We start from the raw sequence: 57,671 nt of genomic DNA, 5'->3' as shown, positions 1-57,671 counted from the left end.
CATATTTCAGATAGTCGATGACAAACGACCAATCTGAATAAACATTCAAAGATTCATTAAACATTAGTTTTTGTTGAAGCACAATACGTGTATTAAAAATAATGTTAACAATAGCATATTGTGCTAAGATATTACTTTCATTTTCTCGTGTTTTTTTATAATTAACCTGCAAAGTATCGTCAGTATATGCAGTTGGTATGTTCAAAATAAAATCTGTAATAGGAGCAATAAGGGTATCACAGTTTTTTAAATATTTAAGATATATTTCAACTGTATAAGGTGCAAGAAAATCATCAGCATCAACAAATAAAAAATGAGTCGTTTTAACATGAGCAATGGCCTCATTTCTTGCATGACTATGGCCCTGATTTGTATTGAACTTAATGTACTTTACATTTATATTATCATTATCGATTTGCATAAATAATCGCTTTTCTGAAGTATCGGTAGAACCATCATTTACTAATATTAAGTTAAAATTTTTATCTGTTTGATTTAATAATGAAGCGATACATTGCTCAATGTGATCTTCATTATTAAAAAAAGGGACTATTATGGACAATGTATTGGTCATATTTAGGTAACACCTCTTGGACATAGTATTAGATATAAATACAGGAGTGAGTTAAGAAATCAAATAGAGATTACTTGATTTCAAATACTCACTCCTAACATTGATATTAATCATTGGATTTTTGACATCTTTTATATAATAAACAAATAGTAATACATATAGATAGAGGGTATTTTATTTGTTTACGTGAAATATACTGCATTTTTAATAATAATTACGTGCATTAGTTAAAAGAAACGTTCTACTATACTTTGAGCTGCAGTTCCGTTCTCATATGAACAAAATCTTTCGTGAAATTGCTCGTATTTCATTTTGTATTCTTGTTGAATTTGTTCAATATTTTTAATTGCGTGTATTAATGTTTCATTTGTTTTTATAAGCGGACCTGGTGCTTCATTTTCAAAGTCAAAATAAAATCCACGCAAACTGTTTTTATAGTGTTCTAAATCGTAAGTGAAAAATAGCATAGGTTTTCTAGTATTAGCAAAATCAAACATTACAGAAGAGTAATCCGTGATACAAATGTCCGTAATTAAGAATAAATCACTGATATCGTTATATTTACTGCCGTTAATTACAAAATTGTCTAAGCTACTATCTAATTTTAATGCATTACTAATAATTATATGTGGCCTTAGAATTAAAATATAGTCTTCACTAAGTTGTTCTTGCATCTTTTGTAAATCAATTTGTAAGTTGATGATATGCTTTTTAGCTTTATTAATTTCATCATCACGGAAAGTTGGTGCGTATAGGATGATTTTACGATCATCTTGAATACCCAAACGTTGTTTGATTTTTTCTTTTTTATTATTAATATAAGCTACATCGTTATTGTAGAATATATCATTGCGTGGATAGCCAACTTCTAATATATCTTTATGAAATTCAAAGGCTGATCTAAAACATTCAGATGCATATGGACTTGGTGAAACGAGATAATCCCAATATTGAATTGCTCCGTTAACACGTTTTTTATAGTTCGCATCTCTACCCTCAAAGCTTTCAACATCATTTAGCATTTTTTTCAAAGGCGTACCATGCCATGTCTGAATGTAGATTGTATCCTTAGGTTTTGAAATATAGTGTGGGAAGTTTTGGTTATTTATCCAATATTTTGCACGTGATAAATAATGGTAATACTCCGGTGACAATCGTTTTACTGTTATGACGTTAGGATCATTAAAAGGGAATTGTTGATTACTTACCCATACAATTTGGTAATGGTCAGTATATGCTTTTAATTTGTCATAGATAACTTTTGGACTGTCACTGACAGCTTTGCCTACATTACTTTCAAATACAACTAAATCTTTTTTGACTGGTACAAGCTTAGAAATAGCGGAGTTATATTTATCCATTACATTAAAGTATTGTTTACTTTTTCTAAAACGTTTGAATAAATGTTGTGACAATATATCATATTTAAATTTGCTTTTTAATTGGTTAGTTGTTTTGTGATTTAAGACTGCTTCGAAAATTCTTTCGCTATTGTGTTGATCATGATATTTAACGAAACGATTTGCTTTTATTTCGACTGCTTTATCGATTTGATAATGATTGCTAATCATTTTATTTAGCAATGATTCTAAATCATGTTGATTATTAACGATTGTACCAGGTAATTCATTTTCTATATCAAGGTGTGAAGGTTCATTACCTAAAAATGCGTGTTTATCAAATTGATAATAAATCACAGGTTTGTTTAAAAAGCTGAAATCAAATGCAACACTTGAATAGTCAGTAATCATTAATTTACTTTCTTGGATTAGTTTCTGTACGTTAACATCACCTTGTTTAATACTTGTAATATAATTTGGCACATTAAATAATTCAATGAAAGGCTGCATATTAGGATGTAAACAGAAAATGACTTCATTGCCTTTGTTAGCAATAGATTTAATACTAGGACTATTCAATAATTGGTTGATATTTTCTAGATATTCAGAATCCTCTAGTCGCTCCCAATTGATTAACCAGTCTCTCCATGTTGGAATAATTAAAATTTGGTCTTTGGTATTAACTTTCGGATTAAAAAGTTCGTCAAATCGTGCTAAGCCTGTCACTACAACTTGTTTACTATCAAACTTCAAATCTCTTACTACGATTTCTTTCTCTCTTTCAGAACTTGTAATAAAAAGGTCAACATTGAAATCTTTCAGTTGATTACCATTAATATTTGATAAATTTTTAACCCCTAAGACACCATGTTGTAAAAAGACTCTAGTTGCTTTAATCTTTTTTGTGTAAATGGCGCTATTAGTAGGGAATATTAATTCGGGATGATGTGTTGTACAAATATAATCAGCATGTAACATAATGTTGAAATGCTCTGGCGATTTATAGTAAATAACATTACCAAAAGGAAGCACATTTTTAGCTTCGATAGAGTCTTTTTCAATTATGTAAAAGACAGGTAATTCAGGATGGTATGTACGCATATATTTAAAGAAGTGATAACCATTATCTTGAGCTTTATACGATTTTTCACCAATTACCCAAACCTTTTGATTTTGCTTTTTGAAGGGTAATTTCATATTTGGCATTTTTAAATTTTGTATATAAGTTAAATAACTATCGATTGTATATCTATTGACTCTAAATGAAAGGTTGCGACCTTTCATAGTTAAATAAGGCGTAATAGAGATGATTTCATCTTTGAATTCAGTAATGATTTCCCCTTTAAGAAAGCGCTCTGCTAATATTCTAGGATTTCCTAACTTAACTTCAATAGGTAATTTTGATTCTTGAATCTCAATTTCTAAGTAGATATCAATGATATCACCGTTTTCAAATGGATATTTCATGAAATCAATGAGTTCGTGATAAATATCTAATGAAAAATTTATGTAAGTTGTCTGCTTTCTTTTAGTAACTGATTTTGATGGGAATGTAATCGTTTTTTTTCGAGTGGTTATGAAGATGATTCGATTAAAGGTAAGTGGGTAAAAAATGTGAATAAATATTTGGAAAACAACGATGATATTGACTTAGTAGTTTCACATGCTACTTCCGCTGCAAGTGATAGTAAGTGGGTGCAAGATCAAATGGTAAATCAACTCAATATTGTAAAAAATGATTATGGTATTGACGTTTTAGCAATTAGAGATATACCAACATATAATTTTAACGTTGCTGAGGAATTTGATAAGTATGGTGAGAAAAAAATAATTAATAAAATGAATAATTATCATAGTCAACAAGATCAATCGTATTGGAAGAAGTTTATACAAAACAATAATAATATGTATACATTTGACCCAACTGAATATTTCAAAGAAGATAACCAATATAAACCGGTTATTGGTAATGTTGCAATTTATAGAGATATGGATCATATGACAAATACTTATTCAGAATCGTTTGGGGATATGCTGGCAGAAAAATTGAAATATGCAATCGAAAATAAAGATGACAATAAAGATAAAAACTTAAATGAAATATAGCGATTAGTATTTCTTTTTTAGTTCAATAAGTATGATTATGTTGTTTAATATAAGTAATGGGAAAGGGGAATTATTTATGAAGTTTGTAAAAGGAATTATTGGTTTCATTTGTATTAATTTATCGATTTTGGGAGTAATAAACATTTTAAAGCGGTATAAAAAAGATTCTATTACAGTAGATGAGGATACATCAGACAAAGCATATGCGTTGATTATTAACAATATTGACTAAATCATTCAATGATAACTGAGAGTGAATAGATATGAATATTTGATTATCAAAGAATAACTAATAAATTGATGTTACTAACAAATTAGGGGAAGTAATTGAAATAAATACAAAAAGTATTTATTTTGAATACTTGCCCTTTTTTTAATCATTTACTTAATAAAAAGATTTAGAAATATAGCTTTATATGCTTAAAATTGGGATAATTCACCACGAATTGTGCCATTTTTTGTATTTTAAGGAAAACAAGATTCAAAATGACTCAATTTGAATTAAAAATTTGGGATGTTTATGGCATTGGGAACCAAATGTTTTCATTATATTATTTTACACCCTAAATGTTAATATATTTTGTATAAAAGTTAACAAAAGGGTGTTGCATTTGGAAATTTTAGAAAAAATAGAAAATCACGCTAAGAAACAACCGCATCAAGTTGCTTTGCGCTTTGATGAACAAGCATTAACATATGATGAATTAATTAAAGAATTAAATAACAAAAGTGACTTATTTTCTAATATACCTAAACATAGCATTGTAGGATTGGTCACACGACATCCGCAGAAGGCAATGATTATTTATTTAGCATTATTAAAAAGTGAGTGTGTACCATGTATTTTTGATGATAGATGGTCGAACGCGCAAACCTTCAATTTAGTCGAAAAATACGGTGTTCAATATCTTATGGAAGAAGAGGATTTACGTATACATAATGTGACCAAAAAAGATAATTTCAAGGACGATGACGATTTGTTACATATCGCTTTTACATCTGGAACGACAGGCTTACCTAAAGCATATTATAGGGGAGCGTTATCTTGGATTAAGTCTTTTTCCAAAAATGATCAATTATTTGGCAGAATGATAAATACAGTTGTTGCTCCGGGTCCGTTGTCGCATTCTTTATCGTTATATGCATGTATTTATGCATTATATACAGGTAGAACATTTATTGGACAGCGATATTTTGAAGCCAAGCGTTTAATGCAGACAATCCAACACCAAAAAGTAAACACAGCGTGTTTTATGGTGCCAACAATGATACAAGCTTGCGTTGCAACTCAAATTTTAATAGAAGGAAAACATTATATTTTAAGTACTGGGGATAAACTTGGCTTACATATTCGTCAACGTATTCAACAATGTTTCCCTAAAAGTGATCTAATTGAGTTCTTTGGGACATCAGAAGCTAGCTTTATTAGTTATAACTTCAATAATAGTGCACCACCAGAATCTGTTGGCAAATTGTTTCACAACGTGCACGTGAATATTGAACAGCCTGACGTATCAGGTATAGGCCTACTAAAGATAAGAAGTGATATGTCATTTGGTGGTTATGTTGATGAAGATGTCAGCGATGATAGTTGGATTGAAACAGGAGATTTTGCATCATGTGACGCGCATGCACATTTATTTTTACATGGTAGAAAGCATGATCGTATGATTATTGGTGGACGTAATGTTTATCCGTTTGAAATTGAACAGCATGCAAAATCCATTAATTTATTCAAAGAAGTAGTTGTTATCAGTGAAAAACATTCTAAATTTGGAGAAATTGCCGTATTACTATATACCGGTGATCATACAGTTCGTTATAACGATTTTAGAAAAATTATGAAACATCATGTAGCGCGTTACCAAATACCATCGAAACTAGTTAAAGTAAAGCAAATGGTCTATACCTCAAGTGGAAAGATTGCGCGCGAACGTATGAAACAATGCTATTTAAAAGGAGAATTATAAATGAATGAAGCGGTAATTATAGCAGCGAAACGTACAGCATTTGGGAAGTATGGTGGGAAATTGAGACATTTAGAACCTGAATTATTATTACAGCCACTATTCAATTATTTGAAAAATAACTTTCCTGCAATTGTTAATAATATAGATGACGTGATTTTAGGTAATGTTATCGGAAATGGAGGTAATATTGCGCGAAAGGCACTTTTAGAAGCTGGATTAAATCAACAAGTGCCAGGTGTGACGGTTGATCGCCAATGTGGTTCGGGATTAGAGGCTGTAAATCAAGCCTGTCGCATGATACAAGCAGGTGCAGGGTCAATATACATTGCAGGTGGCGTGGAAAGTACAAGCAGAGCACCCTGGAAGATTAAGCGGCCACAATCTGTATATGACACACATTTACCAGAATTTTATGAAAGAGCATCATTTGCACCTCAAGGCCAAGATCCATCTATGATACAAGCAGCTGAAAATGTTGCAGAAAGATATGGTATATCAAGATTTGAACAAGATGAATTCGCATGGCACAGTCATCAAAAAACGCTTGATGCATATAACCATCGTAAGATTACTCAAGAGATAACACCACTGATGATTAAAGGAGAAACATTTCAACAAGATGAAAGTATTAAACCTAAATTAACGCAACAAACGTTAAATCGATTAAAGCCATTATTACCAAACGGGAGCATTACTGCTGGCAATTGTTGTATGAAAAATGACGGTGCCGTACTACTACTTGTCATGGAAAAAACACTTGCTAAAGCATATGGCATACACAGTGGATTATCATTCATTGACCAAGTAACTATAGGTGTAGACCCAAATATACTTGGTATTGGTCCTGTGCCTGCTATAGAAAAACTATTAGCAAAACAGCAATTGTCTTTAAATGATATCGATGCTATAGAATTAAATGAAGCTTTTGCATCACAAGTGTTAGCAAGCCAACAAGCTTTAAACGTACCAGCTGAAAAATTAAATATTTATGGTGGCGCGATAGCTACTGGACATCCTTATGGCGCAAGTGGTGCTGCACTTGTTACACGGCTATTCTATATGGAACATAAACATAGGACAATTGCAACTATGGGTATTGGAGGAGGTATGGGCAATGCCACATTATTTGAAAGATGGTCATGAACAACGAGAAATGATATTCCAAAAAAAAGATGTAGAAGCTTATAATCAATTGTTTGCACAAACGAATAGCGTTGATGTTTCACCACTTTATTGTGCAAGCCTGTGGCCCGAATTTGAATTGTTCAAACCGTTTATTTCTAGTAAGTTACTATTAAAATCAACAGAAATTGAACAATATCATCCCTTAGCAATTGATGTCATATATCAAGTACAATTAACATTAATCGAACAAAAAAGGATTCGTCAATTTATCAAATATGGCTTTGAAATGAAAATAAATAAAAATCTGACTAAATGTATATATATTAAGCAAACGTTTTTAGAGAAGGTGAAAAATGATACAGATATTACCTAACGATGTAGAACGATATTTGAGACTTGTCAAAGATGAGAATCCTTTGCATCAACATATTGTACCAGGACAAATGATTGTACAAATTGCATTGATATACAATGAATTGAATTGGAAAAATTATAAAATTAATTATGTTGAACCAGTTGATACATATGAATTTCTTCATTTTGATTTTGAAAGCAATAATAAATTAATTGTGAAAAATAATTGTGATAAAGTTAAAGTTACTATTTTGAAAAATAAATAAGTAATCATTGAAAATTGTCCTTAACTAGATAACAAACTTAAAAATAAAATGAATTTTTCCATATTTAAAAACAACTACAATTTTTGTATAAAAATTAAAAAATAGAATTTAAAAAATTTGAACCAGTTTGACATACACTCCGAACTCAGTATAATAAGTAAACATGTTAAGGGAGTGACTTAAATCGTGGATTATGAACAAGATTTTGATAAAAGTAATATTAATAAGGTGAATCCTAGAACTGCGAAAAAAACTGTATTTGCAACCGGTATTGGTAATGCGATGGAATGGTTCGATTTCGGGTTATATTCTTACCTAGCAGTTATATTGGGGCAAAACTTTTTTAGTTCGGTAGAAAATGACCAGTTAAAAACGATATTTACATTTGCCACATTTGCAATTGCATTTTTATTAAGACCAGTAGGTGGCATTATTTTTGGTATTATTGGTGATAAATTTGGTAGGAAAGTCGTTTTAACGACAACCATTATCATGATGGCATTTTCAACTTTGTTAATTGGTTTATTACCTACATATGATCAAATAGGTGTATGGGCGCCAATTTTACTATTATTAGGTAGAGTGCTTCAAGGGTTTTCAACTGGTGGAGAGTATGCAGGTGCGATGGTTTATGTTGCTGAATCCTCACCAGATAAATCTAGAAATGGTCTAGGTTCAGGTTTGGAAATTGGTACATTATCAGGTTATATCGCCGCATCAGTAATCAGTGGCTTACTATTTTTCTTTTTAAATGAGGAACAAATGGCTACATGGGGATGGAGAATACCATTTATTTTGGGTCTATTTTTAGGTATATTTGGTTTTTATTTAAGAAGAAAATTAGAGGAATCTCCAGTATTTGAAAATGAAATAGCTACACAACCTAAACGAGATAACATCGGATTTTTCACAATTGTTCGATATTACTACAAAGATATTATTGTATGTTTTGTAGCTGTAGCATTCTTTAATTGTACTAATTATATGGTAACTTCATATATGCCATCTTATTTACAACAAATAATTAAATTAGATAGCACAACGGTTTCTGTACTTATCACGGTTGTCATGGCAGTAATGATTCCATTGGCATTAATGTTTGGTAGAGTTGCAGATCGCATCGGAGAGAAAAAAGTCTTTTTAATCGGGCTATGTGGCACAGCTATCTTTAGTACTGTGGCATTTGCGTTATTCCAATCAGGTTCGTTGGTTTTAATAATTGTAGGTATATTTACGTTAGGATTTTTCTTGTCTACTTATGAAGCAACGATGCCAGGTTCATTACCAACGATGTTTTATACGCATATCCGTTATCGAACATTGGCGGTAACATTTAATGTGTCAGTCTCATTATTTGGTGGAACAACACCGTTAATTGCTTCTTCATTGGTTGCGAAAACAGGCGATCCACTTTCACCAGCTTATTACTTAGCGGCAATGAGTGTTATAGGGATTATCGTTATTTCATTGTTACATGTCAGCACAGCAGGTAAATCGCTTAAAGGTTCATATCCAAATGTTCAAAGTGATGAAGAATATGAATATTATACGAAAAATCCTGAGAAAGCTTTATGGTGGGCAGACGATAAACGCGTATAAGCCGAATGACATTACAAACGACTATTAAGAAAATAGTATGCTAGCTATCGATACTAAAACGGAATAGTAGAAATTTAAAAATAGGTTATTCATTTCCTTTTAGAGTTAGGAAGTGAGTACCTATTTTTTTAGTGAATTTCACTATTATTGCAAGAAAGAATAGATTTTTTGCAATAATCTAGATATTTATATTTTAGTGTATTGCCTCATTTTGGTAGTAGAATAACATAGGATAGCAATGGTTATATCATTTATTTATGTTATGTTTAAGAAGGAAAAGGACATACATAGTTTGGAGGAAAAATGATGACAGTAGAACAATATTGGGAGAATTTTGTACAATTATTTCCATCTTATAAGGGCAAAACATATGAAGCATGGTCATTTGGTGTAGATGAGGATACATTAGCAGAATTAGTAAAACAAGGTGAAAAAACGGCTACGACAAGTGGTTACGAAACTTATCAAGTTGATGGTGAACCACTACCTCAAGTGGGAGATGTGAGCGTGATTTTAAATAAAAAAGGGGAACCACAATGTGTGATTGAAACAACACATGTATATCAAACAACTTTTAATGCTGTCTCTGACCATCACGCTTATTTAGAAGGTGAAGGCGATAAGTCACTAGCTTACTGGCGTAAAGCACATATTGATTTCTTTGAACCTTACTATGCATCTCTAGGATTGGCATTTAACGAATCTACTATTGTAGTGTGTGAGGAATTTAAAGTTTTATATAAATAAGTAAAGTGGTACATAAGTTAGGATCGCTTCGAGTGTGCTCTCCAAGCAAACAAAGGGGACAATCTTTGCCTAACTATGTACCACTTAGGGTGAGTGTTTATAAGGGATGTGTTATACCATGTATATATAATGGGACAGTTACATATACATGGCGCATATTTCTAAAGGGGAATTCTTTGTTCTGTTTCTTCTAATTTTAGTCTTGGAACTTACGCTTCTGTTTTTTCATCGATGTATTGAAGTGTAGCTAATAACTTACATTTAAGTTATCAACATCACTTTCAAGTAGAGAGAGTAACGTATATAATTCATTCTTGCTGAAATTTTCATCGCATTTAACAGAAATCGTTTTGAACGTCTTGGTGATAATTTCATAGATAGGGTTACCATTCTCAAAAGATTGTTCGTAGATAATCATGATGTCATACCTCCTTGTCTCTCTACACTTATTATAATAATAGATATGTATGCGAAATACATGAGTCTACAGTATCAACTTTTTATCAGTCGAACGTCGTATAATCATAAAATACTTTATTTCAATTTTTGTTGTATTAATACTATCACTTAAATGCTTATACTATTAAAAAACAAAAATAATATATTGTTTATTTGGTTTATATTTGCACTTTTTGAAACATTTATGTAACATTGTAATCGAATCGTAATGCGATTCCAAAATTTTAAATGGAGTGATACAGAATGAATAAGATTGCAAAGACTTTTGTAGCTGGAAGCATTGTATTTGGAACTACATTAGGCATAAGCGTTTCTGATGAAGGCGTATCACATAGCGAAGCACAAGCAGCAACAACACCTTATTATCAATATGAAGGAAATGCTGGTAACGACCCTAGCTTTTTATTAAATGAACAATTTAAAAATGGAATCAAATATGGCAAGGTTACTTTTAATGGCGTGAATGTAAGTGCAAGAACAGTAGAGGGTGGCAAGACAACTCAGAAATATGACCAAACTTTCTCAGACTATTCAAAAGATGATAATATAGCAAGTAACGTTAATTTTTCTATAAAAGGGAACTTAACTTATGAGCAAGTCAAAGATGCTTATGGAAAAGATTTAAGTAAGATTAAAACACCAGATAAACAACCTAAAGGTACAGGTGTATACGCATATCAATCTCAAAATAATGGGCCAACCGTTTTCTTTGAAATGAAAGATGGTCAAGTCAATGAAGTGAATATTGGGTATGGCGGATACGGTGGTTAAATAAAAACATAAATGAGTAAATCAACTTAAAAAAGGCGCACGTTCATCATCAGAAATGGACGTGCGCTTAGTTTATATTTGATTAAACTTCTGTAACTTCGACATCAATGTGTTCTATACGATTATAGGCACCGTGGTCAACAGGACCGACGAAGTCGTTCATTTTCCAACCGTTTTTAATTGCAGATGCAACAAATGCTTTAGCAGCGATGACGGCTTCTTTTGGAGATTTGCCTTTTGCTAAATATGCAGTAGTTGCTGCGGCAAATGTACAACCAGCGCCGTGATTATAACTTTGTTGGAACATATCAGTAGTTAGTTGATAGTAGTTTTCCCCATCATAGTATAAGTCATAAGATTTATCTTGATCTAACGCTTTACCACCTTTAATTATAACGTGTTGTGCACCTTGTTGATGAATGATATCAGCAGCTTTTTTCATATCGTCTATTGATTTTAAAGTGCCGAGGTTTGCAAGTTGACCAGCTTCGAATAAATTCGGTGTTACGACTGTAGCTTTTGGTAACAAATATTCAATCATTGCATCAGTATTGCCAGGATTTAAAACTTCATTTTCTCCTTTGCATACCATAACTGGATCTACTACAAAGTAGTTCGCACCAGATTCAACATATGCTTCGCCGGCACGTTTGATAATTTCTTGTGTCCCTAGCATGCCCGTCTTCACTGCATCCGGACCGATTGATATAGCTGTTTCTAATTGTTTTTCAAAAACATCGAATGGAATTGGCGTAACATCATGAGACCAAGATTCTTTATCCATTGTTACAATTGATGTTAATGCAACAATACCGTATGTTCCTAACTCTTGGAATGTTTTTAAATCTGCTTGCATGCCTGCGCCAGCACTTGTATCTGAACCAGCAATGGTTAAAGTTTTTTTCAATGCCATTAATTTTCACTCCTAAATATGCTTTTATATATATCATACCACGTTTGTCGACTATTCTAAATCATGACGTTTACAATGTAATAAGGTTACAATGATGAATAAATTAGTATATCCTTTTGATTCTATTACTGATACATATTAAAATGAAATAAAATATATTCATTATAATTGTGTTTATGATAAAGTGAGTACTACTAATCACACGAGCGAGCAAGTAGTGCTTTATGTTACTATATTAATCGAGGTGAGCGATATGGAATGGTCGGATGTTTTTCATAAAATTACTACAGAACATGATTTTACTGAAATGCATAATTTTTTAGAAAATGAATATACGACAAAGATAGTATATCCAGATAGGGAAAATATTTATCAGGCTTTTGATTTAACGCCTTTTGAAAAAGTGAAAGTTGTTATCTTAGGTCAAGATCCTTATCACGGACCAAATCAAGCACACGGTTTAGCATTTTCTGTGCAACCAAATGCTAAATTTCCGCCTTCATTAAGAAACATGTATAAAGAACTTGAAGACGATATCGGTTGTGTAAGAAAGTCACCACATTTACAAGATTGGGCAAGAGAAGGCGTTTTATTATTAAATACTGTTTTGACAGTCCGACAAGGAGAAGCGCATTCTCACAGAGATATAGGGTGGGAAACTTTTACGGATGAAGTCATTAAAACAGTTTCAGAAAATTTGAGTAATGTTGTGTTTATATTGTGGGGTAAGCCTGCACAACAAAAAATAAAACTGATTGACACAGCGAAACATCATATTATTAAATCACCACATCCAAGCCCATTATCTGCATATCGCGGATTTTTCGGTTCAAAACCGTATTCATTAACAAATGCATATTTACAAAAAAATGGTATTGAACCTATAAACTGGTGTGAAAGTGGGTTGTAAAATAAATGGAAAAAGAGAAAATTATTCAACTTATTGAGCAAGAATTAGTTCAAGCAGATGAAGCTAAAAATGATGCAGAATTTGAAAAGCATATCTATGCCATTCATACACTAACGTCACTCGTAAATAGTTCAAATAACAAACATCATTTTAAAGATAATACGTATTCAGTATCTGATTCATTCAAATCATCTCGAAATGTAGAACAAACTGCTGCAAGTAAGAAGCAAGGCATCTCAGCAGAAGAAATTCAAGCAATGGGCGGAAAAGTACCTGCCTCATCGACAAAATTTGCAAATGCTAATACTTCACTAAATGCTAATAAATTGGTAACAGATGATGAAATTGGTAATGGAGATTCAATATTTGATTTTTAATTCAAGAAAGAGAGGTTAATTTTTATGAAATTATTTATTATTCTCGGTGCTTTAAATGCTTTAATGGCTGTTGGTACTGGTGCATTTGGCGCGCATGGTTTGGAAGGTAAGTTATCGGATAAATATTTATCCGTATGGGAAAAAGCAACTACTTATCAAATGTATCACGGCCTTGGTTTACTATTAATTGGAATTATAAGTGGTACAACGTCAATTAATGTGAATTGGGCAGGATGGCTATTATTCTTAGGTATTGTATTTTTCAGTGGTTCGCTATATATTTTAGCATTAACTCAAATTCGTATACTTGGAGCAATTACACCAATTGGAGGTATTTTATTTATTATAGGTTGGTTAATGTTAGTGATTGGTACGATTAAATTATAAATTTATAATTGTTATAGAATTCATCTTAGGGGTATAATACATCCCATGAGGTGAATTTTATTTATGGGAAAAAATGATAGGAAAGTAGATAGAGGAGATTTAAAACAAAACTTATCTGAGAAATTTGTTTGGGCAATTGCCTATGGTTCATGTATCGGCTGGGGTGCATTTATTTTACCTGGTGATTGGATTGGTCAATCTGGACCTATTCCAGCAGCTATAGGTATTGTCATTGGCGCATTATTAATGATTTTAATTGCGGTAAGCTACGGCGCACTTGTTGAACGCTTCCCAGTTTCTGGTGGGGCTTTTGCGTTTAGCTTTTTAGGTTTTGGTAGATACGTAAGTTTTTTCTCATCTTGGTTTTTAACTTTTGGTTATATTTGTGTAGTAGCCTTAAATGCAACTGCATTCAGTTTATTAATTAAATTTTTATTACCTGATGTTTTAGAAACAGGTAAATTATATACCATCGCAGGATGGGATGTTTATATTACCGAAATATTAATTGCATCATTGTTATTGATTGTATTTATGTTTATTGCGATTAAGGGCACGAGTGTTTCAGGCTCACTACAATTTTATTTCTGTGTGGCAATGGTCATTACAATCTTATTGCTATTTTTCGGCTCGTTCTTTGGTAATAATTTTTCATTGGAAAATTTACAACCATTAGCGAACAAAGAAAAAGGCTGGCTTACATCAATTGTAATGATAGTTGCAGTAGCACCGTGGGCTTATGTAGGTTTTGATAATATCCCACAAACTGCCGAAGAATTTGATTTTTCTCCAAATAAAACGTTTAAACTGATTGTGTATAGTTTGTTAGCAGCAGCATTCACATATGTGTTAATGATTTTATATACAGGCTGGCTAAGTAGCTCAGAAACGAGTTTGAACGGGCAATTATGGTTAACAGGTGCCGTCACGAGTGGTGCATTCGGCTATATAGGTTTAGCAATTTTAGCGATTGCTATTATCATGGGTATTTTTACTGGTTTAAATGGATTTTTAATGAGTTCAAGTCGTCTATTATTCTCAATGGGACGTTCAGGTATTATGCCTTCAGTATTTAGTAAACTGCATAATAAATATAAAACACCATATGTCGCAATCATATTCCTTGTAGCTATCACATTGATTGCACCTTGGTTAGGTCGTACAGCATTGACATGGATCGTTGATATGTCATCTACAGGTGTTTCAATCGCTTACTTTATTACATGTTTATCAGCAGCGCGTTTATTTAGCTATGACAAAACAAGTAACACTTATGGTCCGGTATATAAGACATTTGCGATTATAGGTACAGTAGTATCATTTGTTTTCTTATTACTATTATTAATTCCTGTTTCACCAGCTGGACTATCAATGCCATCTTATATTGCATTATTTGGTTGGTTAATTATAGGATTAATCTTTTTCGTAATTCGTTATCCTAAATTAAAACAAATGGATAATGATAAACTAAGTAAATTGATATTAAATCGTTCTGAAGATGAAGTAGTGAATCTGATTAATGAGAATAAAGTGACGAACCAAACACATAAATAGAAGTTAATCATTGATTATTTATGAAATAAGCATATAAATTATTGGAAACGGATTTTCTGAAAAATTTTGAATATGAAACGACTCCTATCAATAGCAGTGGACTTTAAGTTCATATTGATAGGAGTTTTTAAAATCAAATAATGATATTTAATACAAAAAATCTGAGGACTTTAAAGATCCTCAGATTTTTTATGTTCAATGCTCATATGTGTTTTTTGCTAAATTTTGTGCCAGAAACGATGAGTTTAGATATTTGATCAGCAAATAATAAGCCTAAAGCGATTGCGCCGGCAATTAGCGTTACTTCTAGCATCGTGTTAATAGCTTTACTAAAGTCTAACAAAATAAGATTTTTAGTAGCGTCAAAGGCTAATCCTCCAGGCACCAATGGTATAATACCTGGTACCATAAATAGAATCACTGGTTCTTTTTTATAGCGAGCCATTACATGACTAAGTAAACCCAATGCTAGACTTCCAAAGAAGCTTGAATAAATTGTATGAAGTTCGAGACCATCATAAAACAATGTATAAACCATCCAACCACATGCACCAACAATTCCAACAGCATTATATAAATATTTTGGAACATCAAATATAATACCGAAGAAGAGTGAAGCGGTATAACTAAATATTAAATTTAAAATCCAAAACATAAGCATTGCTCCTAAGAAATAATAAGTATTGTACCGACACCTGCACCAATACCAAAGGCAGTTACTAGGGCTTCTAATGATTTAGTAGTAAACATTAACATATGCCCGCTAAATAAATCTTGAATTGCATTTGTAATTAAAACACCAGGTACGATTGGCATCACAGCTGATATAATAATTGTTGAAATAGAGCCACCTTGTATGATGGCATTTCCAAACACTGCCACTGCTCCAATAACGAGAGCCCCCATAAATTCTGGAATGAATTTAGTGTGTAAATTTCTATTCAAAAGTTCTACAACTAGATACCCTAAAGCACCTGCAACGAGTGCAGTGAATACATCCACTAAATAACCACCTTGTAAATATAGAAAACTGATTGAGATAATCGCAGCGGCAATAAATTTAAAAAATAAATCATGATTAATGCTTTGTTCATGATATATTTTTTGTAATTCTTGATATGCATCTTCAACTGATAGCGTCCCCTCGGAAAGTTGTCTAGAAACGCGATTGGTTCTTGATATACGATGTAGATTGGTGTCTCTAGTTCGTATTCTATAAATTCTTGGATAAGATTCATTATGTAACATAAAATTAATGACTGTATTTGTAACAAAACTATTACTTTCTGTATAACCTAACGTGAAAGCAATACGCGTCATTGTATCTTCTACACGCGAACCTTCTGCCCCAGACTCAAGTAAGATTCTGCCAGCGAGGATTATGACATCTTTTGCTATTTTTTCTTCATAATTTTCTGAGTATTGAACATTTCTTGTCATTTAATCACCAATTATATTTTATTTAACTAAACTATTCGTAACTGTATTTTCATGGGATATATAAGTAAGTTAATATTTTTTATTGTAACACTTTATTCAAATGATATGTTGGGTAAAAAGACACATATTGTGTTTTAAAAAAATGAGTTTTATACAACTTTAGCAATGCAAATATGTTTCAAATAGGTTAAAATAGTATTAGTTGACTGTTACAAAATATTGAGTAGCGACAATATTTAACAGTTGACCCTTAAAATTAAGTAGTGATTAAAGTTCTCCCAAACACACTACATTCAGACAGGCACACTTGTTTTATTTCAAGTGTGCCTTTTTTTAGTCGCTCTACTTTCTACGAAGTAGAAAGTTAGAGCGACTTATGCATGCGAACCGCCGAATCAAACGAAGTAGAAAGCAAGAGCGACTAATACATGTAACTTATGACAATAGCTATCTTTTGAGATTTAGTAGTCAAATTCAAACATAGGTATTGAATGATTTATTGTGATTGTACCTAAAAGTGCAAAATATAAATGGCAGTGCGTCTAAAATATATACGCTTGAGACGTAATTGTAGTTATATATGAATGCAAAAAATTGATATATAAAAGCCCCTCCATTATTAAATGAAGGGGTTGATCATAGTTTATAAAAAGTAAAATTATACTCTAAAACAAGAAAGATTGTAATTTGTATTAAAAATAACATTAGTTAAAATATAGTGATAAATTATATTTCAAAAAGCGTTGGTAAACTATCTTTGGTGATAATGTTACCCACATAGAAACTGCCGAAATCACCGTAACGTGCCGTCGTTTCGTCAAATCTCATTTCAGAAACAATTTTTTTAAATTGAAGTGGGTCATCTGCAAATAGCGTGACACCCCATTCGAAATCATCAAAGCCCATAGAGCCTGTGATAAATTGTTTGATTTTACCAGCATATTGACGACCGATTTTACCGTGATTGTACATTAGTTCTTGTCTTTCTTCTAATGGCAACATATACCAGTTATAAGTTTCATTACGACGTTTGTCCATAGGATAGAAACAAATATATTCGGATTGTGGTAATTCTGGATATAATCTTGGTTTGATATGTGGATTTTCGTATGGATCTTCGTCAGATTTTCCTGCTAAATAATTGCCGAGTTCAATAATCGAAACATATGAGTATGTCGGAATTAAAAAGTCAGTGATTTTCAATTTGTTAAATTCATTTTCAAAAGCATTTAAATCTTTTAATTCAGGACGTAAAGCCCATAAAAGAATATCTGCTTTTTGACCAGTAATATTATAAAATGCGTGATCGCCGACATGGTTCGTACGTGCTTCTTTGTGTTTATCTAAAAATGATTGCAACTCTTCAACTAACGTTTGACGTTCATTTTCTGGGACTAGACGTAAACTAGCCCAATCTATAGCATATAATAAATGTAAACTATACCAACCATCTAAAGTTTCTGGCGCTTGTGGCATATTGAATCGCTCCTTTATAAATAATTCTATATCTACACTGAAAATTCTATCATAAAGGTAACTGTAAAACATAAGTAAATGATTACAAATTGGTGACATGGAATTCTATAAAAAAATGACGTATAATAGTAATGGAAAAAATAATAGTATTAAAAATTTGAGGAGGCCCATATGTCTTTATTAGATGTATTACAAGAGAAATTGTCAGGAAAAAATGTGAAAATTGTTTTACCTGAAGGAGAAGATGAACGCGTATTAACTGCGGCAACACAATTACAAAGTACAGATTATGTAACACCAGTTTTATTAGGTAATGAAGCAAATGTTAATGCGTTAGCTAAAGACAAAGGTTTAGATATTTCAAACTTAGAAATTATCGATCCTGAAACGAGTGATTTGAAACAAGAGTTAGTGACAGCTTTTGTTGAACGTCGTAAAGGGAAAGCAACTGAAGCCCAAGCTCAAGAAATGTTAAAAGACGTAAATTACTTTGGTACGATGCTAGTATATACTGGTAAAGCTGAAGGTTTAGTAAGTGGTGCTGCGCACTCTACAGGTGATACCGTTCGTCCAGCCCTACAAATTATAAAAACAAAACCAGGTGTAACTAAAACATCAGGTATATTCTTTATGATCAAAGGTGAAGAACAATATATCTTTGGTGATTGTGCGATTAATCCTACATTAGAAGCACAAGATTTAGCGGAAATTGCGGTAGAAAGTGCAAAATCTGCTCAAAGTTTTGGCATGTCTCCACGTGTAGCAATGTTAAGTTTTTCAACAAAAGGTTCTGCAAAATCGGATGATGTTGAAAAAGTTTCCAATGCGGTAGCGTTAGCACAAGAAAAGGTTGAAACTGATCAACTTAAAGATGTGGTTATTGATGGAGAATTCCAATTTGATGCAGCAATTGTACCTGAAGTTGCTAAGAAAAAGGCACCGGATGCACAAATTCAAGGCGATGCAAATGTATTTATTTTCCCAAGTTTAGAAGCTGGTAATATTGGATATAAAATCGCACAACGCCTTGGTGGTTATGATGCGGTAGGCCCGGTATTACAAGGTCTTAATTCACCAGTAAATGATTTATCTCGTGGTTGTTCAATAGAAGACGTGTATAATTTATCAATCATCACTGCTGCACAAACATTACAATAATGGATTTAGCAAGTAAGTACTTTAATAGTGCCACTTGGCGTTATGTAGATCATTCTTCTGGTTTAGCACCGATGCAGTCATTTGCATTTGACGATACTTTGTCAGAAAGTGTAGGCAAAAATTTATCAAGCAGTGTGGTACGTACTTGGATACATCAACATACAATTATTTTAGGTATCCATGATTCAAGATTACCGCACTTGCAAGATGGTATTCGCTATTTAACTGAAGAACGAGGGTATAATGCGATTGTGAGAAACTCGGGTGGTCTAGGTGTTGTATTAGACCAAGGTGTACTCAACATTTCACTTATTTTTAAAGGCAAGCATGATATTACAATTGATGAAGCATTTTCAGTCATGTACTTATTAGTGTCGAAAATGTTTGAAGACGATGATGTTGAAATTGAGACCTATGAGATTGAACAATCATATTGTCCAGGGAAATTTGATTTAAGTATAAATGGAAAGAAATTTGCCGGTATTTCGCAAAGACGTGTTCGAGGTGGCATAGCTGTCCAAGTATATCTATGCGTAGAAGGCGATGGCAGTGAACGCGCTGCATTGATGAAAGCATTTTATGAACGCGCATTACAAGGCGAGCGTACTAAATTTGAATACCCTGATATTGACCCTCAATGCATGGCATCTTTATCGCAATTATTAGGCAGAACATTAACAGTTCAAGATGTGATGTTCCAGTTACTATATGCGTTAAAAGATTTAGGCGCCAATTTGACGATGGAAGACATTACGGATGATGAGTGGCAACGATATGAAGGTTATTTTGACAAGATGATTGAACGCAATGCTAAAGTTAATCAAAAAATGGACGAATGAGACAAAGACTAGAAACGATACAATATAATGTATTCGTTTTTAGTCTTTTTATTTATAATTGTATAATGGAAAGATGACTATAATTTGTTGAATTATAGTAATTAAATAAGTAATATAGTGAAAGTATACGTTAAAAATCAAAAATAAATTAATAAAATAAAGTGAAGTTTTTGAATAATAGGTCATCGCGTTTTATAATAAATAAGTATTGTTTATAATTAGTAGCAGGTATTAACTTTTTGCTCATTCCGTTCAATTTTGATACAAATTAAAAAACTATGTCTCGAGACGTATGCCAATATATGAAATTTGTGAGATAATATACTTTGGTTTGTGTGAAAATCGATTGAGTTGTGTAAAAATGCACGTAATGGTTGCTTGATTAAAAATGAAAAGCATGAATACTATAGCGAAATGCTATTAAACACAAAATTTCCCGGGAAATGTTAAGATAACTAGGAATGAAATTGAGATTAATAAAAATCGCGGTGCAAAGCATATATTATTTAAATTTAAAGAAAATACTAAAGGTGATTGAAAATATGGCACAACAAGGTTATGGGGAAGCGAATGGCAAGGTGATTTTAATAGGTGAGCACGCGGTGACATTTGGAGAGCCTGCAATTGCGATTCCATTTACGACAGGGAGAGTGAGTGCATTAATTGAGTCTTTAAATGCATCAGAGTCTTCCTATATTAAAAGTGAAGTGTATGATGGTGAATTGGTTTACGCACCTGAACACTTAAAATCAGTAATAACGAGGTTTATTGATAAATATGATATTGTAACACCCATCAAAGTTTCTATAGATACGAACTTACCACCATCAAGAGGCCTAGGATCAAGTGCTGCAATGGCAGTCGCATTTGTACGTGCGAGTTTCGATTATATAAATAAACCCTTAACAGATGCGGTTTTGATAGAAGAAGCGAATTGGGCAGAACGTATTGCGCATGGCAAACCCAGTGGGATAGATACACAAACCATAGTATCTAACAAGCCAGTTTGGTTTCAAAAAGGAAAGGTTACTACATTAAAGCCTTTAGATTTAAATGGGTATATGGTTGTGATAGACACTGGTATTCGTGGTTCAACAAAACAAGCAGTAGAAGACGTACATAATTTATGTAAAGCAGATAGTGGATACCTTAGCTTTGTCGAACATATCGGCAAATTGGTACATGAGGCGCGAGATTCTATCGAACACCATAACTTTGAACAACTTGCTACGGTATTTAATTTGTGTCAAGAGAATTTAAGAACACTCACTGTTAGTCATGAAAAAATTGAGCAATTGTTAGAGGTTAGTAAAGAGCAAGGTGCTATAGCTGGTAAATTAACTGGAGGAGGTAGAGGCGGAAGTATGATTGTTCTAGCTTCTACTTTAGAAACGGCTGAAAAAATTGTGGAAAGTGCACAATCGTTAGGTGCACATCATACATGGATTGAATATTTAGGAGGTTAGTAAGGTGGTTAGTAGTGGCAAAGCACGTGCACATACAAATATTGCACTGATTAAATATTGGGGGAAAGCTGATGAAGCCTATATTATTCCAATGAATAATAGCTTGTCGGTAACATTAGATCGGTTTTATACAGAGACTAAAGTAACTTTTTCTGAACAATATACTAAAGATTTATTGATTTTAAATGGACAAACAGTAGATGATGCTGAAGCAACTAAAATTCGTCGTTTTATGGATATTGTTAGAGAACTGGGTAAAACATCTATGTATGCGCATATCGAAAGTGATAATTTCGTACCAACAGCTGCAGGTTTAGCCTCATCAGCAAGTGCTTATGCCGCATTAGCAGCAGCATGTAATGAAGCTTTAAAACTTGGATTAACGGGTAAAGCATTATCTAGACTTGCTCGAAGAGGATCAGGATCAGCTTCTAGAAGTATCTATGGCGGTTTTGTAGAGTGGGAAAAAGGTCATGATGATGCATCATCATATAGTTTCCCGATTGATGCAGATCACTGGGAAGATGATTTGTCAATGATATTTGTCGTGATCAATAATCAAACAAAAAAAGTTTCTAGTCGTGCTGGTATGTCACATACGCGTGATACATCTCGTTTTTACCAATACTGGTTAGATCATGTAGATGAAGACATAGCGTCAGTTAAGCATGCGATTAAAGACAAAGATTTTAAGTATTTAGGAGAAGTTATTGAAGAGAATGGCTTGAGGATGCATGCAACAAATTTAGGTTCACAGCCTCCTTTTACATATATGGTAGAAGATAGTTATTTAGCTATGGATATTGTACATCAATGTCGCGAAGCTGGTTACCCTTGTTATTTCACAATGGATGCAGGACCCAACGTTAAAATTTTAGTAGAAAAGAAAAATCAACAGGCAGTCATTGATGCACTAAAAAAATCATTTAATGATGATCAAATTATTGCAAGTGACATTACACGTACAGGTGTTGAAATTATTGAGTAAGGAAGAGATAACATGATTCAAGTAAAAGCGCCAGGTAAGCTCTATATTGCAGGTGAATATGCTGTTACTGAACCTGGGTATAAATCTGTGTTAATAGCTGTTAATAGATTTGTAACGGCTTCAATTGAAGACTCTAATGTTTCAGAAGGTACAATCCACTCAAAGACATTACATCATGAGCCAGTTACATTTCAAAGAGAAGAAGATAAGATAGTCTTATCTGATTTATATGCAGCAAAGCAATTAAAATACGTCATCACAGCTATAGAAGTTTTTGAGCAATTTGTGAGTAGTAATCACATTGACCTAAAACATTTTAATTTAACGATAGATAGTAATCTAGATGACGCAAATGGTCATAAATACGGTTTAGGTTCAAGTGCAGCAGTACTTGTATCTGTAGTAAAAGCTTTAAATGAATTTTATGAGATGCATTTATCAAATCTTTATATTTATAAACTTGCAGTGATTGCAAATATGAAATTGCAAAGTTTGAGTTCTTGTGGAGATATCGCAGTTAGTGTATACACAGGGTGGCTTGCTTATAGTACATTTGATCATGAGTGGGTTTCACAACAAATTGAAGATACCTCTGTCAACGAAGTACTAAATAAAAACTGGCCAGGTTTACATATTGAGCCACTACAACCACCAGAAAATATGGAAGTCTTAATTGGTTGGACAGGATCGCCTGCGTCTTCACATCACTTAGTGAGTGAAGTGAAACGTTTGAAATCTGACCCTACATTTTACGGGAAATTTTTAGAACGTTCACATGCTTGCGTAGAAAAATTAATTCATGCCTTTAAAACGAATCATATCAAAGGTGTACAGCAAATGATCCGGATGAATCGTGAAATTATTCAATCCATGGATAATGAGGCTACGATTGATATTGAAACTGCACATTTGAAAGTGTTATGCTCTGTAGCTGAAAAATATGGTGGTGCTGCTAAAACATCAGGCGCTGGTGGCGGTGACTGTGGTATCACAATCATTAATAATGAAGTTGATAAACAATCAATTTATAAAGAATGGCTAGAAAATGAAGTGAAACCGTTAGAGTTTAGTATCTATCATGGACAATAAGCTTAGGAAAAATAATTTTTAAATGTTGCGTTGTCTAATCCTAGCAAGGATGAGCAGGGATAATGCTTTAGTTGAGTTGAAACTCATATATAAGTTATACTATCGTAATAATAAATTGAGAAGCGACACGGCTGTGACAATTGATTTGTCCAGCCGATTTTTGATTGAATTATAAAAATCAGACAGAAAGTATATAGAAAAAAGTAGTATCACGAACGTGTAATGCTATGTTTTCATACACAACTTTTAGATCTTATGGGGCATAACTTGAAAAAAATTTAAAATAGAGTAAAATAATTAGAGTTGTAATTTATCGTTATAAATATCTTGGTGAGGCTTTGATAGGAAATTGAGCGCATATTTCACATAATTTATCAGGAAAATGAGTGAATCATTCACGTTTGGAAAGATGAGGGGATTGATTTTGCAAAATAAATTTTTAATCTGCGATGATTGTCAGGGCGTTAATTGTAAATCTTTACAGAAAAAACTGACAAAATTAGATCCTCATGCAGAAATAGAAATAGGTTGTCAATCGTATTGTGGTCCTGGTCGACGTAAAACTTTTGCATTTGTTAATAATCGCCCATTAGCAGCCTTAACTGAAGATGAGCTTATGGAAAAAATTGAAAAACAGTTGCAAAAACCTAGAGATCCTGAAGAGGAAGAGCGCCTTAGAAAACGCAATGAGGAACGTAAACGACGTAAAGAAGAACAAGATCGCAAACTGAAAGAAAAATTAGCTAAGAAGAAAAGTAAGTGAAAGACACTCAAGGTGGCACATATGAAATGATTGAATTGCACGATGCAGTTTAATCATTTTTGTGCTAATGAATATAAAAAACACTTTTGTTCATGCCGACATATTGTATGTGCATTGAGCAAAAGTGTTTTTTAATTTAATATATTATTGAAACTAGACCATTATATGTTATTAATGTTTAAAGTGCTGTGTAACCACCATCAATTGTGAAGACGCTACCTTGTGCAAATGAAGATGCGTCAGATGCAAGATATACAACGATACCACCGAGTTCATTTGGTGTGCCTGGTCTGCCCATAGGTGTGAATCCCATCCAGTCTTCAATCATTGCTCCACCTTGATCAAAGAAGGGTTTCGTAAGTTCTGTTTTCATATAACCCGGGGCAATTGTGTTTACTTTAATATTGTATTTTGACCATTCCATAGCTAAACTTTTCGTCAACATGATGACACCAGCTTTGGAAGCATTGTACGAACATTGTTCTTGAGGTTTATTAGCAATTAGTCCTGACATAGAGGATGTATTAATGATAGAACCATAGCCTTGTTTAATCATTACACGTCCAACGGATTGTGCAACTAAGAAAATGCCGTTCAGATTTAAATTTATAACTTTATTCCAATCTTCAAATGACATTTCTTCAGCTTTTGCATTAATCGTCATGCCAGCATTATTAACTAAAATATCAATTTTATTAAATTGTTTTGTAACTTCTTCGACCATTTGATTTACAGCATCTGGATTTGTAACATCTACTTTTAGAGCGATCGCTTCTACGCTTTCAGTTTCACGAATTTCTTGTGCAGTATCATTAGCTACCGCTTCATTAATGTCAGCGATAACGATGTTAGCACCAGCTTGTGCTAATGCAGTAGCCATGGCTTTGCCTAAGCCCATCGCACCCCCTGTTACAATTGCTACTTTTCCATCTAATTTAAATTGTTCTAATATATTTGTCATGTTAAAACTCCTGTCCTTTTTAATGATTTGGTTGGTTAACTTTCATAAAGAAAGTTAGTATAAATCCTATGAAATAAATAATTGCATATGTCCAAATAGTTAATACAGGACCTCCTATCGGTACGGTTAACGTTGCGATAGCTGGTCCGACAAAGTTGCTTAAGCCAGCAGATAAATTATGAATAGAAACCGCTGCCCCTTTATGATTTGGTTCTAAAATGGGGAAAATGGCTGACATCGGTACAAATGCCGCGACAGCAAAACCAAATACAATCGCTACTGCACCAGCAACCCAAATGTTGGGTCCAGTCGAGATTGGTAAATAGTAAAATGCTAATGTAGAAATCACCATTCCCATACAGCCAAACCACCGCACTTGTCGTACCCATCCGATTTTATCGCCAACCACACCCCAAAATAGGTTAGTAAAAATAGTTACGATATACATTAATCCCCAAATTCGCAACCATTCTGATGTAGTAAATCCTACGGTATCAGTGAATACGATTGGCATGATAACGACAAGACCAAACAAGGCTAATTGGTTAATGATTCTAACTACGCAAGCAATAGCAACTTGAGGATTTTTTAAAATGGTTATTCCTTTAGCGAATTCAAGTAATATCTCTTTGGGCGTTAATCTATCGGATTCTTTCTCAGAGCCTTTTCTATCTTTAACTAAAAACATGGCCATTAAACCACCGATTAAAATGAATATTATGGAAGACCATAATGTTCCCATAAATCCAATCCAAGGTATTGTAAAACTAGGTAGATAGGTTCCTAAAAACCCGATACCCACGGAATACATTGCCCAAAACCAGCCCATAGCTGAAGCTAGACGATGTTTTGGAGCTGAATACGTAATCCAGACGACGAAGCTATAGATAAACATCGGATAGGCAAAGCCTCTAATACCATACATAATTAACATCATTGGATAGCTATGTTGCTCTAACTCTAAAGTTAAAAAACCGATATGAAAAATAATCCAAATGATAAACGCAAATGCCATTATTTTTCTCGGGCTAAAAATTTCAGCCAAAATACCGGAAAGCCAAGATGCAACTGCTACAATAAGACCATAAAGTGTTAAGACTGCGGATGCTTGATGTGCTTCAAACCCAAGACTAACAATATATTTTGATAAAAAAGCTTGTTCAATACCATCACCAGTCATGAAAATAGCTACTGCGATATAACCCCAAATTAAAGTTAACGGTAAGCCTAAAAATTGCTTAGAGCTATCTGTACTTAGTGTATTCACAAAAATCTCTCCTAATCTTTAAATATGATTTCTAAAATGTTAATCGACTTTAAATATACTCATCTATCTGTCGTTGGAGAGGTAATAATGTTTTAAATTTTTGAATATAATTTCTAAAACTTTCAACATCTTGAGATTTAGGGTTTAAAGTGATTTGGTCAGTATTATCAAAAGCTTTAACGTTTAAGTAATTGGCCAAATTTGTATACTGATTTTCTAGTAAATAACGGGATAATATTGCGATACCCCATGCGCCACCTTCACTAGCAGTTTTCATAACACTGACTGGTGTTTCTAATGCTGCAGCTAAATAGGATTGTGCAACTTTGTCTGTTTTAAAAATACCACCGTGGCCTAGCATGCTATCAATTTGAATATCTTCATTTTCTTTTAATAAATCAATACCAATTTTCAAAGTACTAAAGGCACTAAAAATATGTGTTTTCATAAAGTTTTCAATATTGAATTCACTATCAACGTGACGTAGGAACATCGGATAACCTTGATTGACATCCGTTATGAATTCTCCGGAGATATAGCCATAAGATAATAATTTTCCTAAGTCTTCATCTCCATTAAAAGCGCTTTCAAATAACTTGGTAAAAAGTTCATTTTTATCATATTTTACATTCATGAGTTGGAAGACTTCTTCAAACAAATGAACCCAAGCATTGATATCAGATGTACAATTATTAGCATGTATCATCGCAACATCATAACCATCAGGTGTAGTTACAATGTCTACTTCAGGATAAACATAAGTAATCGGTTTCTCTAGTACAATCATTGAAAATATACTAGTTCCTGCAGAAACATTTCCGGTTTTTGGTGCTACGCTATTCGTTGCCACCATGCCTGTTGCAGCATCTGATTCTGGTGCACACATTGGACACCCTGGTTCCAGTTCACCATTTGGGTCGATGAGTTTAGCGCCTGTTTTTGTTAAGTAACCAGCAATTTCTCCAGCTACAATGACATTTGGTAACATATCGTTAATGTCTTGCGAGTAACCTAAATTTTGAAATAATGTATTAAAACGTTTTAATAGATCTTGACGGAATTGCTTACGTTCGCTGTCAACTGGGAACATACCAGATGCGTCTCCAATACCTAATACTTTTTTATCTGTTAAATACCAATGAACATAACCAGCTAGGGTAGTTAGATAACTAACTTGTTTGACATGTGCTTCGTCATCTATTGCTGATTGGAACAGCTGAGCGATGCTCCAGCGTTCTGGTATATTTACTTTAAAATCTTCGCGTAACAATTTTGCTGCTTTATTCGCATTGTTATTGCGCCAAGTTCTGAAAGGTACTAATAAATCATCATTGTCATCAAATGCTAAGTAACCATGCATCATACCACTAATTCCTAGAGAAGCTAAGGATTTAATTTGAACATGATAGTTATCCTTAATTGATTGTGACATTTCAGCATAACTTTTTTGAATGCCTACCCATACATCATTAATGGAATAAGTCCAATAACCATTTTCATATTTGTTCTCCCATTCAAAAGAACCTGTTGCAATTGTTTCGCAATTAGGTGCGATAGCAATGGTCTTTATACGCGTAGAGCCTAATTCAATGCCTACAGATAGTTGACCTGATTCAACCAAGTGCTTGATATCATCACTTTCCATTTTGTTGCTCCTTTACTTAAAAAATAATGTAAACGTTACCAAAAATGAATATTAATTTAAAAATTATGAAAAGTCAATTAAAGATTATTATACATTTAGTTCATATGATAAATTATAACTATAAATTAATAATATTATTTATATTTATTTATAGTTAGAAATTATTATTTATGTTATAGGTGTTGCATTGATTGTGTTATCATTCATTAGTATGAAGCGTATGATAAATAATAAGAATTTGAAATTTTAAAGTTATAGATTGATAAAAGGAGTTATGATATGAATTCATTTGCTAAAATTACTGCACAAGGTGCTTATGTACCGGAAAAAAGAATGGATAACCATGATTTCGAGAAGATTGTTGATACTTCTGATGAATGGATCCAACAAAGAACTGGGATTGTTGAAAGAAGAATTGTAGCTGAAGATGAATATACGAGTGATATCAGTTATAAAGCAGTGCTGGATTTGCAAGAGAAATATCAAGTGGAATTAAATGATGTTGATATGATTATCAATGCTACATTGACTCCAGATTATAAAACCCCAAGTGTCGCATCTTATGTGCAAGCGAAACTTGAATTGAAAAATGCAGGGGCCATTGATATTAATGCAGCTTGTGCAGGTTTTGCCTATGGTTTGAATATAGCTAATGGTCTGATTACATCTGGTCAAAATAAAAAAGTGCTAGTTATTGGCGCGGAAACACTATCACGAATTACAGATTACACAGACCGCAATACATGTATTTTGTTTGGTGATGGAGCAGGCGTATTTTTAGTAGAATATAGTGAAGATGAAACGAGCTTTATATCTAGTAGTTCTGGCTCAGACGGTGATAAAGGACATCATTTATATTGTTCAGAACTTTCTCATACTATGTTTGGCGAAGATTTACAAAATCCTGGTTATATTGTTCAAAATGGTCGTGGCGTATATAAATGGGCTGTCGGCAATGTTCCGAATATTATTGACAATACGTTACGTAACACGAATTATAAAAAAGAGGACATAGATTGGTTTGCACCACATAGTGCTAATGCCAGAATGATAGAATCAATATGTGAAAAGGCTAACCTCTCTAAAGATAAAGCGCTAATGAGTCTTCAATATTATGGTAATACGTCATCGGCTACGATTCCATTATCGATTGACTTAGCTGTCCAAGCGCATCAACTTAAAAAAGGTGACCTCATGCTATTAGTTGGGTTTGGTGGCGGCTTGTCATATGCGTCTACATTAATTAAATGGACACTTTAAAAATATATTACAATAATTAAATAAAAATGATTTGTAAGTAGGGTGTAACACGCATTGCATCCTACTTTTTTATGTGTATATCTCTGTAATTGATTTGTCCCAGTGCATTTATATTGTAGGTAGATGATTGAACTTAGGTAAATCATTTTATGTTTTTCAAATCAAGTCATCTTTGCAAAGGTGGATGACGAAATAATTTTAATAAAATTAGAATTCTGTCCTACGTCCCATTATGTCTAAATTTTTGAAAAGTAATTTTTAAGCATTTTACTTCAAGGTCTCATCAAAAACATGCTAAATTTTGAGTAGTGGTAGAAAAGTTATTCAGCAACTTAATATTGTTATGTCTCAACATTACGTGTTAAATCATATGTGTTCCGAACGAATTGTGCTAGCAATAGTTGAAACAATTGAATTACATGGCAATACTTTTTTAGAGAGGCAAGATAATTAAAATAGCGATGATTACTAATGAAGTTAAGTAATTTTTGTTATGTGCATAAATACGATATGTATAACATATTATTAAACTGAGTGAAAAAGGGTAGAGATATATTATATAGTATTCAGCAGTTCATGCGTTTGTTGATGGCATTGTCAAAGTATCTTTCGTAATGAAGGGATACAAAAACAATTTGAGCCAGAGATTCTATAAATATTTCAAAATTAGTATATAAGGAGTTGGATTGTTTTGACGAAAAAAGTTCAATTAGGAAAATCAAATGTAACGGTATCACCGATTGCTTTAGGTACAAATGCTGTTGGTGGACATAATTTTTATAATGATTTAGACGAAGAAAAAGGTAAAGAAACGGTTCGCACTGCTGTTAGAAATGGTATTACATTGTTAGATACAGCCTATATTTATGGTCCAGAACGTTCAGAAGAATTAGTAGGAGAAGCGGTTAAAGAATTTGCTAGAGACGAGTTTGCAATTGCCACAAAGGGTGCGCATTATTTTGATGAAGATGGTAATGTGAAAATGTCTAATGATCCAGCATTTCTTAAAGATCAAGTAGAAAAAAGCTTAAAACGTCTTCAAGTAGATTATATTGATTTGTATTATATTCATTTTCCAGATGATACTACGCCTAAAGATCAAGCAGTTGCTGCATTAAAAGATTTAAAAGATGAAGGTAAGATTAAAGCAATAGGAGTTTCTAATTTTACATTAGATCAACTAAAAGAAGCGAATAAAGACGGCTATGTTGATGTTGTGCAAATGGAATACAATTTATTAAATCGCGAAAATGAAGATGTGTTTGAATATACAAAAGAAAATCAAATTACATTTATTCCATATTTCCCTTTAGTTTCAGGTCTTTTAGCTGGCAAATACACTGAAAATACAAAATTTGATGATATTCGTGCTAAGAATCCAGAATTCCAAGGTGAAAAATTCAAAGAAAATTTAGAGAAAATTGATGAGTTGAGAGGTATTGCAGATAATCATAATGTAGATGTTGCACATATTGTGCTTGCATTCTATTTAACTCAGCCTTCATTGGATGTCGTGATTCCAGGCGCAAAGCAACCACATCAAGTCGTGGACAATTTAACAACTTTAGAGGTTAATTTAACTCAAGAAGAGATTGAAAAAATAAATCAACTATTTCCTAGAAAATAATAAATAAGTGAGTGGACTTATGTATAAGTTTTAGCTCAGGCATCACTGTGTACTTTTATTCATTCTAGTTATCATTTCCAGGTTGAGATGACGAAATTTTTAAAAGAAAATTAAGTTTCTATCCTATGCCCATTTTATAAAGTTTTTAAATTTTAGTTGAAATATATAAATATATATAAATTTTCCTACAAATCATTTAATGCTATAATATACTATTGTAAACGCATGTTATATTTATGAACTTTTGTGTAAAATTATTAAGATATCTCTAATGGAATATTTTAATATATGAAAAGGAGATTATTATGATTACAGTTTTGTTCGGGGGCAGTCGTCCGGAGGGAAACACTGCTCGATTGACTAAAATGGCCTTATCAGGACATGACTACAAATGGTTTGATTTAACTCAGTACCAATTGAATCCAGTGAGAGATGTGAGACATGATGGGACAACGATTGATACTTATGAAGATGATTATAAAAAAATGATAGATCAAGTGTTAGCCAGTGATACAATTGTTTTTGCATCACCCGTGTATTGGTATAGTATATCAGCCTCTTTGAAAGCATTCATTGATCATTGGTCTGAAACTTTAATGGATCCTAATTATAAGGATTTTAAGGCAAAAATGGCTGAAAAAGATTTTAGACTCATTATTGTCGGCGGAGATTTTCCAAAAGTAAAAGCGAAGCCATGTATCACTCAAATCAAGTATAGCTTAGAGTTTTTAGGTGCTACGCTATCTGGTTATATTATTGGAACTGCTGAAAAACCAGGAGATATTGATAAAGATTCGTATGCATTAAACCGCGCACGAGAATGGCAAGATACATTAAATAAGTAATATTTAGAGATAGTTTGGACAATGTTATCTATTGTCCAAGCTATTTTCATATGAATAGATTAAGTATTTTGAACACTAAAATTATGTTATAATATGAGTATTATTACCTACTATAAATAGGGGGAACCAACATGCACAAAGTTAGGAAAGCAGCGCCAGAAGATGTTGTAGGCATCAGAGATGTAGCAACAAAAGCTTGGTATAATACTTATTTAAATATCTATGCAGCTAAAACTGTAAATGAATTATTGGCTGCTTCATATAATGAACAACATTTACTTAAAAGGTTAGAAGAACAATTATTTTTAGTCATCGAAGAGGATGATCAGATCATTGGTTTTGCTAACTTTATATATGGCACTGAATTATTCTTATCAGCCCATTACGTGAGACCTTCGTGGCAACATCATGGATATGGTTCTGATTTACTGAAAGAAGGCTTGGCATATTTCCAAAATGAATATGATGAAGTATTTTTAGAAGTGGATAATAAGAATGATGAAGCGGTAGCTTTTTATGAACAAAAAGGGTTTGAGCGTGTGCGCTCGTATATGCACGTGATGTATGGGGAAGAAATGGATTTAGCATTGATGCGTAAAACTTTATCATAGATGCACATTAACAAGGTATGAATAGGAGGACGACATTGACTTTTACAACTTATGCTACACAAAAGTTACCTGAAGAAAAAGTATTTAAAGACCCCATTCATAGATATATTCATGTAAGAGACCAAGTGATTTGGGATTTGATTAAAACGAAAGAATTTCAACGTTTACGACGTATAAAGCAATTGGGTACATTATACTTATCATTTCATACCGCTGAACACAGTAGATTTGGACATTCATTAGGTGTATATGAGATTGTTCGAAGATTAATTGATGACTCGTTTGACGGTCGTGAAGCATGGAATAATGATGATCGTCCACTTGCACTATGTGCCGCATTATTACACGACTTAGGTCATGGACCATTTTCACATAGCTTCGAGAAGATTTTTAATACAGATCATGAACAATTTACGCAAAAAATTATTACTGGCCCGACAGAAGTAAATCGTGTATTACGACGTGTTTCTGAAGATTTTCCACAGCAAGTAGCTGATGTTATTAATAAAACACATGAAAATAAATTGGTCATCTCTATGATTTCTTCACAAATAGATGCTGATAGAATGGATTACTTGCAACGTGATGCATATTTTACGGGTGTTACGTATGGGCAATTTGATATGGAACGTATTTTGAGATTGATGCGACCTTCAAAAGATGAAGTACTTATTAAAGAAAGTGGTATGCATGCAGTAGAGAACTTCATTATGAGTCGTTACCAAATGTATTGGCAAGTTTACTTCCATCCAGTTAGTCGAGGTGGAGAAGTGTTGCTTAATAATTGTTTGAAACGAGCAAAGCAACTTTATAATGAAGGGTACACTTTTAAAAAATATCCTGCCGATTTTATACCGTTCTTTGAAGAATCTATGACGATTGAACAGTATGTAGATTTAGATGAAGCGGTTGTAGTTTATTACTTAAAAGCATGGATTAATGAAGATGACGCTATATTAAGTGATTTATCTCGTAGATTTATTAATCGGGATTTGTTTAAATATATGCCATTTGATGGTTCTATTATTACAATTACAGAATTAACAGATTTGTTTATACAGGCAGGTATAGATCCGAATTATTACTTTGTAAGTGAATCCTTTTCTGATTTACCTTATGATTATGACCGTCCAGGATCAGACAGACAGCCGATTCATTTGTTGAGACGTAATGGTAAAATAAGAGAAATTAGTAGTCAATCCTTAGTTATTCATAGTATAACTGGCATTAACAGACAAGATTATAAATTATATTATCCAAAAGAATTTATTTCTGATATAGAAGATGACCAAGTTAGAAATGCAATTAATAGTATATTAGATGAATTAAATTAAGCACTTAAAAATTGATGACTTTTATCACTTTGTTAAATATGGCAAAATTTTAATATAGACAACTTATGTAGGATTGTAATTTAACAATTGCAGCGCTACTTGTTTTAATAATGGAGGTGGAAGCTGATGGCTGAAAATAAGGGATTTAAATTCAATATTATTAAAAATGATCCGTTGGATGGTCACAAAGGTACCAATATTGGTTCTATAAGTTTAGATAACGTAGCACCAGTGTTTATCGATGTTGCAAACGAAGAGGCATTTATTGATATTGCAGGCATGCATGCGCGTTCTAGTGTTGAAAAAGGTGTCAAATGGATTAAAGATAAGGCGACCGTTGAAGGTGAAGAGGCGAAAGAATATTGGTTGTGTTGGGTTACAACAGAACGTGGTGAAAATGGACCCTACTATGCCGGACTAACAGCATGCTATTTATTAGTAAATAGAAGTATTCGTAGAGGTTACAAAAGTATGCCTGAACATGTAAATATGATGGATAAATCAATGAAACATAATATTGAAATCGATCAAATAGGTGACCAAAATAAAAAAATATTAGCAGCGTTTCTTAAATCGCATGATATAGATATGTGGAATAACTCTGATGCTTCATTGCATGAAGCTTTAGAAACAGTATAATATCATTGGTTTTTAAGAGTTCAACGATATTAAACGAAGAACATAAGAACATCGGTATTTAAATGCATGTAACGTATGCATTGGGATATTTGCGTCATTTGAAAAGAGTAGAAATACGAAATCAGATTTTGATTTTGTTTTTTCTACTTTTTTTATGTGTGATTTTTGAATATTGTGAAGGTGTTGTAAACGAACTTTGAAAATGGAGATTATTGAATTTAAATTAATTTAGCAACTGTTTTGCATATTTCAAGTATGCTATAATGGTTTGTATTATTTTAAAGATTAGGGTGAAACTTACATTGGAGAACAATGTTGAAATCCAAACGAAACAAGTGGTTAAACAATTCGATAACAAGGAAAAATTCTCATTGTCTACTACAGGATCTTGGCAAAAACGTAAAGCCGATTTTATTCGTTATCAAGAAGAGATAGACGGAGCAATCGTTAATGTGACAGTTAAAATTGAAACTTCAGGAGTAAAGATTATCCGCAATGGTGATATTAAGTTAAACCTTCATTTTGTAGAAGGTGAGGAAACGATTACTTTGTATGAAATTAGTGGCGGTCGTATACCATTAACCGTTTATACACATTCTATTTTACATTTTGTAAATGATAATGGTGGAAAATTGAAAGTGCATTATGATTTAATTCAAGATGAAGAGAAGATGGGATCTTATCAATATGAAATTACTTACAAGGAGATGCCGTAAATGAACATAATCGAACAAGTCAAACAAAAGTTGGTTGAAGAAATTAAGAAAAGTATTCAACAAGCACAACTTGCCGACGTGAATGAAATACCTGAAATTAAAATCGAAATACCAAAAGACAATAAAAATGGTGACTATTCAACAAATATAGCAATGGTCTTAACAAAAATAGCGAAACGTAATCCACGCGAAATCGCAACAGCAATTGTTGAAAATTTGGATACAACGGCTGCACAAGTTGAAAAAGTTGATATCGCAGGACCTGGTTTTATCAATTTTTATTTAGATAGTGCTTATTTGACTGCGATTATTACTGAAGCAATCAATAATGGTGATCAATTTGGTCATAAAAAAGTTAAAAATGGTGAAAATATTTTATTAGAATATGTATCGGCTAATCCTACAGGTGATTTACATATAGGTCATGCCCGTAATGCCGCAGTTGGCGATACGTTGGCCAATATATTAGAAGCGGCTGGTTATAATGTCACAAGAGAATATTATATTAATGATGCTGGTAATCAAATTACCAATTTAGCTCGTTCAATAGAAGCACGTTATTTTGAAGCGCTTGGTGATGATTCTTTTGAAATGCCAGAAGGTGGCTATCACGGAAAAGATATCATCAATATTGGTAAAGATTTGGCAGAGAAACAACCGGAAATAAAGGATTTAGACGAAGAAGCACGTATTAAAACATTCAGACAACTTGGCGTCGATTACGAAATGCAAAAACTAAGAAAAGACTTAGCTGATTTTAATACACATTATGATAATTGGTTTAGCGAAACAACGCTTTATGAATCTGGTGAAATCAAACAAGTACTTAATAAAATGACTGAACTTGGTTATACTTATGAAGAAGATGGTGCAACATGGTTACGTACAACCGATTTCTCGGATGACAAAGATCGTGTATTGATTAAAAAAGATGGTAATTATACTTACTTTTTACCAGATATTGCATACCATTTTGATAAAATTGAACGTGGTAACGATATATTAATAAACTTATTTGGTGCAGATCACCATGGCTATATACAGCGTTTGAAAGCATCAATGGAAACATTTGGTGTTGATAGCGAGCGTCTTGAAATTCAAATTATGCAAATGGTCCGCTTAATGCAGGACGGTCAAGAAGTGAAAATGAGTAAACGTACTGGAAATGCAATTACTTTACGTGAAATTATGGATGAAGTAGGCGTGGATGCCGCGAGATATTTCTTAACGATGCGCAGTCCTGATACGCATTTTGATTTTGATATGGAATTAGCAAAGCAAGAATCACAAGATAATCCGGTATATTATGCACAATATGCACATGCACGTATTTGTTCAATTTTAAAACAAGCTAAAGAAAAAGGTATTGAACCTTCAACTGACGCAGACTATTCGTTTATCACAAACGATAAAGCGACTGAGCTTATGAAAAAAATTGCTGAATTTGAACCAACGATTGAAAGTGCCGCAACACACAGAGCACCACATAGAATTACAAACTATATTCAAGATTTGGCAGCACATTTCCATAAGTTTTACAATGATGAAAAAGTTTTAACAGATGATTTAGAAAAAACAAAAGCGTTGATTGCATTAATTGATGCAGTGAGAATTACATTACATAATGCATTAAACCTTGTTGGCGTAACAGCGCCAGAGTCAATGTAATTATTATGTAATTAAAGTAGTCCTTTATTTAAGAGCAAGTTTAGGTTTGTTAATCATAGTTTGATGCATTTCCGTCAGTACTATCACCAAACCTTACTTGCTCTTTTTTGATATTGGTTACTTCATCGTGATCACTGGGAGGGTAATGCTAACATGTTAGATATTCAGTCGCTATATAAATTATTATCTTCACATATGGGGTCACAACATTGGTGGCCTGCTGAGTCTAAAATCGAAGTGATATTAGGAGCGATTTTAGTACAAAATACCAATTGGAGAAATGCTGCTTATGCGCTTGAACAATTAAAGGTGAAGACTGAATTTGATCCAGAGCAGATGCTAAATTTGAATTTGGAATCTTTGCAAATGCTTATAAAATCAAGCGGATTTTATAAAAATAAAGCTAAAACGATTTTGAATATACTTGCCTGGTTGAAACGTTTTGATTTTGATTATCAAGCTGTAAGATCATATTATCAACTTCAATTGCGTAATGCTTTATTAGAAATCAAAGGTATTGGTAGTGAAACGGCAGATGTGTGTTTAGTTTATATTTTTGAAGAAGTTGTCTTTATTCCAGATAGTTATACTAGAAGAATTTTTAAAAAACTAGGCTATACCAACACAGAAAGTTATGAGAAATTGAAGCGACATATTGAACTTCCTGAAACATTTACTAATGCAGATGCTAATGAATTTCATGCGTTATTAGATAATTTTGGGAAAAATTACTTTAATGGAAAAAATGAAAACAAGTATACATTTTTAGATCCTTATTTTGAAAATTAAATTTCATAAAATAGACTTAACGATTGAGATGAGAGTTTGGTAATATAGAATAAAATAACTATTAGGAGATTAAGGTATGAAGAAATGGAATAAATTATTATGTTTGTTACTTGTTTTTGTAGTAGTCTTAACTGCTTGTGGTACGAAGTCAGACCAAAAGCATGATGAAGGGCAATCTGAGGGTCACACTTATAAACGTATTATTTCTCTAATGCCTAGTAATACGGAAATTTTATATGAACTCGGTTTGGGTGACGATGTGATAGGCGTATCAACTGTAGATGATTATCCTAAAGAAGTAAAAGATAAGAAACAATTTGATGCGATGAAACTTAATAAAGAGTCATTGATGAAAGCCAAACCAGATTTAATATTGGCACATGAATCTCAAAAAGCGACGAATGATAAAGTACTTAAAGGATTAAAAGATAGTGGTGTGAAAGTTGTTTATGTGAAAGATGCACAATCTATTGATGAAATGTATGAATCATTTATGCAAATTGGTAAGGTAACGCATAAAGAAAAAGCAGCCAAAAAACTCGTTAAAGAAACAAAACAAAATATCGAAAACGTAAAAAAATCAGTGCCTAATGATGTAAAAGGGCAAAAAGTTTTCATGGAAATTTCATCTGAACCAGAAATATACACTGCAGGTAAAGAAACATTTTTTGATGATATGCTGACACAATTAAAAGCAGAAAACAGTTTTTCTAATTTAAAAGGTTGGCAGAAGGTGAGTAAAGAAGATATTATTAAGCAAAATCCAGATTTGATGATATCAACAATGGGTATTTCATCATCTGAATATCAAAAAATGATTAACAAACGTGGTGGTTTTAATCAAATTAAAGCGGTACAGCACAATAAAGTTAAAGCTGTTAATGGTGATGAAATATCAAGACCAGGTCCACGTATAGATGATGGATTGAAAAAATTGAAAGAAGCTATTTATGAATAGTAATTTACTAAAACACAAAGATAGATTAGCCTAGGAACTAAATAGCTTTCGCTAACAAATAAACGTCAATTGCTATAGAAATGATATAGAATTGACGTTTTCTTTATGAATTTCTTATCATGTGATATTTACTTTTAGCATAAAAATATATACCATTTTAATAACGAACAATAAATATTTTTATCATTCAATATAACTGAACGATTTTATTGAAAGCGTGGCAAAGACATGAAATATAATAAAGCACTTATTATTTGTATCGTCCTACTCATTATCAGTATGCTACTAAGCATGCTTTGGAATATCGGTAATATTAATGAAGCATTGTCACAATCTATATTATTTCAAGTTAGAGTGCCTAGAACACTTCAAGCATTATTAGCAGGTATTGGTTTAACATTAGCAGGTCATATGTTTCAGACGCTATTAAATAACCCATTAGCCGACAGCTTTACATTAGGTTTAGCAAGTGGGGCAACTTTTGGTTCTGGTATAGCTGTAGTATTAGGGTTATCGTTTTTATGGTTACCAGTTTTTTCTGTTATTTTTAGTGTTATAACATTAATTACAGTGATCTCACTTACTACTGCTATGTCTAAAGGCTATCCGATAAGGACACTCATCTTATCCGGTATTATGATAGGTGCATTGTTTAATGCATTTCTTTATGTATTGATTATTTTTAATCAACAGAAGATGAATAATATTGTGAATTATATGTTTGGCGGTTTCTCATCTGCAGAGTATAACGAGGTAATATATATAGGTATTACGTTATTCATCGGTATTATTGTATTATGTAGTTTAATACCAAAAATTAAGATATTACAGCTAGGCCATTTGAAAGGAACATCTTTAGGTTTAAATGTACAATCATTAACATATTGCGTGTTATTAATTGCTTCATTGATTACTGCAGTAATTGTCGCATATGTAGGCATCATTGGTTTTATAGGTATGATTATTCCACAGCTTGTACGACGTCAGGGTCAGCAGTTCAATCTTGGACAACAAATGGTACTAAATATGTTTATAGGTGGTATAGTGATGGTAATGTCGGATTGGTTAGGAAGTATATTGTTAAGCCCATTTGAAATTCCTGCTAGTATTATTTTAGCATTATTAGGCATACCAGTACTATTTTACATCATGATCACTCAGACACGGAGCATAGAATAAACTTAAGGATTACTATCGTCTCGAGATGGTTTATACGATATAATGATATTTATTAATTAAGGTTAAGTAAAAGGTAAACCTAAGATTGAAGAGGTTATGATTATGGATTTAACTCAGGTAAAAGCGATTGTATTTGATTTAGAAGGGACATTATTAGACAGAAAGAAATCTCGAGAAAAATTTATAGAAGAGCAGTTTGAAAGGTTTCATGACTATTTTGTACGCATACAATTGGAAGACTTCAAACGTAAATTTATAGCACTAGATGATGATGAAGATCACGATAAACCTGAATTATATAAGGCGCTCATTAAAGATTTTCATGTAGATCGACTAACTTGGAAAGATTTGTTTAGTGATTTTGAAATGCATTTTTACAGATATGTATTTCCATATTATGATACACAGTATACTTTAGAAAAATTAACAGAGAATGGTTATTTGACTGGTGTGATTGCAAATGGTAAGTCAAAAATCAAACAATTTCGTCTGCACGCTTTAGGTATCGAAGATAGTATCAATTATTTATCTACATCTGAAACTGTAGGTTACCGCAAGCCCCATCCTAAAATTTTTGAAGATATGTTGTCGCAATTAGGTACCAAACCTGAAGAAACAATATATGTTGGTGATGATCCACTCAATGATGTAGCACCTGCAAGGGCCATGGGTATGATTAGTGTTTGGTTTAATGAAGATAATGAAAATGATCTAACACCTTTACCAGAAGAAGTAGATTTTACGATTAAAACTACGGAAGAATTACTTTCCATTTTATCAATTAATAAGAAAGGGAGATAAATGATGAACCTATTTACAACAAGTGATGGTGTTGCTTTAAATTACAAGACGAGTGGTGAAGGTAAAGCAATAGTCATGATTCATACTGCTTTTGATAACTTTTCAGTATTTAATGATTTAGAAACTAAATTTAATAAAGCATATCAGGTAGTACTCATTGATCTAAGAGGACATGGCTATTCTGACAAACCGAATGACATCAAATTTAGAACATATGCGAAAGATATTAAGGAATTATTAGATTATTTATATATTAATGAATGCTCTATCATAGCTCACGAATTAGGTGGTTCTATTGCCGCATTATTTGCTACACAATACCCAGAATTAGTGTCATCATTAACGATGGTGAATCCTACACTATTGAATGACATCACGCCTGAAGAGCGATTATATAGAAAGTATTCAGATAAAATTAGAAATTGGGATGATGAGACACAACAAAAATTCCTTGATAAACAATTATATTATTCCAAAAGAAAAGCTAAAAAATTCTTAAAGCAAATTGAAAATACGAACAACATGTCTACGAAAGCAGAAATAGAAGCGGTAAAACAATCATTTATTGACAATAATGTCATGCATTATTTAAAAGCTTTAGATTTACCTACATTAATTATTGTTGGACAGCATGGAGAAAGAACTACAGTATTCGAAGCAAAAGAAGTTGCGGATTATATCGGAAATACCCAATTTGAAGTTTTTGAAGAATCAGGATTATATCCATTCGTAGAAGAAAAAGATAAATTTATCAATGAAGTAAGAAAGTTTATAGAACAACATCTTCAATTAGCATCTTAAATTATTCAGCTTTGATAGATGCCTAGAAAAGATTACAGCAATACACTGTTTTGTAATCTTTTTGTAACATCACTGTTATTTTAGTAATATTTATAGTACAATGTGAATAAGCACAATGAAGGTAAGTTAAATATAAAGGAGAGAGTGCTTATGAAAAAATTATGTGCAGCAGTTTTAGTTACAGGTTTGGCATTTTCTGGTATTTCGGCAGGAAATGTTGAAGCAGCATCAGGGAACTCTATCCAAAGTGTTAATGAATTGCAACATGGAGATCGATCATTAGAAGGTGCGAAATTAGGAAGTTCTATTCAATCAGTATTAAAAAATAATAAAAAACCAATTTATTCATATAAACCTGATGGCACAGAACATTATTATGAATTTAAAAAAGATAATGGTGTGCTAGTGGTAACTGCAGATGGTAAGAAAAATAATGGTAAAATCACACGTGTATCAATGAGTTACAACGATACAAATGGACCATCATATAAAGAAGTGAAAAATGCTGTAAGCAACCAAGCAGTTGCACGTGAACATTATAATAAAGTAACAGGCAACTTTGGATATGTTCAAGATAATCAAGTATCTTATCAATTTAGTTCGCCATCACCTAATGATAAAAATATTAAACTTTATCGCATTGATATTAGTAAATAATCTTCACTTGTAATTATTAAAATGAATCAAAACCGACAAGTTTAAAGCTATATACTTGTCGGTTATTTTATTGTTACAATAAGCGAAAGTCTAATTTTATTAATGAATAAAGCACTTATTTAACAAAAAGGAGCCTATCATGAGAGTTAATGACAAAGTATTAATAGAAAATATCAATGATTATTTCACTCATAAAGGTCTTTCTCCCAATCTTATCGATGATATTAAAGGAAAATTAAAAAAAGAGTTAAAGAAATCAGAAGCACAAGATTTGGATTATATCGAATACAGAAAGAAATCACCAGCTGAAATAATTTTAACGATTCAACGCAATTTATTTACTTTACAATTAAACCCAATTGTATTTTTTATTATCAATTTTATTTTATTATCCTATCTATATGATAAACAGTATGTACCGTTCCAAGCAGCGACTGGATTATCAATTTTTTATTGTTTAATTATTTTACCGATTTCAATCTTCATTTATTTGAGAATTGATTGGAAAAATTATCTCTATAGTAATAAATTTGAAAGAGTGATAGGGCTGAGTGTTGCAGCAGCAGCGCTTATCTTAGTATTTGCACACGCTTTTGGGTTTAATTTAGGCATTGTCGCTGTATCATTATATGCACATCAATTTATCTTTTTTGTAGGTATCATATTTAGTATTTCTGGCATCTATTTTAAAAGATTAGAGTTTACTGGTATTGGGTTGTTGTTTTGTCAAAAAACAATAGATGCGATGATTAGTAATCCTGTGATTACACAAATTGCGTCTATTGTCATTTGGGTATTGTTATTAATTGTTATCATTTATTACACAATTAGAATATCTTCCAGAAATTAAAGTTACTTTATGGGTTTCTGATATTGTTGTGTAATCAGTTGTATATACTCAACTTGCATTTAATGTGTCAAAAACATTAATTGTGGGTTGAGTATTTTTTAGTTTTAAAAGGCAAGATTGTAGGGTCAGAGTGAAGCTAAAGATTGCCGTTAAATATTTGAAATTGAGCATATGCGTTATAAAACGAGGGTATATAAATCATATAAGGAGGTGGCCCACAATGGAAAAAGTACAGATTAGTTGTAACACTGAATTGGCATACATCCGTGAGGGTCTAGGCTTTCCTGTAATTTTAATTCATGGTTTAGATGGTAATCTAGCTTCCCTATGTACTTTGAAAGATGAATTAAAAGAAAATTATGATGTTATTACTTATGATGTTAGAGGACATGGTAAATCCTCAAAATCGAATGCATATCATTTAAAAGACCACGTAGAAGATTTGAAATTATTAATGAAACAGCTAAATATTGAAAAAGCCCATTTAGTAGGTCATGATATGGGTGGACTGATTGCTAAACATTTTGTCGATAAATATGAATCCAAGGTTGAATCATTAACGTTAATTGCATGTAATCTTATTGATAGTGTATTAGAGTTAAATAAATTAATGATTGAACATGAAGATGAAATAGAAGGCTTTGATAAATCTGAATCTTTAATCTTATTATTACCTTATATGTATAAAGATCAAGAAAAAGCTAAAAAATGGTTTCAGTCCCAGTTGATTTATAATAGACAGTCAGCTGAAGAAAGTGCAGTAGCAACAAGAGCATTAATGGAATTCCCTGTATTCAATCAAAATATTGTACTTGAACAAACCAATATTCCCACATTAATTGTAAATGGAATTTATGATCCATTGATCACTCAAGAAATGAAACGCAAATACGATCAAGTGTTTCACAATTTAGAAATGGTTGAATTTAACCAGTCAGGACATGCACCTCATATAGAAGAACCCATTCACTTTCTAGAGGTATTTTTAGCGTTTGTAAAAACAAATGAATATTCAGAACGCTGATATTGATGAAGCAATGCGATGTTTATTTTTTGATTTCAAACGATAAATATTTAGCGTTAAAAAGTCTAATACATTCAATAACATAAAAGTGCACAAATCAGGTAGGATGAAACATTAAAAATTTTTCAAAACATATATAAAACCACTTCACTGAATTCGTTCAGCGAAGTGGTTTTTCGTGTTGATAGGTATGATATGTGGGAAGCTAAAGTTAGTTATACTTCTTTTTCGTCATTTGCTTCTTGAATACGCTTATTAACACGTGATAATAATTCATTGATTTTTTTGCGTTGTTTAGAATCAACTAATATTAAAACTGTTCTTTCATCATGTTCATTACGTTTCTTATCAAAATAATCTTCTTGAGATAAATTTTTAACTGCTTTAACAACTTGAGGTTGTTTATAATTTAAGTGGTTAATAATATCTTTTAGATAATATTCTTCACTTTCGTGTTCACTAATATATGTTAATACAGCGAATTCTTCGAAACTTACTGAAAACTCTTTTTTGATAATACTTTTTAATTTATCAGCGTACGTTACCATTGCTAATAGTTCAAAACAATCGTTAATTTTGGTGATAGCCATTCTTAATTCCTCCCTAATTTATATGCCCAATCTAATATACATATTAAAAATGTTTTTGTATAATAATTTGTCTTAATTCAAAGTTGAATACAAAGTTTTTGTCATAATTTACAGCTCTAATATATTTGGGTAAAATATATTAAAACTAGCATTATTTAGTTTATTATAACTAAATTAAAATAGCAAGTAAACAAAAAACTGATTAAACGGTACGGTAATGTTTAAATTTATTAATTCAATTATTTAAATACCAATCATTTAATTATAATAATTGCTATACATTTACAATTTACCACTATTTGATAAAAACTGTAAAAAACAAATTATATTTTAAAGATTTAATGTGTTTATACTGTGTACATCTAATTTTTGGGCCGCACAGTATCAACATTTTTAGCTATGATATCTCCAGGTTTTAAACCTTCAATGATAAGCATAGTTTTTTTATTACCCGATTTTTCTGATTTAATAACTCTTTTAATAAATTTTTTATTACTTAGTAAATAAACAAATTGTCCATTACCTATTGCAGTACTTGGTATTTCTATCTGTGTAGTTGGTTTTTCGATTTTTACATGTTTACCAAAAAAGTAATCAGAATTTGGTGAAATTTCAAGCAAATATTTAGATGGTTTAGATAAATTTGTTTGATTGATTGGAAGTTTAGCAATATGTGTAATCGTACCAAAACTATTATTTGTAAAATCACTCGTTATCTTCACTTTGTCTTTGATATGTAAGACATTTTTTTCTGTCTCAGAAATTTCTGCTCTTATGACAGGCTTAGGATCATAGATTTGAATAAAGGAAAGATTTTGTGAAAACATACGCGATGGATTTATAATAATAGTGCCAGAAATCGGTGAAAAAATTGTAGTGCGCAATTTAGATTGTAAGTGGGAAATTTCAGTTTTTAAGTTAATAAGTTCTGTTGAAGTAGGTTTACTCGTCTTAGTGAGTTGAGCTAATAGTTTTTGTTTTTGTGTGATGAGTTGTTCAATGTGAGGGTTATAATACTCAAAAAGTGGTTGGTTTTGTGCTACTTTTGATTCGGTTTTTACGAACCAGTCGTGGATAGCGCCTTGAGAAGGATTATAATTGATTGATACTAACTGAGAAGGTTCTTGTCTTCCGATAAGAAGTGGTGATTTTTTATAAGTTACTTTTATTGTTTCAATTTGTTTTTCAAAGTTATTACTTTGTGATTTTAAATAAAACCATAGGGACAGGGCGATTGTGCTAAAAAGGGTTAATAATGTGGCTAATATGATAAAGATACGTTTCAAAGATTGGTCACCTCTAGATGTATTATTGTACTGATTATACTGCGTTTATAATGATTGCGCCACAGAAAAAAGAGGCTACAACAAATTAATTGTTTTAGCCTCTCATTATTAAGTTCACCGAACCATTGCTATTATTGCAGGTAGCACGACATAATCATTTTAAACTAAAATAACTACTATCCTTCATCTTAAGCTGTTATGACTTAAAATAATCTTAAAAGTACTATGCCAATCATCATGGCGATGATTCCTACGACTTTTCGTTTCGTAATTTTATTCACATATGTGCCTAATAATCCAAAGTGATCAATAATTATGCCCATTAACATCTGACCTAACATCACAATAATTGTTGTTAAGGCAGCACCGAGATGTGGCATCAATATAATATTAGTAGTGACAAAAATCACGCCAAGAACACCACCAATGAAATAAATTGGTTTTAATTTACCTTTGTGTTGATTGTACGCCGTCATTTTAAGCGTTCTATTAAAGACCAAAGTCAAAATGAATAATGTTATGGTACCAATCGCAAATGAAATTAAAGATGCTAAAATCGATGAATGTAACTGTTGACCTAATGCGCTGTTAATTGCGGTCTGTATTGGTGGACAAAAACCGAATATGAAACCGATAATCAACCAAATGTATATTTGCGTATTCATGTTTTTATCTTTCGGGTTGCTACGTACATAATTCATAAGTATAATTCCGAGCATTAAAAAGAGAATGCCAAGTACTTTAAAAATAGTAAAAGGTTCAACATCTGCGCCAAACCAACCAAAAGTATCAATTGTAACGCCCATAATAATTTGACCAGCAACTGTCATTACGACGGTTAAAGAGGCACCTAATCTTGGCAACAATAATAAATTTCCTGTAAGAAAAATAACGCCTAATATACCGCCGACAAACCATATATAACTCAATGACTGATCGGTGTAAAAGTCAGTAGTAAAGACATGTGGATTGGTTACTAAATTGATTAAGATTAAAAAGATGGTTCCAGTAGCAAAAGAAATTGTAGATGCATAGAATGAAGATTTCGTATAAAGACTTAATCTTGAATTAATCGACGTTTGAAAAGGAACAACCATCCCAGCTACAATTCCCACTAAATATAAAAAAATCATTAAATCACGCTTTCTCCTAAGATAATTATATTATATAGGAAAGGTGTGGATTTTCCTATGCTCATTTCTATTTATCGAAGAGAAGAAAAGTATAAAATAATGTACACAATTAATGAAATATAATAAAATGCTTATGTTGATGTTATAATAAAAAGAAAATTATTAAATTGAAATTAAACATCAAGACCTATAAAAATTAGTAAGATGAATTTTTGATGGTTTAAAAATATATAGAAGTGGTGACAATTTACATTGAAACAACTTTCGATCATACGCTTATTAGATGAAGAGACTTTTTTTATAGGTGCGGGAAGTAATGAAGGTATTCAAAAAGAACAATTTATTGAAGTATTAAATCCTAGAAAATCATATAAGAATCTTGCTCAAGTGACAGAAGTTTTTGGTCAGTACGCAATGTGTAAAAAATTAGGGAAAAGTAAAATTTTTTTCGGTGATACTGTTAGGCTAAGACCGCTTAGAAACAAAAGTAATCATCGATAATATAGTATATGTGGCAAACAGCGAATACAATTTGATTCGTTGTTTTGTCACTTTTTTTATTTAAAACAAACGAGCAGCCTCATGTATAGGTACATAGGGCTGCTGCTATTGCTTGTGTAATTTGCTTACATCAACTTTTTGTGACTATTCTACTTCACTAGAAAATTGTATATGTTTCAAAAATAATTGATTTAGTTTTCAAAAATTAATTTTGTAGATTTATCTATGATTTGTGCAGCTCGTACTGTTGTAGGGATTCCCGACTTAGGGCGTAAGATATCTAAAGCAATTAATTTATTCATTCCATCTTTAACCGTACTTTCATTGATGAAATGCTCTATTTTGGGTAATTGTAATTTAATGTCTTTGTTAACAGCATCATTGAATATAAGTTCTAACGTTTGACTCATAGTGTTTAACCTCCTTAATTAACTGTTTCAGTTTTGATGATTTCTACTGTTTCAAATTTTTCGCCAGTGATTTGTTCGATGATAGATTTAAAACTTTTAATTTGTTCCGTTGTTGCTTGCGTATTCAGATTTGCGAAGTGACGTTTAAACTGTGTGGCTTTTCCATCTTTGTCATATGTTAGACGCGACATAGTGACGGCTAAGTGACTGATTTGATTCATTTGTCTAACCTCCTTTCACTATATATATCGTTGTTTAATTTTAAATAGGTTAAAAAAATTTGAAAAAATTAGACAAAATACTTTCATGTGACAAAAACATGATATATCATTAAATATGCAACATTAATTAATTCAGAGGTGAATTTATGAATCAAGTAGATCCTATTAGGAATACTAATGAGATAAAAGCGATGTATGAGGTTTTAAAAGCCAAATCCATGCGTGATTATCTATTGTTTAAGTTTGCGATACATACTGGTGTGAAACTTTCCTCATTATTAAATTTAAATGTAAGTGATGTAAAAATAGAGGATGACGATATCAAACACTATTGGGTAGAAATGCATGCACCTAAAATTCAAATTAGGTTACCAGAAACTTTGAGAAATGAATTAATGACATATATATCAGAACAACAATTGAAGAATGATGAGTTATTATTTCAGTCTAATAGGACATTGAAAGGTCTATCCCGACAGCAAGCTTATCGTATTATTCATCTTGCTGCAGAAGATTTAGGGATGTTACATATTGGTTTGACGACGTTGCGTAAAACATTTGCATATCATGCTTATCAATCGGGTATTTCAATATCGATTATTCAAAAGTACTTAGGACATCAAACAACTTTTGAAACGATGAAGTTTATAGGTATTTCTACAAAAGCTAGCAAAACAACGATTGCTTTAAATTTGTAAATTATAGTTAAAGGGGGTATAGGATGAGTTTAGTTTATTTAATGAGTGCTATTGTTTTAATTATGATGGTACTTTTGCTCACAATGACGAAACGAAGTTTTCATAAATTTGCTGGGCCAATCGCTTTAATAGCTCCAATCATTTCTTCTGTTTACTTTCTATGGCAATTGCCACAAGTAATGAAAGGGCAATTTGTAGCAATTAAAATCCCTTGGCTTACATTATTGGATATTAATATAGATTTTAGATTAGATGGATTAAGTTTATTTTTTAGTTTGTTAATATCACTCATTGGTCTAGCAGTATTTTATTATGCTACACAATACTTATCAAAAGAACATGATCATTTACCACGTTTTTATATATATATCTTGTTATTTATGTTCAGCATGCTGGGTATTGTTACAGCAAATAATACAATTTTGATGTATGTATTTTGGGAATTGACGAGTGTATCATCTTTCTTACTCATTGCCTATTGGTACGGGAAAGGTGCAAGTCAATTTGGCGCTATCCAATCATTTATGATTACAGTTTTTGGTGGTCTTGCACTATTAACAGGTTTTATCATGATTTATATTGTTACGGGTACAAATTCTATTACATCGATAATCGCACAAAGCGATAAAATAGCGGATAGTCAGTTGTTTATACCGATTATTATCTTGTTGCTTTTAGGTGCATTTACGAAATCAGCACAATTCCCGTTCCATATTTGGTTGCCAAAAGCTATGGAAGCACCGACACCCGTGAGTGCTTATCTACACTCTGCCACAATGGTAAAAGCAGGTATATTTTTACTATTTAGATTCACACCTGTTTTAGGGCTAAGTGACTTTTATATTTATTGTGTTACTTTTGTTGGTTTGATAACGATGATTTTTGGGGCAGTTAATGCTACGCGACAATATGATTTAAAAGGTATTTTAGCTTATTCTACAATCAGTCAACTAGGTATGATTGTTTCTATGGTCGGTCTCGGTGGTGGCTTTGCACAACATACGACAGGTGAACTGTCTAAAGTATATAGCCTTATTCTCTTCGCTGGACTGTTCCATTTAATGAATCACGCATTATTCAAAGGTGCCTTGTTTATGGGTGTCGGCATCATTGATCATGAAACTGGTACAAGGGATATACGTCGATTATCTGGATTAAGAAAAGTACTGCCAATTACGCATGTAGTTATGTTACTTTCAGCTTTATCTATGGCTGGTATTCCATTTCTTAATGGCTTTTTAAGTAAAGAAATGTTTTTTGATGGTTTAGTAAGTTCATATCAATTACCACAATTTAATATCATTTTAACAATTATTATTGCAGTAATAGGCGTGGTTGCTAGTATTTTCACGCTCATTTATGCAGTTTACATGATTAAGGAAGTTTTTTGGGGAGACATTAAACATAATGATTCACCAGTACAAAATCCTCATGAACCATTTCTATTTACGCTACCTTCTGCAATTATGATGATTTTGTTGCCGATAGTGTTTTTTGTGCCAAATTTATTTGGACATCATATTATTTTACCGGCATTACGAAGTATCACAATTGGAGAAAAAGTAGATGCTATTGCACCGCATATTTCACAATGGCACGGATTTAATTTACCGCTATTGTTAAGTTTTATTGTTATTGTTGTAGGTTTTATAGCGGCGCTTAAAATTGATTGGAAAAAACAATCTGAAAAAATTAGAGTCAAATCTATAACAGATGTTTATTTAGACTCATATAAGCAATTTGAAAATTATTCAGGGTACAGTATTCGTACATTGATGAATAACCGTTTGAATCATTATATTATATTAACGTTAGCTGTTTTCATTATAGTTGTTGTTTATGGCATCATCCAAGCTGGTTTTCCTGACGTTAAACAGATACATGTCAGTGAATTCGGGCCGTTAGAAATCATCACGTTAATTGTTGTTTTTATTTTAGGTATTGCTTTAACGTTTATTCGTCAACGTTTAACGATGGTAATATTAAACGGTATTATTGGTTATTGTGTAACGATATTCTTCATTTTAATGAAAGCACCAGACTTAGCATTGACACAATTAGTGGTAGAAACAATAACTACAATATTGTTTATTGTTAGTTTTTCACGCTTACCAAACGTACCACGCTCAAAAGTTCATAAGAAACGAGAAGCTGTTAAAATTATCGTTTCATTGATGATGGCAGTTACTGTAGTCACGCTTGTCTTCATTGCACAACAGGGTGAAACGATGCCAACGATTTCAACTTTTTATCATGATGCATATAAACTGGCAGGCGGTAAAAATATTGTAAATGCGATTCTTGGTGATTTTCGTGCTATGGATACTTTATTTGAAGGTATGGTATTAATCATCGCTGGATTGGGTATCTATACATTACTTAACTTTAAAGAACGGAGGGGTCAAGATGAAAGAGAATGATGTAGTCTTACGAACAATTACTAAAATTGTTGTATTTATATTGTTAACGTTCGGGTTCTACTTATTTTTAGCAGGACATAATAATCCTGGTGGTGGATTTATCGGTGGACTTGTATTCAGTTCTGCATTTTTACTTATGTTCTTGGCCTTCGACGTTAAACAAGTATTAGTCGCCTTACCACTTGATTTTAGGATATTAATGATTATCGGTTCATTAGTATCATTTGCTACTGCTGTGATACCAATGTTTTTTGGTAAACCGTTCCTTTACCAAACCGATGCATATGTCCAATTGCCGATATTAGGTGAAGTACATTTAACGACTGTGACACTTTTTGAAGCGGGTATTGTATTAGCGGTCGTAGGCGTTGTTGTAACAGTGATGCTATCCATAAGTGGTGGTCGCTCATGAATTTGATATTGTTAATGGTGATTGGCTTTTTAATATTTATAGGAACGTATATGATATTATCAGTCAATTTAATCCGTATCGTCATAGGTATTTCAATTTATACACACGCAGGAAATTTAATTATCATGAGCATGGGACGCTATGGTAAGAATATGGTAGAACCGCTTATTGGTGAAGGGAGTAAAAACTTCGTAGATCCGTTATTGCAAGCTATTGTATTGACTGCTATTGTGATAGGTTTTGCTATGACTGCATTTTTACTTGTACTCGTATATAGAACGTATCGAGTAACTAAAGAAGATGAAATTGATGTGTTAAGAGGTGATGACGATAATGATGAGTAATTTGTTAATTCTGCCATTACTTCTTCCAGCAATTTGTGCACTTGTACTCGTATTTATCCGTACACATAGCAGATTATCAAGAATTTTTTCAATCGGCACAATGTCTATTACGACAATCATATCTTTATTGTTGTTGATTTATGTTATGCAACATAAGCCAATTGCTTTAGATTTTGGTGGTTGGAAAGCGCCTTATGGTATTCAATTTGTTGGTGACTCATTGAGTTTACTCATGGTCACGACATCTAGTTTTGTCGTTACGTTAATTATGGCGTATGGTTTTGGTAGCAGAGAAAAAAGAGCAATTCGCTATTACTTACCGAGTTTTATTCTGTTTTTAACAGTAGGCGTTATTGGTTCATTTTTAACTGCAGATTTATTTAATATATATGTTATGTTTGAAGTAATGTTGCTCGCGTCGTTTGTGTTAATTACGTTAGGACAATCAGTAGAACAATTACGTGCAGCGATTATTTACGTTGTACTTAATATTTTAGGTTCTTGGTTATTATTATTAGGTATCGGCTTACTATATAAACTTACTGGCACCTTAAACTTTGCTTTAGTAGCGCAAAGATTAACTGAGATGCAGGGTGAAAGTTCAGTAGTAATTATTTCAATGGTATTTTTAATTGCATTTGGTGCAAAAGCTGCGCTTGTATTATTCATGTGGCTTCCAAAAGCATATGCTGTTTTAAATACTGAATTAGCAGCATTATTTGCGGCATTAATGACAAAAGTCGGCGCTTATGCCTTGATTCGTTTTTTCACATTGTTATTTGATGATTATAGTGGTATTACACATCCACTATTGGTTGTCTTGTCTTGTATCACGATGTTGATTGGCGCATTTGGTGTCTTAGCTTATCGAGATATTAAAAAAATTGCGGCATATCAAGTGATTCTTTCTATCGGTTTTATTATTTTAGGTCTAGGTTCAAATACAATTTCAGGTGTCAATGGTGCTATTTTTTATCTTACAAATGACATTGTTGTGAAAACTTTACTATTCTTTATTATTGGTAGCTTAGTATATATTACTGGTTATCGACAATATAAAAATTTATATGGTTTAGCTAAAAGAGAACCATTCTTCGGTGTGGCATTTGTGGTAATGATTTTGGCCATTGGCGGTGTTCCTCCATTTAGCGGTTTCCCAGGAAAAGTGTTTATTTTTAAAGGTGCTGTTGAAAATGGTAATTATATAGGCTTAACTTTGATGATTTTAACTAGCCTGATTGGTATGTTTAGCTTGTTTAGAATTTTCTTCACAATGTATTTAGGTAATGCTGATAAAGGTGAACATATAGACTTCAAACCAATTCCTAAATATCGTAAAGGTTTGATTGGTATCCTTGTAGCCGCAATTATTGGTATGGGGCTGGCAGCTCCACTGATTTTCAAAGTAACTGACAATGCTACCCATTTAAACATGGATGATGGATTATATGAAAAAATGGTCAATCCTCATTTAGTGAAGGAGGAGAAATAATGAGACAAGTCTTACTTAATATGGTCATTGCATTTTTATGGGTGTTATTTCAAGATGAAGAATCATTTAAAGCTTCTACCTTCTTCTCAGGTTATCTTATTGGTTTAGTCGTTATTTATATCCTACATCGTTTTTTTGGCCAACAATTTTATTTGAAAAAGGTTTGGGTAGCATTTAAATTTTTAACGGTATACTTATATCAGTTAATTACATCAAGTATGACAACAATCAACTACATTTTATTTAAAACGAAAGACTTAAATCCTGGTTTAGTTAGGTATGAAACGACTTTAGAAACTGATTGGGAAGTTTCATTTTTGACTATTCTAATTATCATTACACCGGGTTCAACGGTTATTAGAATTTCAAAAGAGAGAAAAAAGATTTTTATACATGCAATTGATATCTCTGAAAAAGAAAAACAGAAACTGCTTAAAAGTATAAGACAATATGAAGGACTCATATTGGAGGTGGCAGAATGATCGAATCACTGATAAATTTCTTTATTACAAGTTCAATTATTTTATTTGGGATAGCACTTATCTTAACGTTGTTTCGGTTAGTAAAAGGACCGACGACAGCTGATAGGGTGGTTGCATTTGATACTGCTAGTGCTATATTAATGTCAACTGTCGGTGTGTTAAGTGTTGTCTTTGGTACCTTTTCTTTCTTAGATTCTATCTTATTGATTGCGATCATTTCGTTTGTAAGCACCGTTTCTATTTCAAGATTTATAGAAGGGGGGCATGTCTTTAATGCAAATAACAAGCGAAATCGTTAATTTAATTGCAGCTTTTATGATGTTTTTGGGTAGTATTATCGCTTTAATTAGTGCGATCGGTCTGATTAAGTTCCAAGATGTCTTTTTAAGAAGTCATGCCTCTACGAAAAGTTCAACATTATCAGTATTGTTAACACTTGTAGGTGTTGTCATTTATTTTATTTCTTCACAAGGTTATTTAAGTGTTCGAATGATTTTGGCATTGGTATTTATCAATTTAACATCTCCAGTAGGTGGACACTTGATATCAAGAGCGGCATACCGAACGGGCGCTTATATGTACAGGAAAAGTGATGCACCTAAACAAACAAGTATCTTATTAAGCGCTTCAGAAAATGATACATTTGAACAATTGAAAAAGCGTGCTCAAATACGTGAAGAGCGTAGACGTAAAATGAATGAAAAAGATCAGGATATGTATTAAATTAAATAAATCAGTTATTTAAGCATCTATTTATTTGCTTGAAAATAACTGATTTGGAAATTATGTATTTGACTAAGCGGGTTGGAAATCAAACTTAACTTTGATTTCCAACCCGCTGTTGTTTCTATATATGATGTTATTTGATTGGCATCGTGGTGTTTGTAGAATAACAAAATTTTATCATTGTTGAAGTGCAATACATTTTAGCGTCTGCTAAAAAAATGATAAAATTATATATATTTGTAATTGTGTTAATGTTAAAAAGTACATATCTGACAAATATCATTGTTCATACAAACAAAGATATGAAAGAGTTTGAGACACAATATGTTCATAAATAAAACGATTGTATTTTTGTTTCAACCTCAGCAATTATGAAAGTTTAAATGTTGAAAAGAGGTGAAACCATGCAAATATTTGAAACAATACTTATATTTTTAGCTGTAGTAATCGCAAGTTCTTTAGTTCATATTTTATTACCTAAAATCCCTTTAGCTTTTATACAAATTATACTCGGTATGTTACTGTATATTACCCCAGTTCCCGTCGAATTCCATTTTGATTCAGAATTATTTATGGTTGCTCTGATAGCACCGCTATTATTTGTTGAAGGTGTAAAAGTTTCTCGTGTACATTTAAGACGTTATATCAAACCTGTTTTAATGATGGCATTAGGTCTTGTAGTAACCACAGTAATCGTAGTTGGTTTATTTGTGCATTGGATTTGGCCCGAGTTACCGTTAGCTGCTGCGTTTGCGCTAGCCGCAATCTTATGTCCAACTGATGCCGTTGCTGTTCAAGCAATTACGAATGGTAAAGTACTCCCTAAAGGCTCTATGACAATTTTAGAGGGTGAGTCATTATTAAATGATGCGGCTGGTATCATATCTTTTAAAATTGCTGTAGCTGCATTGATTACGGGTGGCTTTTCAATGGTGAATGCTGTTGAACAGTTTTTAATATCATCTATTGGTGGATTTATTGTAGGTTTAATTATTGGCGTGGCACTTGTTAGGTTTAGAGTATCACTTTCTAGAAGAGGTATAGAAAATATAAATATGTTTACGTTTATACAACTTGTGACGCCTTTTATTACATATCTCGTTGCTGAAATGTTTCATGCGTCAGGCATTATTGCAGCTGTAGTAGCAGGCTTGGTTCATGGGTTTGAACGTGACCGTATTGCACAGGCACGTACTAGATTACAAATGAGTTATAACCATACTTGGAATATATTGGGTTATGCATTAAACGGTTTTGTTTTTTCCATTTTAGGATTTTTAGTTCCAGAACTTGTTGGCAGAATTATAGAAAATGAACCCCATAATTTTATTTTTCTAATTGTAGTCACAGTTTTAATTGCTTTAGCAATTTATTTATTTAGATTTTTATGGGTGTTTGTTTTATATCCTTATTTTTATTTACCAATTAGCCCATTCCAAAAAATACTAACGAATTATGAAGATAATACGAAAGTCACTGAGAAACCACCGAAACGTGGTATGTATGCTTTTATTATGACATTGTGTGGCGTACACGGGACAATATCTTTAGCAATTGCTTTGACATTACCTTATATGTTGGCTGATCATCATTCTTTCGTATTTAGAGATGACTTATTATTTATCGCATCCGGTATGGTCATTATGAGTTTAATTATTGCACAGGTTTTATTACCTATTGTGACACCTAATGCGGTTCAACCAAAGCAACACGGTATGAACTTTAAACAAGCACGGGTGTATATTTTAGAAAAAGTTATAGAACACTTAAATAAATTATCCTCTGAAGAATCAAGTTATTTATATGGAAATGTTATCAAAGAATACCATGACAAATTAGCATTTCTTAAAACTGTTGAGAACGAAGATGAAAATACTAAAGAGTTAGAACGATTACAAAAAATTGCTTTTGATGTTGAAAATAATACGTTGAATAGTTTGGTATCTAATGGCGATATAACAACAAATATCCTAGATAACTATATGCGCTATGCGGAACGTACTCAGGTTTATAAACAATCATCTCTCATTCAACGTATTAAAGTTGAAGTGAAAACGTTTGTCTTAAAAAGTAGAATTAAAACAAAAGTGAGAACAAATGCAGCTTCCTCATTATCAGTGATTGAAAACTTGAGAGAAATTTCTAATGTTATGAGAACAGTGCATTATCGTGTAGTCAGTCGTTTAGGTAAGGAAACAACTGAAGCAAATAAATTAGAAGTTGGTATGATTTGTGATAGTTATTTAATGAGAATAGAAAACTTAACGCCTTCTAATTTCTTTAATCCAAAAAGTGAAACTTCAATTACTAAAATTAAATTGGGTGCACTTAGAGAACAGCGTCGTGTTTTGAATGAACTTTCTGAAGATGAAGAAATTAGTGAAGTTACTGCGCTAAAATTACGTGAAGCGATTAATTATGATGAAATGATTATCGTAGATAGTTTAACAGATTAAAGCGCATAAATTAGCAAGTTTAATTCCTGCTTAAATAAAAGAAGTCATGAGTTACCTCTTCTTTTCAAGTTTTAAGGGAATGAGCGACGATATCTAATTTTATTAAACAGATGTCGTCGTTTAACCCGACAACGATGGTATTAAGGATTACCTGAGCTGTTGATCATGCATAAGCCCCACTAACCCAACAAGTTGGG

At 32.3% G+C, this 57,671-nt stretch carries 59 protein-coding genes and 1 pseudogene (1 of these 60 only partly in view); 45 read left to right on the top strand and 15 right to left on the bottom strand.

Annotated elements, in window-relative coordinates; translation table 11 throughout:
* Together HMPREF2586_RS12645 and HMPREF2586_RS08020 are read right to left on the bottom strand one after the other, a co-directional pair.
* Positions 1-574 carry the 5' end (the start) of a bifunctional glycosyltransferase/CDP-glycerol:glycerophosphate glycerophosphotransferase gene (locus HMPREF2586_RS12645; RefSeq protein WP_075100187.1) on the bottom strand. 1,601 nt of this gene lie to the left of the window's left edge, so the window shows 574 of its 2,175 coding nt (coding positions 1-574); its start codon is at positions 572-574; its stop codon lies off the left edge, out of view.
* A gap of 227 nt (positions 575-801) precedes the next feature.
* Positions 802-3,489 (bottom strand): annotated as a pseudogene (locus HMPREF2586_RS08020) (CDP-glycerol glycerophosphotransferase family protein); the annotation flags it as partial.
* 39 nt (positions 3,490-3,528) lie between these two features.
* Between HMPREF2586_RS08020 and HMPREF2586_RS08015 the strand changes: the two are divergent.
* From HMPREF2586_RS08015 to HMPREF2586_RS07985, 8 genes are all read left to right on the top strand, one after another.
* Positions 3,529-4,020: an SGNH hydrolase domain-containing protein gene (locus HMPREF2586_RS08015; protein ID WP_070812710.1), complete on the top strand. Its 492-nt coding sequence runs from the start codon at positions 3,529-3,531 to the stop codon at positions 4,018-4,020.
* A 76-nt stretch (positions 4,021-4,096) separates the two neighbouring features.
* A complete protein-coding gene (locus HMPREF2586_RS12885; RefSeq protein ID WP_157948047.1) occupies positions 4,097-4,252 on the top strand; it encodes a hypothetical protein in 156 nt (51 codons plus the stop codon).
* A gap of 370 nt (positions 4,253-4,622) precedes the next feature.
* Positions 4,623-5,990 carry an AMP-binding protein gene (locus HMPREF2586_RS08010; RefSeq protein WP_233422154.1) on the top strand — a complete coding sequence of 456 codons (1,368 nt, stop codon included), beginning with the start codon at positions 4,623-4,625 and terminating at the stop codon, positions 5,988-5,990.
* Positions 5,991-7,133, top strand: a complete 1,143-nt coding sequence (locus tag HMPREF2586_RS08005) for a thiolase family protein (protein WP_046207263.1) — start codon at positions 5,991-5,993, stop codon at positions 7,131-7,133.
* A complete protein-coding gene (locus tag HMPREF2586_RS08000; protein ID WP_070657560.1) occupies positions 7,105-7,488 on the top strand; it encodes a hypothetical protein in 384 nt (127 codons plus the stop codon). Before HMPREF2586_RS08005 ends, HMPREF2586_RS08000 begins: the two co-directional genes overlap by 29 nt.
* Positions 7,469-7,735 carry a hypothetical protein gene (locus HMPREF2586_RS07995; protein WP_070657562.1) on the top strand — a complete coding sequence of 89 codons (267 nt, stop codon included), beginning with the start codon at positions 7,469-7,471 and terminating at the stop codon, positions 7,733-7,735. Before HMPREF2586_RS08000 ends, HMPREF2586_RS07995 begins: the two co-directional genes overlap by 20 nt.
* 186 nt (positions 7,736-7,921) lie before the next feature.
* Positions 7,922-9,334 carry an MFS transporter gene (locus tag HMPREF2586_RS07990; RefSeq protein WP_064209596.1) on the top strand — a complete coding sequence of 471 codons (1,413 nt, stop codon included), beginning with the start codon at positions 7,922-7,924 and terminating at the stop codon, positions 9,332-9,334.
* Positions 9,335-9,640: 306 nt separating this feature from the next.
* Positions 9,641-10,081 (top strand): ASCH domain-containing protein, encoded by a 441-nt coding sequence (locus HMPREF2586_RS07985; protein ID WP_070657564.1) that lies wholly within the window; start codon positions 9,641-9,643, stop codon positions 10,079-10,081.
* A gap of 247 nt (positions 10,082-10,328) precedes the next feature.
* On the opposite strand, the gene vraX is transcribed toward HMPREF2586_RS07985, so the two are convergent.
* Entirely contained in the window at positions 10,329-10,499 is a 171-nt protein-coding gene (vraX, locus tag HMPREF2586_RS12880) for a C1q-binding complement inhibitor VraX (protein ID WP_019468209.1), read from the bottom strand.
* 284 nt (positions 10,500-10,783) lie between these two features.
* Between vraX and HMPREF2586_RS07980 the strand changes: the two genes are divergently transcribed.
* A complete protein-coding gene (locus tag HMPREF2586_RS07980) occupies positions 10,784-11,311 on the top strand; it encodes an immunodominant staphylococcal antigen IsaB family protein (protein ID WP_019468208.1) in 528 nt (175 codons plus the stop codon).
* A gap of 82 nt (positions 11,312-11,393) precedes the next feature.
* Here the strand turns inward: HMPREF2586_RS07980 and thiD are convergent, their stop codons facing one another.
* The gene (gene thiD, locus HMPREF2586_RS07975; RefSeq protein WP_046207268.1) at positions 11,394-12,224 is read right to left on the bottom strand and encodes a bifunctional hydroxymethylpyrimidine kinase/phosphomethylpyrimidine kinase; all 831 of its coding nucleotides are present in this window, start codon (positions 12,222-12,224) and stop codon (positions 11,394-11,396) included.
* Positions 12,225-12,468: 244 nt separating this feature from the next.
* Here thiD and HMPREF2586_RS07970 point away from each other — a divergent pair, with 244 nt between their 5' ends.
* The 4 genes from HMPREF2586_RS07970 to HMPREF2586_RS07955 all read left to right on the top strand — a co-directional run bounded on the left by HMPREF2586_RS07970 (position 12,469) and on the right by HMPREF2586_RS07955 (position 15,452).
* Entirely contained in the window at positions 12,469-13,134 is a 666-nt protein-coding gene (locus HMPREF2586_RS07970; protein ID WP_256277550.1) for a uracil-DNA glycosylase, read from the top strand.
* 5 nt (positions 13,135-13,139) lie between these two features.
* On the top strand, positions 13,140-13,511 hold the full coding sequence (locus tag HMPREF2586_RS07965) for a DUF5327 family protein (protein WP_064209593.1): 372 nt from the start codon (positions 13,140-13,142) through the stop codon (positions 13,509-13,511).
* Between the two features lie 24 nt (positions 13,512-13,535).
* A complete protein-coding gene (locus HMPREF2586_RS07960) occupies positions 13,536-13,898 on the top strand; it encodes a DUF423 domain-containing protein (RefSeq protein WP_046207271.1) in 363 nt (120 codons plus the stop codon).
* 63 nt (positions 13,899-13,961) lie between these two features.
* Entirely contained in the window at positions 13,962-15,452 is a 1,491-nt protein-coding gene (locus HMPREF2586_RS07955; protein ID WP_064209592.1) for an APC family permease, read from the top strand.
* Between the two features lie 202 nt (positions 15,453-15,654).
* Here the strand turns inward: HMPREF2586_RS07955 and HMPREF2586_RS07950 are convergent, their stop codons facing one another.
* The 3 genes from HMPREF2586_RS07950 to hemQ form a co-directional block, all read right to left on the bottom strand.
* Positions 15,655-16,107, bottom strand: coding sequence for a threonine/serine exporter family protein (locus tag HMPREF2586_RS07950; RefSeq protein ID WP_046207273.1), 453 nt, complete (start codon positions 16,105-16,107; stop codon positions 15,655-15,657).
* A gap of 11 nt (positions 16,108-16,118) precedes the next feature.
* Complete coding sequence (locus HMPREF2586_RS07945; RefSeq protein WP_046207274.1) at positions 16,119-16,892, bottom strand: threonine/serine exporter family protein; 774 nt, start codon at positions 16,890-16,892, stop codon at positions 16,119-16,121.
* A 726-nt stretch (positions 16,893-17,618) separates the two neighbouring features.
* The gene (hemQ, locus tag HMPREF2586_RS07940; protein WP_046207275.1) at positions 17,619-18,368 is read right to left on the bottom strand and encodes a hydrogen peroxide-dependent heme synthase; all 750 of its coding nucleotides are present in this window, start codon (positions 18,366-18,368) and stop codon (positions 17,619-17,621) included.
* A 171-nt stretch (positions 18,369-18,539) separates the two neighbouring features.
* Here hemQ and pta point away from each other — a divergent pair, with 171 nt between their 5' ends.
* From pta to HMPREF2586_RS07910, 6 genes are all read left to right on the top strand, one after another.
* Entirely contained in the window at positions 18,540-19,526 is a 987-nt protein-coding gene (pta, locus tag HMPREF2586_RS07935) for a phosphate acetyltransferase (protein ID WP_046207276.1), read from the top strand.
* Positions 19,526-20,365, top strand: coding sequence for a lipoate--protein ligase family protein (locus HMPREF2586_RS07930; protein ID WP_070038936.1), 840 nt, complete (start codon positions 19,526-19,528; stop codon positions 20,363-20,365). Before pta ends, HMPREF2586_RS07930 begins: the two co-directional genes overlap by 1 nt.
* A gap of 542 nt (positions 20,366-20,907) precedes the next feature.
* On the top strand, positions 20,908-21,831 hold the full coding sequence (mvk, locus tag HMPREF2586_RS07925) for a mevalonate kinase (RefSeq protein WP_070038939.1): 924 nt from the start codon (positions 20,908-20,910) through the stop codon (positions 21,829-21,831).
* A 4-nt stretch (positions 21,832-21,835) separates the two neighbouring features.
* Entirely contained in the window at positions 21,836-22,819 is a 984-nt protein-coding gene (gene mvaD / locus HMPREF2586_RS07920; RefSeq protein WP_046207279.1) for a diphosphomevalonate decarboxylase, read from the top strand.
* 12 nt (positions 22,820-22,831) lie between these two features.
* Positions 22,832-23,908, top strand: a complete 1,077-nt coding sequence (locus HMPREF2586_RS07915) for a phosphomevalonate kinase (RefSeq protein ID WP_070657566.1) — start codon at positions 22,832-22,834, stop codon at positions 23,906-23,908.
* Between the two features lie 424 nt (positions 23,909-24,332).
* On the top strand, positions 24,333-24,671 hold the full coding sequence (locus HMPREF2586_RS07910) for a YuzB family protein (RefSeq protein WP_064209587.1): 339 nt from the start codon (positions 24,333-24,335) through the stop codon (positions 24,669-24,671).
* Positions 24,672-24,849: 178 nt separating this feature from the next.
* Here HMPREF2586_RS07910 and HMPREF2586_RS07905 read toward each other — a convergent pair whose 3' ends face one another.
* Genes HMPREF2586_RS07905 through HMPREF2586_RS07895 form a run of 3 tightly spaced genes read right to left on the bottom strand, consistent with a single transcriptional unit; the run spans position 24,850 to position 28,544 of the window.
* Positions 24,850-25,632, bottom strand: coding sequence for an SDR family NAD(P)-dependent oxidoreductase (locus HMPREF2586_RS07905; RefSeq protein ID WP_046207282.1), 783 nt, complete (start codon positions 25,630-25,632; stop codon positions 24,850-24,852).
* A gap of 19 nt (positions 25,633-25,651) precedes the next feature.
* Complete coding sequence (locus HMPREF2586_RS07900; protein WP_070812708.1) at positions 25,652-26,899, bottom strand: MFS transporter; 1,248 nt, start codon at positions 26,897-26,899, stop codon at positions 25,652-25,654.
* Between the two features lie 49 nt (positions 26,900-26,948).
* Positions 26,949-28,544, bottom strand: a complete 1,596-nt coding sequence (locus tag HMPREF2586_RS07895) for a xylulokinase (protein WP_070657568.1) — start codon at positions 28,542-28,544, stop codon at positions 26,949-26,951.
* A gap of 279 nt (positions 28,545-28,823) precedes the next feature.
* Between HMPREF2586_RS07895 and HMPREF2586_RS07890 the strand changes: the two genes are divergently transcribed.
* From HMPREF2586_RS07890 to HMPREF2586_RS07815, 16 genes are all read left to right on the top strand, one after another.
* The gene (locus HMPREF2586_RS07890) at positions 28,824-29,804 is read left to right on the top strand and encodes a ketoacyl-ACP synthase III (protein WP_070657570.1); all 981 of its coding nucleotides are present in this window, start codon (positions 28,824-28,826) and stop codon (positions 29,802-29,804) included.
* 691 nt (positions 29,805-30,495) lie between these two features.
* Positions 30,496-31,431, top strand: a complete 936-nt coding sequence (locus HMPREF2586_RS07885; RefSeq protein ID WP_070657572.1) for an aldo/keto reductase — start codon at positions 30,496-30,498, stop codon at positions 31,429-31,431.
* A 305-nt stretch (positions 31,432-31,736) separates the two neighbouring features.
* Positions 31,737-32,276, top strand: coding sequence for a flavodoxin family protein (locus HMPREF2586_RS07880; RefSeq protein ID WP_070038947.1), 540 nt, complete (start codon positions 31,737-31,739; stop codon positions 32,274-32,276).
* Positions 32,277-32,407: 131 nt separating this feature from the next.
* Positions 32,408-32,887, top strand: a complete 480-nt coding sequence (locus tag HMPREF2586_RS07875) for a GNAT family N-acetyltransferase (RefSeq protein WP_064209583.1) — start codon at positions 32,408-32,410, stop codon at positions 32,885-32,887.
* 17 nt (positions 32,888-32,904) lie between these two features.
* Positions 32,905-34,221, top strand: a complete 1,317-nt coding sequence (locus HMPREF2586_RS07870; protein ID WP_174894800.1) for an HD domain-containing protein — start codon at positions 32,905-32,907, stop codon at positions 34,219-34,221.
* A gap of 126 nt (positions 34,222-34,347) precedes the next feature.
* Positions 34,348-34,860: a YwhD family protein gene (locus HMPREF2586_RS07865; RefSeq protein WP_046207290.1), complete on the top strand. Its 513-nt coding sequence runs from the start codon at positions 34,348-34,350 to the stop codon at positions 34,858-34,860.
* 302 nt (positions 34,861-35,162) lie between these two features.
* The gene (locus HMPREF2586_RS07860) at positions 35,163-35,576 is read left to right on the top strand and encodes a YwiB family protein (protein ID WP_070657574.1); all 414 of its coding nucleotides are present in this window, start codon (positions 35,163-35,165) and stop codon (positions 35,574-35,576) included.
* Positions 35,577-37,244 (top strand): arginine--tRNA ligase, encoded by a 1,668-nt coding sequence (argS, locus tag HMPREF2586_RS07855; RefSeq protein ID WP_070657576.1) that lies wholly within the window; start codon positions 35,577-35,579, stop codon positions 37,242-37,244.
* Positions 37,245-37,397: 153 nt separating this feature from the next.
* Positions 37,398-38,033, top strand: a complete 636-nt coding sequence (locus HMPREF2586_RS07850; RefSeq protein ID WP_046207293.1) for an endonuclease III domain-containing protein — start codon at positions 37,398-37,400, stop codon at positions 38,031-38,033.
* A gap of 76 nt (positions 38,034-38,109) precedes the next feature.
* On the top strand, positions 38,110-38,991 hold the full coding sequence (locus HMPREF2586_RS07845) for an ABC transporter substrate-binding protein (protein WP_046207294.1): 882 nt from the start codon (positions 38,110-38,112) through the stop codon (positions 38,989-38,991).
* A 228-nt stretch (positions 38,992-39,219) separates the two neighbouring features.
* Positions 39,220-40,170 carry a FecCD family ABC transporter permease gene (locus HMPREF2586_RS07840; RefSeq protein ID WP_070657579.1) on the top strand — a complete coding sequence of 317 codons (951 nt, stop codon included), beginning with the start codon at positions 39,220-39,222 and terminating at the stop codon, positions 40,168-40,170.
* A 102-nt stretch (positions 40,171-40,272) separates the two neighbouring features.
* Positions 40,273-40,971 carry an HAD family hydrolase gene (locus tag HMPREF2586_RS07835; RefSeq protein WP_046207296.1) on the top strand — a complete coding sequence of 233 codons (699 nt, stop codon included), beginning with the start codon at positions 40,273-40,275 and terminating at the stop codon, positions 40,969-40,971.
* 3 nt (positions 40,972-40,974) lie between these two features.
* A complete protein-coding gene (locus tag HMPREF2586_RS07830; protein WP_046207297.1) occupies positions 40,975-41,772 on the top strand; it encodes an alpha/beta fold hydrolase in 798 nt (265 codons plus the stop codon).
* A gap of 150 nt (positions 41,773-41,922) precedes the next feature.
* A complete protein-coding gene (locus HMPREF2586_RS07825) occupies positions 41,923-42,429 on the top strand; it encodes an SA0570 family protein (RefSeq protein WP_046207298.1) in 507 nt (168 codons plus the stop codon).
* Between the two features lie 139 nt (positions 42,430-42,568).
* Positions 42,569-43,279: a hypothetical protein gene (locus tag HMPREF2586_RS07820; RefSeq protein ID WP_046207299.1), complete on the top strand. Its 711-nt coding sequence runs from the start codon at positions 42,569-42,571 to the stop codon at positions 43,277-43,279.
* Between the two features lie 220 nt (positions 43,280-43,499).
* Positions 43,500-44,303 (top strand): alpha/beta fold hydrolase, encoded by an 804-nt coding sequence (locus HMPREF2586_RS07815; RefSeq protein ID WP_046207300.1) that lies wholly within the window; start codon positions 43,500-43,502, stop codon positions 44,301-44,303.
* 215 nt (positions 44,304-44,518) lie between these two features.
* Here the strand turns inward: HMPREF2586_RS07815 and sarA are convergent, their stop codons facing one another.
* The 3 genes from sarA to HMPREF2586_RS07800 all read right to left on the bottom strand — a co-directional run bounded on the left by sarA (position 44,519) and on the right by HMPREF2586_RS07800 (position 47,312).
* On the bottom strand, positions 44,519-44,893 hold the full coding sequence (gene sarA, locus HMPREF2586_RS07810) for a global transcriptional regulator SarA (RefSeq protein ID WP_019468421.1): 375 nt from the start codon (positions 44,891-44,893) through the stop codon (positions 44,519-44,521).
* A 362-nt stretch (positions 44,894-45,255) separates the two neighbouring features.
* Complete coding sequence (locus HMPREF2586_RS07805; RefSeq protein WP_070657581.1) at positions 45,256-46,179, bottom strand: efflux RND transporter periplasmic adaptor subunit; 924 nt, start codon at positions 46,177-46,179, stop codon at positions 45,256-45,258.
* Between the two features lie 203 nt (positions 46,180-46,382).
* Entirely contained in the window at positions 46,383-47,312 is a 930-nt protein-coding gene (locus tag HMPREF2586_RS07800) for a DMT family transporter (protein ID WP_070657583.1), read from the bottom strand.
* A gap of 252 nt (positions 47,313-47,564) precedes the next feature.
* Here HMPREF2586_RS07800 and HMPREF2586_RS07795 point away from each other — a divergent pair, with 252 nt between their 5' ends.
* Entirely contained in the window at positions 47,565-47,813 is a 249-nt protein-coding gene (locus HMPREF2586_RS07795; protein WP_046207303.1) for a hypothetical protein, read from the top strand.
* Between the two features lie 191 nt (positions 47,814-48,004).
* On the opposite strand, the gene HMPREF2586_RS07790 is transcribed toward HMPREF2586_RS07795, so the two are convergent.
* Both HMPREF2586_RS07790 and HMPREF2586_RS07785 read right to left on the bottom strand, forming a co-directional pair.
* Entirely contained in the window at positions 48,005-48,223 is a 219-nt protein-coding gene (locus HMPREF2586_RS07790) for a DUF2922 domain-containing protein (protein ID WP_046207304.1), read from the bottom strand.
* A gap of 14 nt (positions 48,224-48,237) precedes the next feature.
* Positions 48,238-48,444: a sigS mRNA-stabilizing protein SroA gene (locus HMPREF2586_RS07785; protein WP_070038970.1), complete on the bottom strand. Its 207-nt coding sequence runs from the start codon at positions 48,442-48,444 to the stop codon at positions 48,238-48,240.
* Between the two features lie 146 nt (positions 48,445-48,590).
* On the opposite strand from HMPREF2586_RS07785, the gene HMPREF2586_RS07780 reads away from it, so the two are divergent.
* The 9 genes from HMPREF2586_RS07780 (at position 48,591) to HMPREF2586_RS07740 (ending at position 57,474) form a co-directional block, all read left to right on the top strand.
* Positions 48,591-49,142 (top strand): tyrosine-type recombinase/integrase, encoded by a 552-nt coding sequence (locus tag HMPREF2586_RS07780; protein ID WP_046207306.1) that lies wholly within the window; start codon positions 48,591-48,593, stop codon positions 49,140-49,142.
* Positions 49,143-49,165: 23 nt separating this feature from the next.
* The gene (locus tag HMPREF2586_RS07775) at positions 49,166-51,562 is read left to right on the top strand and encodes a DUF4040 family protein (protein WP_046207307.1); all 2,397 of its coding nucleotides are present in this window, start codon (positions 49,166-49,168) and stop codon (positions 51,560-51,562) included.
* A complete protein-coding gene (mnhB2, locus tag HMPREF2586_RS07770) occupies positions 51,549-51,974 on the top strand; it encodes a Na+/H+ antiporter Mnh2 subunit B (RefSeq protein WP_019468412.1) in 426 nt (141 codons plus the stop codon). The genes HMPREF2586_RS07775 and mnhB2 overlap by 14 nt, the downstream gene beginning before the upstream one ends.
* Positions 51,971-52,318: a Na+/H+ antiporter Mnh2 subunit C gene (mnhC2, locus tag HMPREF2586_RS07765; protein WP_019468411.1), complete on the top strand. Its 348-nt coding sequence runs from the start codon at positions 51,971-51,973 to the stop codon at positions 52,316-52,318. Before mnhB2 ends, mnhC2 begins: the two co-directional genes overlap by 4 nt.
* On the top strand, positions 52,308-53,810 hold the full coding sequence (mnhD2, locus tag HMPREF2586_RS07760; RefSeq protein WP_046207308.1) for a Na+/H+ antiporter Mnh2 subunit D: 1,503 nt from the start codon (positions 52,308-52,310) through the stop codon (positions 53,808-53,810). The genes mnhC2 and mnhD2 overlap by 11 nt, the downstream gene beginning before the upstream one ends.
* Positions 53,810-54,292: a Na+/H+ antiporter Mnh2 subunit E gene (gene mnhE2 / locus HMPREF2586_RS07755; RefSeq protein ID WP_040029960.1), complete on the top strand. Its 483-nt coding sequence runs from the start codon at positions 53,810-53,812 to the stop codon at positions 54,290-54,292. The genes mnhD2 and mnhE2 overlap by 1 nt, the downstream gene beginning before the upstream one ends.
* Positions 54,289-54,591: a Na+/H+ antiporter Mnh2 subunit F gene (mnhF2, locus tag HMPREF2586_RS07750; RefSeq protein WP_046207309.1), complete on the top strand. Its 303-nt coding sequence runs from the start codon at positions 54,289-54,291 to the stop codon at positions 54,589-54,591. Before mnhE2 ends, mnhF2 begins: the two co-directional genes overlap by 4 nt.
* A complete protein-coding gene (locus HMPREF2586_RS07745) occupies positions 54,566-55,015 on the top strand; it encodes a Na+/H+ antiporter subunit G (RefSeq protein WP_046207310.1) in 450 nt (149 codons plus the stop codon). The genes mnhF2 and HMPREF2586_RS07745 overlap by 26 nt, the downstream gene beginning before the upstream one ends.
* Before the next feature lie 407 nt (positions 55,016-55,422).
* Positions 55,423-57,474: a cation:proton antiporter gene (locus HMPREF2586_RS07740; protein WP_046207311.1), complete on the top strand. Its 2,052-nt coding sequence runs from the start codon at positions 55,423-55,425 to the stop codon at positions 57,472-57,474.
* Positions 57,475-57,671: the final 197 nt, after the last annotated feature.

It is taken from the genome of Staphylococcus sp. HMSC034G07, assembly GCF_001835975.1.
Taxonomy (GTDB): Bacteria; Bacillota; Bacilli; order Staphylococcales; family Staphylococcaceae; genus Staphylococcus; species Staphylococcus ureilyticus.
The sequence above is the reverse complement of the archived record's forward strand: the minus strand, read 5'-3'. Positions and strand labels throughout refer to the sequence as shown.

Coding starts and splice junctions, on each gene's coding strand:
- pta (WP_046207276.1), top strand. CDS start 18,540: ATGTCTTTATTAGATGTATTACAAGAGAAATTGTCAGGAAAAAATGTG.
- mnhD2 (WP_046207308.1), top strand. CDS start 52,308: ATGATGAGTAATTTGTTAATTCTGCCATTACTTCTTCCAGCAATTTGT.
- HMPREF2586_RS07915 (WP_070657566.1), top strand. CDS start 22,832: ATGATTCAAGTAAAAGCGCCAGGTAAGCTCTATATTGCAGGTGAATAT.
- HMPREF2586_RS07905 (WP_046207282.1), bottom strand. CDS start 25,632: ATGACAAATATATTAGAACAATTTAAATTAGATGGAAAAGTAGCAATT.
- HMPREF2586_RS07880 (WP_070038947.1), top strand. CDS start 31,737: ATGATTACAGTTTTGTTCGGGGGCAGTCGTCCGGAGGGAAACACTGCT.
- HMPREF2586_RS07780 (WP_046207306.1), top strand. CDS start 48,591: ATGAATCAAGTAGATCCTATTAGGAATACTAATGAGATAAAAGCGATG.
- HMPREF2586_RS07945 (WP_046207274.1), bottom strand. CDS start 16,892: ATGACAAGAAATGTTCAATACTCAGAAAATTATGAAGAAAAAATAGCA.
- HMPREF2586_RS07980 (WP_019468208.1), top strand. CDS start 10,784: ATGAATAAGATTGCAAAGACTTTTGTAGCTGGAAGCATTGTATTTGGA.
- HMPREF2586_RS07785 (WP_070038970.1), bottom strand. CDS start 48,444: ATGAATCAAATCAGTCACTTAGCCGTCACTATGTCGCGTCTAACATAT.
- HMPREF2586_RS07820 (WP_046207299.1), top strand. CDS start 42,569: ATGAGAGTTAATGACAAAGTATTAATAGAAAATATCAATGATTATTTC.
- sarA (WP_019468421.1), bottom strand. CDS start 44,893: ATGGCTATCACCAAAATTAACGATTGTTTTGAACTATTAGCAATGGTA.
- HMPREF2586_RS12885 (WP_157948047.1), top strand. CDS start 4,097: ATGAAGTTTGTAAAAGGAATTATTGGTTTCATTTGTATTAATTTATCG.
- HMPREF2586_RS07845 (WP_046207294.1), top strand. CDS start 38,110: ATGAAGAAATGGAATAAATTATTATGTTTGTTACTTGTTTTTGTAGTA.
- HMPREF2586_RS07890 (WP_070657570.1), top strand. CDS start 28,824: ATGAATTCATTTGCTAAAATTACTGCACAAGGTGCTTATGTACCGGAA.
- HMPREF2586_RS07775 (WP_046207307.1), top strand. CDS start 49,166: ATGAGTTTAGTTTATTTAATGAGTGCTATTGTTTTAATTATGATGGTA.
- thiD (WP_046207268.1), bottom strand. CDS start 12,224: ATGGCATTGAAAAAAACTTTAACCATTGCTGGTTCAGATACAAGTGCT.
- HMPREF2586_RS07815 (WP_046207300.1), top strand. CDS start 43,500: ATGGAAAAAGTACAGATTAGTTGTAACACTGAATTGGCATACATCCGT.
- HMPREF2586_RS07840 (WP_070657579.1), top strand. CDS start 39,220: ATGAAATATAATAAAGCACTTATTATTTGTATCGTCCTACTCATTATC.
- HMPREF2586_RS07895 (WP_070657568.1), bottom strand. CDS start 28,544: ATGGAAAGTGATGATATCAAGCACTTGGTTGAATCAGGTCAACTATCT.
- HMPREF2586_RS07850 (WP_046207293.1), top strand. CDS start 37,398: ATGTTAGATATTCAGTCGCTATATAAATTATTATCTTCACATATGGGG.
- HMPREF2586_RS07825 (WP_046207298.1), top strand. CDS start 41,923: ATGAAAAAATTATGTGCAGCAGTTTTAGTTACAGGTTTGGCATTTTCT.
- HMPREF2586_RS07830 (WP_046207297.1), top strand. CDS start 40,975: ATGAACCTATTTACAACAAGTGATGGTGTTGCTTTAAATTACAAGACG.
- HMPREF2586_RS07865 (WP_046207290.1), top strand. CDS start 34,348: ATGGCTGAAAATAAGGGATTTAAATTCAATATTATTAAAAATGATCCG.
- HMPREF2586_RS07985 (WP_070657564.1), top strand. CDS start 9,641: ATGACAGTAGAACAATATTGGGAGAATTTTGTACAATTATTTCCATCT.
- HMPREF2586_RS08005 (WP_046207263.1), top strand. CDS start 5,991: ATGAATGAAGCGGTAATTATAGCAGCGAAACGTACAGCATTTGGGAAG.
- mnhE2 (WP_040029960.1), top strand. CDS start 53,810: ATGAGACAAGTCTTACTTAATATGGTCATTGCATTTTTATGGGTGTTA.
- HMPREF2586_RS07965 (WP_064209593.1), top strand. CDS start 13,140: ATGGAAAAAGAGAAAATTATTCAACTTATTGAGCAAGAATTAGTTCAA.
- HMPREF2586_RS07870 (WP_174894800.1), top strand. CDS start 32,905: ATGAATAGGAGGACGACATTGACTTTTACAACTTATGCTACACAAAAG.
- HMPREF2586_RS07835 (WP_046207296.1), top strand. CDS start 40,273: ATGGATTTAACTCAGGTAAAAGCGATTGTATTTGATTTAGAAGGGACA.
- HMPREF2586_RS07790 (WP_046207304.1), bottom strand. CDS start 48,223: ATGAGTCAAACGTTAGAACTTATATTCAATGATGCTGTTAACAAAGAC.
- hemQ (WP_046207275.1), bottom strand. CDS start 18,368: ATGCCACAAGCGCCAGAAACTTTAGATGGTTGGTATAGTTTACATTTA.
- vraX (WP_019468209.1), bottom strand. CDS start 10,499: ATGATTATCTACGAACAATCTTTTGAGAATGGTAACCCTATCTATGAA.
- HMPREF2586_RS07955 (WP_064209592.1), top strand. CDS start 13,962: ATGGGAAAAAATGATAGGAAAGTAGATAGAGGAGATTTAAAACAAAAC.
- HMPREF2586_RS07875 (WP_064209583.1), top strand. CDS start 32,408: ATGCACAAAGTTAGGAAAGCAGCGCCAGAAGATGTTGTAGGCATCAGA.
- mnhB2 (WP_019468412.1), top strand. CDS start 51,549: ATGAAAGAGAATGATGTAGTCTTACGAACAATTACTAAAATTGTTGTA.
- argS (WP_070657576.1), top strand. CDS start 35,577: ATGAACATAATCGAACAAGTCAAACAAAAGTTGGTTGAAGAAATTAAG.
- HMPREF2586_RS07740 (WP_046207311.1), top strand. CDS start 55,423: ATGCAAATATTTGAAACAATACTTATATTTTTAGCTGTAGTAATCGCA.
- mnhC2 (WP_019468411.1), top strand. CDS start 51,971: ATGAATTTGATATTGTTAATGGTGATTGGCTTTTTAATATTTATAGGA.
- HMPREF2586_RS08000 (WP_070657560.1), top strand. CDS start 7,105: ATGCCACATTATTTGAAAGATGGTCATGAACAACGAGAAATGATATTC.
- HMPREF2586_RS07800 (WP_070657583.1), bottom strand. CDS start 47,312: ATGATTTTTTTATATTTAGTGGGAATTGTAGCTGGGATGGTTGTTCCT.
- HMPREF2586_RS07930 (WP_070038936.1), top strand. CDS start 19,526: ATGGATTTAGCAAGTAAGTACTTTAATAGTGCCACTTGGCGTTATGTA.
- mvk (WP_070038939.1), top strand. CDS start 20,908: ATGGCACAACAAGGTTATGGGGAAGCGAATGGCAAGGTGATTTTAATA.
- HMPREF2586_RS07960 (WP_046207271.1), top strand. CDS start 13,536: ATGAAATTATTTATTATTCTCGGTGCTTTAAATGCTTTAATGGCTGTT.
- HMPREF2586_RS07995 (WP_070657562.1), top strand. CDS start 7,469: ATGATACAGATATTACCTAACGATGTAGAACGATATTTGAGACTTGTC.
- mnhF2 (WP_046207309.1), top strand. CDS start 54,289: ATGATCGAATCACTGATAAATTTCTTTATTACAAGTTCAATTATTTTA.
- HMPREF2586_RS07950 (WP_046207273.1), bottom strand. CDS start 16,107: ATGTTTTGGATTTTAAATTTAATATTTAGTTATACCGCTTCACTCTTC.
- HMPREF2586_RS07745 (WP_046207310.1), top strand. CDS start 54,566: ATGCAAATAACAAGCGAAATCGTTAATTTAATTGCAGCTTTTATGATG.